General features: G+C 47.0%; 53 protein-coding genes, 1 pseudogene and 2 riboswitches (1 of these 56 running past the window's edge). Of the genes and pseudogenes, 46 read left to right on the top strand and 8 right to left on the bottom strand.

The features are described 5' to 3' along the window. Both D479_RS03995 and D479_RS03990 read left to right on the top strand, forming a co-directional pair. Positions 1 to 536 carry the final stretch of a protein adenylyltransferase SelO gene (locus D479_RS03995; RefSeq protein WP_008633938.1) on the top strand. 904 nt of this gene lie to the left of the window's left edge, so only the last 536 of its 1,440 coding nucleotides appear in the window; its start codon lies beyond the left edge, outside the window; the stop codon is at positions 534 to 536. A 166-nt stretch (positions 537 to 702) separates the two neighbouring features. Continuing rightward, positions 703 to 2,049 (top strand): annotated as a pseudogene (locus D479_RS03990) (alkaline phosphatase); the annotation flags it as partial. A 183-nt stretch (positions 2,050 to 2,232) separates the two neighbouring features. On the opposite strand, the gene D479_RS03985 reads toward D479_RS03990, so the two are convergent. Genes D479_RS03985 through D479_RS03970 form a run of 4 tightly spaced genes read right to left on the bottom strand, consistent with a single transcriptional unit; the run spans position 2,233 to position 5,438 of the window. Continuing rightward, a complete protein-coding gene (locus tag D479_RS03985) occupies positions 2,233 to 3,768 on the bottom strand; it encodes a polyamine aminopropyltransferase (protein ID WP_008633932.1) in 1,536 nt (511 codons plus the stop codon). A gap of 22 nt (positions 3,769 to 3,790) precedes the next feature. Beyond that, on the bottom strand, positions 3,791 to 4,213 hold the full coding sequence (locus D479_RS03980) for a DUF350 domain-containing protein (protein ID WP_008633930.1): 423 nt from the start codon (positions 4,211 to 4,213) through the stop codon (positions 3,791 to 3,793). Between the two features lie 23 nt (positions 4,214 to 4,236). Then, positions 4,237 to 4,785: a DUF4247 domain-containing protein gene (locus D479_RS03975; RefSeq protein WP_008633928.1), complete on the bottom strand. Its 549-nt coding sequence runs from the start codon at positions 4,783 to 4,785 to the stop codon at positions 4,237 to 4,239. Between the two features lie 17 nt (positions 4,786 to 4,802). Then, entirely contained in the window at positions 4,803 to 5,438 is a 636-nt protein-coding gene (locus D479_RS03970; protein WP_008633925.1) for a hypothetical protein, read from the bottom strand. A 202-nt stretch (positions 5,439 to 5,640) separates the two neighbouring features. Then, a riboswitch (SAM riboswitch) is annotated at positions 5,641 to 5,750 on the top strand. Between the two features lie 89 nt (positions 5,751 to 5,839). On the opposite strand from D479_RS03970, the gene mmuP reads away from it, so the two are divergent. The 10 genes from mmuP (at position 5,840) to D479_RS03920 (ending at position 17,914) form a co-directional block, all read left to right on the top strand. Next, a complete protein-coding gene (gene mmuP / locus D479_RS03965) occupies positions 5,840 to 7,246 on the top strand; it encodes an S-methylmethionine permease (protein ID WP_008633923.1) in 1,407 nt (468 codons plus the stop codon). A 6-nt stretch (positions 7,247 to 7,252) separates the two neighbouring features. After that, positions 7,253 to 8,161 (top strand): homocysteine S-methyltransferase, encoded by a 909-nt coding sequence (mmuM, locus tag D479_RS03960; RefSeq protein ID WP_193743865.1) that lies wholly within the window; start codon positions 7,253 to 7,255, stop codon positions 8,159 to 8,161. A gap of 187 nt (positions 8,162 to 8,348) precedes the next feature. Then, positions 8,349 to 8,999, top strand: coding sequence for a GntR family transcriptional regulator (locus D479_RS03955; RefSeq protein WP_008633921.1), 651 nt, complete (start codon positions 8,349 to 8,351; stop codon positions 8,997 to 8,999). A gap of 19 nt (positions 9,000 to 9,018) precedes the next feature. Next, entirely contained in the window at positions 9,019 to 10,377 is a 1,359-nt protein-coding gene (gene gabT / locus D479_RS03950; RefSeq protein WP_008633920.1) for a 4-aminobutyrate--2-oxoglutarate transaminase, read from the top strand. An 18-nt stretch (positions 10,378 to 10,395) separates the two neighbouring features. Next, the gene (locus D479_RS03945; RefSeq protein ID WP_008633918.1) at positions 10,396 to 11,787 is read left to right on the top strand and encodes an APC family permease; all 1,392 of its coding nucleotides are present in this window, start codon (positions 10,396 to 10,398) and stop codon (positions 11,785 to 11,787) included. 15 nt (positions 11,788 to 11,802) lie between these two features. Further along, the gene (locus tag D479_RS03940; RefSeq protein ID WP_008633916.1) at positions 11,803 to 13,215 is read left to right on the top strand and encodes an NAD-dependent succinate-semialdehyde dehydrogenase; all 1,413 of its coding nucleotides are present in this window, start codon (positions 11,803 to 11,805) and stop codon (positions 13,213 to 13,215) included. 161 nt (positions 13,216 to 13,376) lie between these two features. After that, entirely contained in the window at positions 13,377 to 13,805 is a 429-nt protein-coding gene (locus D479_RS03935; RefSeq protein WP_008633915.1) for a MarR family transcriptional regulator, read from the top strand. A 159-nt stretch (positions 13,806 to 13,964) separates the two neighbouring features. Continuing rightward, on the top strand, positions 13,965 to 14,405 hold the full coding sequence (locus D479_RS03930) for a MarR family transcriptional regulator (protein WP_008633912.1): 441 nt from the start codon (positions 13,965 to 13,967) through the stop codon (positions 14,403 to 14,405). Positions 14,406 to 14,430: 25 nt separating this feature from the next. Further along, positions 14,431 to 16,659, top strand: a complete 2,229-nt coding sequence (locus D479_RS03925; protein ID WP_008633910.1) for a YhgE/Pip domain-containing protein — start codon at positions 14,431 to 14,433, stop codon at positions 16,657 to 16,659. A gap of 154 nt (positions 16,660 to 16,813) precedes the next feature. After that, on the top strand, positions 16,814 to 17,914 hold the full coding sequence (locus tag D479_RS03920; RefSeq protein ID WP_008633905.1) for an NADH:flavin oxidoreductase: 1,101 nt from the start codon (positions 16,814 to 16,816) through the stop codon (positions 17,912 to 17,914). 81 nt (positions 17,915 to 17,995) lie between these two features. Here D479_RS03920 and D479_RS03915 read toward each other — a convergent pair whose 3' ends face one another. Together D479_RS03915 and D479_RS03910 are read right to left on the bottom strand one after the other, a co-directional pair. Continuing rightward, on the bottom strand, positions 17,996 to 18,469 hold the full coding sequence (locus D479_RS03915; protein ID WP_008633900.1) for a hypothetical protein: 474 nt from the start codon (positions 18,467 to 18,469) through the stop codon (positions 17,996 to 17,998). Beyond that, on the bottom strand, positions 18,469 to 18,660 hold the full coding sequence (locus tag D479_RS03910) for a helix-turn-helix transcriptional regulator (protein ID WP_008633898.1): 192 nt from the start codon (positions 18,658 to 18,660) through the stop codon (positions 18,469 to 18,471). The genes D479_RS03915 and D479_RS03910 overlap by 1 nt, the downstream gene beginning before the upstream one ends. A gap of 118 nt (positions 18,661 to 18,778) precedes the next feature. Between D479_RS03910 and D479_RS03905 the strand changes: the two genes are divergently transcribed. From D479_RS03905 to D479_RS03830, 16 genes are all read left to right on the top strand, one after another. Next, positions 18,779 to 19,618 carry a MerR family transcriptional regulator gene (locus D479_RS03905; RefSeq protein ID WP_039870721.1) on the top strand — a complete coding sequence of 280 codons (840 nt, stop codon included), beginning with the start codon at positions 18,779 to 18,781 and terminating at the stop codon, positions 19,616 to 19,618. A gap of 56 nt (positions 19,619 to 19,674) precedes the next feature. Then, on the top strand, positions 19,675 to 21,027 hold the full coding sequence (locus D479_RS03900; RefSeq protein ID WP_051989372.1) for an MATE family efflux transporter: 1,353 nt from the start codon (positions 19,675 to 19,677) through the stop codon (positions 21,025 to 21,027). 86 nt (positions 21,028 to 21,113) lie between these two features. Then, positions 21,114 to 21,413, top strand: coding sequence for a hypothetical protein (locus D479_RS03895; RefSeq protein WP_008633891.1), 300 nt, complete (start codon positions 21,114 to 21,116; stop codon positions 21,411 to 21,413). A gap of 96 nt (positions 21,414 to 21,509) precedes the next feature. Beyond that, the gene (locus D479_RS03890) at positions 21,510 to 22,043 is read left to right on the top strand and encodes a GNAT family N-acetyltransferase (protein WP_008633888.1); all 534 of its coding nucleotides are present in this window, start codon (positions 21,510 to 21,512) and stop codon (positions 22,041 to 22,043) included. A 186-nt stretch (positions 22,044 to 22,229) separates the two neighbouring features. Further along, complete coding sequence (locus tag D479_RS03885) at positions 22,230 to 22,775, top strand: cob(I)yrinic acid a,c-diamide adenosyltransferase (protein WP_008633884.1); 546 nt, start codon at positions 22,230 to 22,232, stop codon at positions 22,773 to 22,775. After that, positions 22,769 to 24,130 (top strand): cobyrinate a,c-diamide synthase, encoded by a 1,362-nt coding sequence (locus tag D479_RS03880; RefSeq protein WP_152413310.1) that lies wholly within the window; start codon positions 22,769 to 22,771, stop codon positions 24,128 to 24,130. Before D479_RS03885 ends, D479_RS03880 begins: the two co-directional genes overlap by 7 nt. Next, the gene (locus tag D479_RS03875; RefSeq protein ID WP_008633882.1) at positions 24,127 to 25,602 is read left to right on the top strand and encodes a cobyric acid synthase; all 1,476 of its coding nucleotides are present in this window, start codon (positions 24,127 to 24,129) and stop codon (positions 25,600 to 25,602) included. The genes D479_RS03880 and D479_RS03875 overlap by 4 nt, the downstream gene beginning before the upstream one ends. Positions 25,603 to 25,685: 83 nt before the next feature. Beyond that, positions 25,686 to 25,860: riboswitch (cobalamin riboswitch) on the top strand. Positions 25,861 to 26,003: 143 nt separating this feature from the next. Further along, on the top strand, positions 26,004 to 26,987 hold the full coding sequence (locus D479_RS03870; protein WP_008633879.1) for an ABC transporter substrate-binding protein: 984 nt from the start codon (positions 26,004 to 26,006) through the stop codon (positions 26,985 to 26,987). Continuing rightward, positions 26,950 to 28,020, top strand: coding sequence for an iron ABC transporter permease (locus D479_RS03865; RefSeq protein ID WP_008633876.1), 1,071 nt, complete (start codon positions 26,950 to 26,952; stop codon positions 28,018 to 28,020). The genes D479_RS03870 and D479_RS03865 overlap by 38 nt, the downstream gene beginning before the upstream one ends. Beyond that, a complete protein-coding gene (locus D479_RS03860) occupies positions 28,017 to 29,468 on the top strand; it encodes an adenosylcobinamide amidohydrolase (protein WP_008633875.1) in 1,452 nt (483 codons plus the stop codon). The genes D479_RS03865 and D479_RS03860 overlap by 4 nt, the downstream gene beginning before the upstream one ends. Beyond that, positions 29,468 to 30,427, top strand: a complete 960-nt coding sequence (cbiB, locus tag D479_RS03855; RefSeq protein ID WP_008633871.1) for an adenosylcobinamide-phosphate synthase CbiB — start codon at positions 29,468 to 29,470, stop codon at positions 30,425 to 30,427. The genes D479_RS03860 and cbiB overlap by 1 nt, the downstream gene beginning before the upstream one ends. A gap of 18 nt (positions 30,428 to 30,445) precedes the next feature. After that, entirely contained in the window at positions 30,446 to 31,513 is a 1,068-nt protein-coding gene (gene cobD, locus D479_RS03850; RefSeq protein ID WP_008633863.1) for a threonine-phosphate decarboxylase CobD, read from the top strand. Further along, a complete protein-coding gene (locus D479_RS03845) occupies positions 31,498 to 32,037 on the top strand; it encodes a bifunctional adenosylcobinamide kinase/adenosylcobinamide-phosphate guanylyltransferase (RefSeq protein WP_008633862.1) in 540 nt (179 codons plus the stop codon). The genes cobD and D479_RS03845 overlap by 16 nt, the downstream gene beginning before the upstream one ends. Further along, a complete protein-coding gene (locus D479_RS03840) occupies positions 32,034 to 32,801 on the top strand; it encodes an adenosylcobinamide-GDP ribazoletransferase (protein ID WP_008633860.1) in 768 nt (255 codons plus the stop codon). The genes D479_RS03845 and D479_RS03840 overlap by 4 nt, the downstream gene beginning before the upstream one ends. Further along, a complete protein-coding gene (locus D479_RS03835; RefSeq protein WP_008633858.1) occupies positions 32,753 to 33,391 on the top strand; it encodes a histidine phosphatase family protein in 639 nt (212 codons plus the stop codon). Before D479_RS03840 ends, D479_RS03835 begins: the two co-directional genes overlap by 49 nt. Beyond that, positions 33,322 to 33,735 (top strand): bifunctional adenosylcobinamide kinase/adenosylcobinamide-phosphate guanylyltransferase, encoded by a 414-nt coding sequence (locus D479_RS03830; protein WP_026578673.1) that lies wholly within the window; start codon positions 33,322 to 33,324, stop codon positions 33,733 to 33,735. The genes D479_RS03835 and D479_RS03830 overlap by 70 nt, the downstream gene beginning before the upstream one ends. A gap of 161 nt (positions 33,736 to 33,896) precedes the next feature. On the opposite strand, the gene brnQ is transcribed toward D479_RS03830, so the two are convergent. Next, the gene (gene brnQ / locus D479_RS03825; RefSeq protein ID WP_008633854.1) at positions 33,897 to 35,261 is read right to left on the bottom strand and encodes a branched-chain amino acid transport system II carrier protein; all 1,365 of its coding nucleotides are present in this window, start codon (positions 35,259 to 35,261) and stop codon (positions 33,897 to 33,899) included. A 331-nt stretch (positions 35,262 to 35,592) separates the two neighbouring features. Between brnQ and D479_RS03820 the strand changes: the two genes are divergently transcribed. The 15 genes from D479_RS03820 (at position 35,593) to D479_RS03750 (ending at position 52,844) form a co-directional block, all read left to right on the top strand. Further along, positions 35,593 to 35,790, top strand: a complete 198-nt coding sequence (locus D479_RS03820) for a cold-shock protein (RefSeq protein ID WP_008633850.1) — start codon at positions 35,593 to 35,595, stop codon at positions 35,788 to 35,790. Between the two features lie 238 nt (positions 35,791 to 36,028). Next, positions 36,029 to 37,078, top strand: coding sequence for a LacI family DNA-binding transcriptional regulator (locus D479_RS03815; protein ID WP_008633849.1), 1,050 nt, complete (start codon positions 36,029 to 36,031; stop codon positions 37,076 to 37,078). Positions 37,079 to 37,297: 219 nt separating this feature from the next. Beyond that, on the top strand, positions 37,298 to 38,551 hold the full coding sequence (locus D479_RS03810; RefSeq protein WP_008633846.1) for an extracellular solute-binding protein: 1,254 nt from the start codon (positions 37,298 to 37,300) through the stop codon (positions 38,549 to 38,551). Positions 38,552 to 38,607: 56 nt separating this feature from the next. Continuing rightward, positions 38,608 to 39,552 carry a sugar ABC transporter permease gene (locus tag D479_RS03805; RefSeq protein WP_008633844.1) on the top strand — a complete coding sequence of 315 codons (945 nt, stop codon included), beginning with the start codon at positions 38,608 to 38,610 and terminating at the stop codon, positions 39,550 to 39,552. Continuing rightward, positions 39,549 to 40,379, top strand: a complete 831-nt coding sequence (locus D479_RS03800; protein WP_008633843.1) for a carbohydrate ABC transporter permease — start codon at positions 39,549 to 39,551, stop codon at positions 40,377 to 40,379. Before D479_RS03805 ends, D479_RS03800 begins: the two co-directional genes overlap by 4 nt. A gap of 26 nt (positions 40,380 to 40,405) precedes the next feature. Continuing rightward, a complete protein-coding gene (locus D479_RS03795; protein ID WP_008633842.1) occupies positions 40,406 to 41,725 on the top strand; it encodes an alpha-glucosidase/alpha-galactosidase in 1,320 nt (439 codons plus the stop codon). A gap of 110 nt (positions 41,726 to 41,835) precedes the next feature. Then, complete coding sequence (locus tag D479_RS03790) at positions 41,836 to 42,270, top strand: YkvA family protein (protein WP_008633841.1); 435 nt, start codon at positions 41,836 to 41,838, stop codon at positions 42,268 to 42,270. Between the two features lie 68 nt (positions 42,271 to 42,338). Beyond that, positions 42,339 to 44,531, top strand: coding sequence for a Z1 domain-containing protein (locus tag D479_RS03785; RefSeq protein WP_008633838.1), 2,193 nt, complete (start codon positions 42,339 to 42,341; stop codon positions 44,529 to 44,531). Between the two features lie 163 nt (positions 44,532 to 44,694). Then, positions 44,695 to 47,118: a bifunctional diguanylate cyclase/phosphodiesterase gene (locus D479_RS03780; RefSeq protein WP_193743864.1), complete on the top strand. Its 2,424-nt coding sequence runs from the start codon at positions 44,695 to 44,697 to the stop codon at positions 47,116 to 47,118. Positions 47,119 to 47,386: 268 nt separating this feature from the next. Continuing rightward, positions 47,387 to 48,037 carry a response regulator transcription factor gene (locus D479_RS03775; RefSeq protein WP_008633834.1) on the top strand — a complete coding sequence of 217 codons (651 nt, stop codon included), beginning with the start codon at positions 47,387 to 47,389 and terminating at the stop codon, positions 48,035 to 48,037. A 164-nt stretch (positions 48,038 to 48,201) separates the two neighbouring features. After that, positions 48,202 to 48,942, top strand: a complete 741-nt coding sequence (locus tag D479_RS03770) for a hypothetical protein (RefSeq protein ID WP_008633825.1) — start codon at positions 48,202 to 48,204, stop codon at positions 48,940 to 48,942. Next, on the top strand, positions 48,939 to 49,505 hold the full coding sequence (locus tag D479_RS03765) for a signal peptidase I (RefSeq protein WP_008633823.1): 567 nt from the start codon (positions 48,939 to 48,941) through the stop codon (positions 49,503 to 49,505). The genes D479_RS03770 and D479_RS03765 overlap by 4 nt, the downstream gene beginning before the upstream one ends. 54 nt (positions 49,506 to 49,559) lie before the next feature. Beyond that, positions 49,560 to 50,156, top strand: a complete 597-nt coding sequence (locus D479_RS03760; RefSeq protein WP_008633821.1) for a CalY family protein — start codon at positions 49,560 to 49,562, stop codon at positions 50,154 to 50,156. A gap of 43 nt (positions 50,157 to 50,199) precedes the next feature. After that, on the top strand, positions 50,200 to 51,858 hold the full coding sequence (locus D479_RS03755; RefSeq protein ID WP_008633819.1) for a M4 family metallopeptidase: 1,659 nt from the start codon (positions 50,200 to 50,202) through the stop codon (positions 51,856 to 51,858). Positions 51,859 to 52,097: 239 nt separating this feature from the next. Continuing rightward, entirely contained in the window at positions 52,098 to 52,844 is a 747-nt protein-coding gene (locus D479_RS03750; protein ID WP_235601518.1) for a SurA N-terminal domain-containing protein, read from the top strand. 51 nt (positions 52,845 to 52,895) lie between these two features. Here the strand turns inward: D479_RS03750 and D479_RS03745 are convergent, their stop codons facing one another. Beyond that, positions 52,896 to 54,605, bottom strand: a complete 1,710-nt coding sequence (locus D479_RS03745; RefSeq protein WP_008633816.1) for an ABC transporter ATP-binding protein — start codon at positions 54,603 to 54,605, stop codon at positions 52,896 to 52,898. 184 nt (positions 54,606 to 54,789) lie between these two features. On the opposite strand from D479_RS03745, the gene D479_RS03740 reads away from it, so the two are divergent. The 3 genes from D479_RS03740 to D479_RS03730 all read left to right on the top strand — a co-directional run. Further along, the gene (locus D479_RS03740; RefSeq protein WP_008633815.1) at positions 54,790 to 55,680 is read left to right on the top strand and encodes an AraC family transcriptional regulator; all 891 of its coding nucleotides are present in this window, start codon (positions 54,790 to 54,792) and stop codon (positions 55,678 to 55,680) included. 325 nt (positions 55,681 to 56,005) lie between these two features. Continuing rightward, the gene (locus D479_RS19795) at positions 56,006 to 56,887 is read left to right on the top strand and encodes a PhzF family phenazine biosynthesis isomerase (RefSeq protein ID WP_008633814.1); all 882 of its coding nucleotides are present in this window, start codon (positions 56,006 to 56,008) and stop codon (positions 56,885 to 56,887) included. A gap of 160 nt (positions 56,888 to 57,047) precedes the next feature. Next, positions 57,048 to 57,671, top strand: a 624-nt coding sequence (locus D479_RS03730; RefSeq protein ID WP_008633813.1) for a hypothetical protein, incomplete at its 3' end; no start/stop codon positions are given.

Below are 57,671 nucleotides of genomic sequence, written 5' to 3'. Positions count from 1 at the left end.
CTCTCCTTGACGAAAAGCAGGAAGCAGCAGTCGAAGAGCTCCAGGAGATCCTCAGTGGTTTTGGCTCGCTGTTTAAGGAGCATTGGCTCAATGGAATGCGCTCCAAGCTTGGACTGACTGAGAATCAGCAGCAGGATGAGCCTTTAATTGAGGACCTGCTTGATATTATGGAGAAGAATAAAGCTGATTACACGGAAACGTTCCGCTTATTAACACAGGATAGGATGGAGGAGTCCTCTTTGAGGGACACCACTGCTTTCACGCAGTGGTATAAACAGTGGCAGGCTCGCCTGGACAGCCAGGCAGCATCCAAGACGGAAGCATATGAAACGATGAAGCGGACAAATCCCGCTCTTATTCCGCGTAACCACCTTGTAGAAGAAGCGTTGGCTGCGGCCGTATCGGAAGAGGACTACGGTCCGGTAAAGAAACTCATCCGTCTCCTTTCTGATCCATACGCTTATTCAGAGGAACAAATCGAATACGCTGTGATCCCTGTCCCGCCCGGACCCTATCAGACCTTTTGTGGGACGTAAATAGGTATCTATTGCAAGAAGCATGTAGTTAATTACATGCTTCTTTTTTTTACGATGTTTTAACAGACGGTTATTTTTCTATTTACAATCAAACCCTAGTATGGGGGATGGGAAAACAATACATATGGAGGGTTGTACTATGGGTAACAAGCAAGTGCATAAATGGATGATGGCAGCTGCGGTGTCGGCTATGGTTTTTGGTTCGTCCGCCAACTACATAAACGCTGAGGAACAGAAGGTTGAAAAGCCTAAGAATATCATTATGATGATTGGTGACGGAATGGGTACTTCGTATACTACCGCCCATCGGTATATGAAAGATAATCCAGAGACGATGGAAGTCGAAAGTAATCTCTTCGATCCATATCTAGTTGGAATGCATGATGTATCGTCATTGGACAAGTACTACGATGGAGGCGCAGAAGATGAAAAAGAAAGCATTACCGATTCTGCCGCAGCCGGTACGGCTATGTCTTCCGGTGTGAAAACCTATCACGGTGCCATCGGCGTTGATTTGGAGCATAAGGAGACCAAAACGGTGTTGGAGGAAGCAAAGGAGCTTGGTAAATCCACTGGACTTGTAGCGACGGCTCAAATTAACCATGCGACACCGGCTGCTTATGCCGCACACAACGTTTCCCGGGAAAATTATAATGAAATTGCTGATGATTATTATGATGAAAAAATAAATGGTGAACATAAAGTCGATGTCCTGCTCGGCGGGGGAACAGACTTCTTTGCTCGGGAAGACCGTAATCTGACAGAGGAATTTAAAAAGGATGGATACGATTATGTAACCACAGCTGATGAGCTGGCAGCTGCGGATGGAGAGCAACTTCTAGGCCTGTTCGCACCAGTTGGGTTGGATTATGCCATCGACCGGCCGAAAGAACAACCTTCGTTGGCTGAAATGACGACGAAAGCGTTGGATACTTTGGGTAAAAACGACGAAGGGTTTTTCCTGATGGTGGAGGGAAGCCAAGTAGACTGGGCAGGTCATGATAATGATATTGTAGCGGCTATGAGTGAAGTGGAAGACTTTGAACAGGCTCATAAGAAAGCAATTGAGTTCGCTCAGAAAGATGGGGAAACGCTTGTCATTACGACCGCTGACCATTCTACAGGAGGCATGACTGTAGGGGCAGGTGGTCCTTACAACTGGGATGCAGAACCTGTCAAAGCGGCGAAACATACGCCTGACTATATGGCTCGTCAAATCGTGGAAGATGGAGCAGACGTGGAGAAGACCCTGCAGGAGAATATCGGGTTTGATGTGACAGAAGAAGAAATCGCATCTGTTGAGAAAGCGATAGAGTCCGCATCCGGCGATGATCGAGTGATGGAAGTAGACAACAGTATTGAAGCTATCTTCAACGAAAGATCTGGAACTGGATGGACGACGGATGGCCATACAGGAGAAGACATTCCTGTTTATGCCTATGGACCCGGTGCAGATTTGTTCACCGGTCAAATAGATAACACAGATCATGCCAAAAACATTTTCCAGCTCATGGATAAGTCCTCTGAAGCAGAAGAAGGCGGAGAGCTTGCGGATACAAGTGCAGCTTATCCGGCGGGGATAGTGCTCGGTGCCGTAATAGCCGGTGCAGGTGGAATCCTGTTGTTTCGCAGACGTCAAATGAATAAAGCATGAATCAAAAAAGCCAGCCTCCCGGGCTGGCTTTTTTGCAGCATCTTAGTAATTTTCCCACGCTTCCTGATACAGCTGTATCAGGTTTGGACGATTGAGACTGTTGACGGGGATATCGAATGTCTTTCCCTTCTCTTCAATGACTTCGTCCGTGTCATTACCAAACTCAAATAGAGAAGGGGCGACTTCCTCATTGAGAAATTTTAAATCAAGTCCATCGAAACCCAACTTGTCAATAGATATCGGCTCTCGGGAGGCCAGAGTGAATCCCCAGTTTCCGAAGCTTGGAACGTCTAGATGATAATTGGCGGTTTCAAGGCCTGTGGCTTGTACCGTTTTGTTAATGGTCCAGTACACTTTGGTCGCAAAAACCGGACTCGTTGATTGGATACTCACTTTCCCGCCTGGTGACAAGTGGTTCCGTACAAGGGAGTAGAACTCCTTCGTGTACAGCTTGTTGAGGCCTTCATCGTTGGGATCCGGCAGATCGCCAAGGATAACATCATAAAGCTCCTTAGAATCGCGCAAGTATTGGAAGGCATCTTCATGAATGACCTGAACACGGCTATCTTTCAAGGAACCTTCATTCAGTCGGAGCAGCTCATGGTTGGTGTTGGCAAGGTCCGTCATGGCAGGGTCGAGGTCGACCAGGGTAATCTGTTCCACGTCTTCATGCTTCAATACTTCCCGGACAGCAAGACCATCGCCTCCACCGAGAATCAGAACCGAGCGCGTTTGATCGGCAAGCGCCATCGGAATGTGGACGAGCGCTTCGTGGTAACGGAACTCGTCACTTTCTGCGAACTGCAGCTGTCCGTTCAAGAACAGCCGTACATCTCCCGGTTCCTTGGTCAAAATGATCTTCTGATACTTTGTTTCTTCTGTGTAAACGATCGGGTCTGCGTAAGATTTCTGCTCAAAGACACTGGCATACTTCTCTCCAAATAAGAATCCCGCGACAAGCAGCAGGAGAATGAGGAAGCCGGCCGCTTGGTGGACTTTGGGCCTGGACATCTCTTTTCGGAACCTTAATGTGATGAACAGAGCGACAATCGCATTGATCATGGCAATGAAAAAGGCAGTATTGATCAGACCGAGCAGAGGACGCAGGACGAGAGCGAATCCTACGGACCCGATCAGACTGCCGGCATAATCAAAAAACAGCACCCTCGCTGTGCTTTTACTTATATCTTCACGGATTTCCTGAACCCTTCGTATCAGGATCGGGAGCTCCAGACCTGTCAGAAACCCGGTCAAAGATATGACGGTGTACAAGTAGATCTGGGCAACGCCGTCATCGAAGTAAGCAGTGAAAAAAAACAATCCAAAGACGGAAAAGCCCCCGACGAGAGCGATCAAGTACTCTGCCTGAACGAAGCGGGTGACGAGCCAATTCTTCAGTTTTTCACTCAGGGCTGCTCCGATTCCCATGGCCATCATGAACAGCCCGATGGTTATACAGTAATAAAGAACGCTGTCCCCGAATAAGTAGCTGCCTGCAGCACCATAAAGAACTTGGAAGACGATTCCGCAGATTGAAACGATTCCTGATGACAGATAAAGATACTTTTGTGCGTTCACGGTTGGTCCTCCTTTATTCTTCTTATGTAATGCTTCCTGCTACGGCAAAACCGATGAAGATACTGACAGATGCCGCTACAAGGCCGACAGCGATGTTGTTTTTCTTTATTTCCTCTTCCGCTTTGAACGGAGTGATCCACTCGAACAAATAGTAGCCGGCAATCATCAACAGAAAGCCGATGAAGATCCAGATAGAGGCGCTCCAAATACTTAAATTGTGGGCAATAGAAGATTCTGTAATGATACCTAGACCGATCAACTTCCCGGCGAACTGAGAAGCGACAGCGACGTTGCCCTTCAGCAGCTCTTCTTTATCGTTATAAGGGGTGAATTTTTCAAAGATGGCCATACAAATTCCTGCCAGGACAAGCATGACGATCCAATACAGCAAGGTCAATAGAAGGTCATAAACATTCAGTACTTCCGAAATATCGAATTCAAACATGGTTTTTCGCTCCTGTTCTTTTGTTATTTTCCTGCTCCGGGGCCGCCGCCGCGGACACCGGAGGATGTGCTGGATGACTGGCGTACGGATGGACTGCTCCCGGCATTTTTCACATAACTTCCGCCGCTTCCGCCGATATACCCTGTATAAAAGAAGCCGCCGCGGTTATCAAGGTCTATAGCATAAACCTCTTCTGCTTCCTCTTCTATGCCGTAGTCCGAAAAGAAATCACTATCATAATTGTTCCGGACGAATTCTTTATCCGATACTTCGATGATGGTATCTTCTTCTTTCTGGGTGTCCTGATAGACCTGCACGAGGTAATCGTCGTAGAGCATTAAATCACGACCGTCTTTGGAGGCTTTATGTACGGCCTCTTCAGAGTCGGTGATGCCGGCTGCCACTTTCTCCGGCTTCTGATCATAAGCGCGGAAGATTTCCGATTTGTTGCCCACATCATCGTATACGATATCCTCCATTGGGTATTGATCCCCGACTGCATCCACTACGTTGGAGCATGCCGTCAAACACAGCAGGCCGAGCAGAATAACCGGGATGGATTTGAGTTTCATACTCTTCATCTCCTGTTTTATTCATTTTCTAGAGGGCGTAGCATTAAGGAATTCAAGCGCCAGTGTGTTTCCTTCATACTGGACTGCCAATGTGGAGGGTAGTCTCCCTGCACCTCGAAGCGATCGGTATACGTCCGGTCTTCATCATCCGTGATGACTCGTTCCAATTCGAAGGAGAAGGTTACCCACACATCATATTGGAAGGTCGCCCATTCCACCCCGTGATCGGTTTCGGTGCTGAGCGGGCTCACCGGCTGTTCATCCAAATAAGATTGAAATTGCTTGTTCCGTACGGTGTAATGGACATCTGTGATGTGCTCCGGATCGACTTCTTTGTTCATATAAACGTCACGAAGAGCGGTTTCATAAACCCGTTCATACAAAAAATAGGCATCCAAAGCACCCCAATTTTGATTGTCGATCTCGTTTAACGCAGCTATCGTATGAGTGAGAAAAGCAACTTCAGTAGGCTCATAGTCTTCATCTGTGATGTAGGTATCCATTGATACAGTCAGGTTGTCGGGTTTCTCTGAATCTCCTTCTCCATAGACATCAATTTCTCCCGGCATGAACATACCAATGAGCACGAGCAGTGCGAATATGGAGCCGATGACGATTCCTGATATTTTTAGTATTTTTATGAAGGTTTTCATTGTCTATCACCTCCTCAGAAAGGGAACGGAACGTGAGTGTTAAGGCAATTTCATCCATTTTAACCACTCTCATTATACGTTCCTATGAATCTAGAAACAACAAAATTCGAGGATATTCGGAACATTCAAGTTGCAGCGTAATAATAAAATTCAGCGTTGACATTTTTTATTTGCGTTGTTAGAGTATTTAAAAAATACATATTTCTTATCCAGAGAGGTGGAGGGACTGGCCCTTTGAAGCCTCAGCAACAGGTCTGAATGCAGACACTGTGCTAATTCCAGCGGGTGTTGAATAACCCTGATAGATAGGAGCTTCCTTTTATTTGTCGGTAAACGCACCCGCTCCAGGGTGCGTTTTTTTATGTATTTTTAGATGAAGAGAAAGTGGAGGGGAAGAGAAAATGGAACAGAACTTCAAAAGAGAAATGAAAACACGCCACCTTGTGATGCTGTCACTCGGTGGAGTCATCGGAACCGGGCTGTTCCTCAGTTCCGGATACACCATCCAGCAGGCAGGACCATTCGGGACGGTGCTTGCCTATTTGATTGGTGCGTTGGTCGTTTACTTAGTGATGCTCTGTCTTGGTGAGTTGTCTGTACATATGCCGGAGACTGGTGCGTTTCACAGTTATGCCGCGAAGTATATCGGTCCGGGAACGGGGTTTACGGTTGCCTGGCTTTACTGGCTCACCTGGACAGTGGCGCTGGGATCGGAATTCACAGCTGCCGGACTGATGATGCAGCGGTGGTTCCCGGATATAAGTGTATGGATATGGAGCGCTTTATTCGCGATTTTGATCTTCGGATTGAATGCATTCACCGTGAAGTTTTTTGCAGAATCAGAGTTTTGGTTTTCTTCTGTCAAAGTCATCGCTATTTTTCTATTTATTCTACTTGGTCTGGCCGGAATTTTCGGTATTGTGCCGCTTGCAGATTCTGAACCAGCTCCGTTCTTTTCTAATTTCACAGAAGCTGGTTTGTTTCCGAATGGGGCTTTCGCCATCTTAATGACGATGCTGGCGGTCAACTTCGCATTCTCCGGTACAGAGTTGATCGGTATTGCGGCGGGAGAAACGGTCGATCCCGCGAAAACAATCCCGAAAGCCATCCGGACGACGCTCGTACGGCTCATTCTTTTCTTTGTAGGAACAATTATTGTGCTTTCCGCGCTGCTTCCGAGTTCGGAAGCCGGAGTCATTGAGAGTCCTTTCGTTGCCGTTTTGGAAAGAGTCGGTGTTCCATTTGCCGCAGATATCATGAACTTCGTCATCATCACGGCTATTTTGTCTGCAGCGAATTCAGGGTTATATGCCTCCTCCCGTATGCTGTGGTCTCTCGCGGATCGGAAGACGATCTCTCCGAAATTCGCGAAAATGACGAAGAAAGGCATTCCGCTGAACGCCATCTTATTCAGCATGCTTGGTGGGGGACTGGCTCTGTTGTCCAGCATCATTGCGCCCGATACCGTCTATATCGTGCTGGTATCGATTTCAGGACTTGCAGTCGTTATCGTATGGATGAGCATCAGTCTTGCTCAATTTAATTTCCGGCGGGCTTATGTGAAAGCTGGGAACAAGGTGGAGGACCTGGGATACCGGGCGCCGCTTTATCCATTGGTGCCGATCGCATCGTTCCTGCTCTGTCTTGCCGCCTGCATCGGAATCGCCTTTGATCCGACACAGCGGATCGCCCTGTATTGTGGAATTCCATTCATCATCCTTTGTTATGCAGGGTATTATCTGTCACAATCCAAGAAGAAACGGAGAGTAGAACATGTCGAACAAAATCAACAAGCGCAATCCTATTAAACAACTATTGGAAATAAAAAAACGATTATTCTCGATGGGGCGTTGGCGACAGAATTGGAGACATACGGCTTCGACCTTGATGATCCACTTTGGTCCGCCCGTGTGCTGCTTGAGAATCCGGATGCTATCCGTAAGGTTCATGCCGATTATTTCCGTAATGGTGCGGATATTGCCATCACCGCTAGTTATCAAGCAACCATTGATGGGTTTAAGCAGCGGGGGATCGACGAAGATAAGGCGCGCACATTAATTAAAGATACCGTTCGCCTGGCACAGGAAGCACGCTCGGATGTCTGGAGGGAAGCGGATGACAGAGCTTATCCTGTCGTTGCAGGTTCGGTTGGCCCTTATGGCGCCTACCTTGCTGACGGCTCAGAATATATCGGGAACTATGGTGTCACGGATGAGCGGCTGAAAGAATTTCACCGTCCCAGAATAGAAGCGCTCATCGAAGCGGGTGCCGACGTGCTTGCCTTTGAAACGATTCCTTCCCTCCAGGAGGCGGAAGTACTGACGGAATTATTGGGCGAGTATCCGGGCGCCAGTGCGTGGCTTTCCTTTTCCTTGAAGAATGGCAGCCAAATCAGCGATGGAACGGAATGGAGACGTTGTATAGATGTGATCGAAGGGAGGGAGCAGGTGGTAGCAGTCGGAGTGAACTGTGCTCCGATTCCTGATGCGACAGAGGCAGTCGGCCATATCCGCGCTCTTACAGATAAGCCGATTATTTTATACCCGAATTCGGGAGAAACATACGATCCCGACACAAATGACTGGTACGGAGAACGTTCCTGCCAGCGTTTCGATGAGCAGTCCGATCGGTGGGTGGAAGCCGGGGCAACGATCATAGGAGGCTGTTGTCGTACGACTCCTGATCACATTCAATCGCTGGCAAGGCGCTGGCAGAATAGGTAAAAAGAGAAAGGCCTTTCTGATTGGAAAGGTCTTTTTTTTATGTGTAAAAAGCACTAAACAAGCAGATGAATTTTTATGCAATAATCACTAAATTCAGAAAATTATGTGGAAACTTTGTGAATTTTAAGATAACATGTTGTTAGAAGTAAATTGTATACAATCTTCGAATACAATGGTGGGATGCAAAATGAGTAGTAGTGAAGAGAGAGCATATGAAAAGGTGAAACGTGCCATTATGCTGAAACGGCTTGTTCCGGGACAGCGAATTACGGAAGATTGGGTAAGTAAAGAGTTAAATATGAGCAGAACTCCGATAAGAGCTGCTTTCAAGCGATTGGAAAGTGAGAAATTGATAGAACTGGTTCCCAATAAGGGGGCGATTGTTTACAAACCGTCCAACAAAGAGCTTCGGGACGTTTTTGAACTGAGAATTGTTTTAGAAACTTATGCAGCGAGACTTGCGGTTCCTAATCTGGATGATGCTCATCTGGAACAGCTTGAAATTCTACTTTCCGATGAACTGGAAACCTACAAGTCCAAGAATTTCGAGGAATTCCTTCGGGTCAATGGTTTGATCCATACGTTCTTATCCGAGGTATCCGGCAATGAATTCCTTCTACAGGAAGTCGACAAGTTGAATCAGTGGTCGGACTGTTATTTAATCCTCCGAGATGAATTTTACTCGACACCAATGGATGAGGTTAAATCAATTCCCGAACATCGGGTGATATTCGAACATCTGCAGGAGAGGGATTCTGAAGCAGCGGAGGCAGCAATTCGTAACCATTTGCTCTCGACACTGAGTGATTTGTCTGAACGAACATCGGTTTTCTATTAATTAAAAGGAGTGGTTAAACATGTCTAAGCACGTATCTATCCAAACAAACATCCCAGGTCCAAAAGCGAGCGAGCTGCTGGAACGCCGTCATCAAGTAATTCCTGATTCAGTAAGCTACGGCATTCCAACATTTGCACAGAAAGCGGAAGGAGCCAAAATCACGGATGTGGACGGTAATACATTCATCGACTTTGCAGGTGCGATCGGTACGATCAACGTCGGCCACTGTCACCCGAAAGTAAAAGAGGCACTCCATGATCAAATTGAAAAATTCATTCATACCGGATTCAATGTAATGATGTATGAACCGTACGTCGCTCTTGCTGAAAAATTGACACAGCTTGCTCCTGGATCTCATAAGAAGAAGGTGCTTTTGCAGAACAGTGGTGCAGAAGCTGTAGAAAATGCCGTTAAGATTGCTCGAAAATATACTGGCAGACAAGCCATCGTCACATTTGCCAATGCGTTCCACGGGCGTACGCTGATGACGATGTCCATGACGAGCAAAGTAAAGCCGTATAAATATGAATTCGGTCCATTCGCACCGGAAGTGTACAAGGCTCCTTTCCCGTACAGTTACCGCCGTCCTGAGGGAATGTCAGAAGAGGCTTATATCGATTTCATGATCGAACAGTTCCATGATTTCTTCCTGAAAGAAGTCGCACCGGAAACAATCGCTGCTGTATTTATGGAACCTGTCCAGGGAGAAGGCGGCTTTATCGTACCGGCGAAGCGTTTCGTCCATGCGGTCAAGCAGCTTTGTGAGGAGCACGGTATTTTGTTCGTGGCAGATGAGATCCAGACGGGATTCGGAAGAACGGGCAGCTATTTTGCTTCTGAGCATTTTGGTATCACTCCGGACTTGATCACGGTTTCGAAATCATTGGGTGCCGGTATGCCGATCAGTGGAGTCATTGGACGTCAGGAAGTCATGGATGCTGCCGGTCCGGGAGAACTTGGAGGTACGTACAGTGGTAACCCGGTTGCCTGTCAAGCAGCCCTTGCGGCGATTGATGTCATTGAAGAAGAGGGCTTGAACGAGCGTGCTGTCGAAATTGGTGCAACGGTTAAAGACAGGTTCACCAAGCTTGCAGAAGAATTTGACTGCATCGGTGATATCCGCGGTCTTGGAGCTATGGTGGCTGTAGAGATTGTCAAAGACCGTACGTCGAAAACACCGGATAAAGCACTTGCGTCTGAAATTATTTCAAAAGCTCAACACAGCGGTTTGCTGGTACTTGGTGCAGGAGTCTATGGAAATGTCGTCCGCTTCCTGATGCCGCTCGTCATTACGAATGAAGAATTGAACGAAGGGTTGGATATCCTGCGTGACGCAATGGAGTCCGTGTTGGAAAAGAAGACGGAATTTTCGGTATAAAATAAGGGGGGATGCTTAATGGAAGATAAGAAATTAAAGAAGGTATTATCGTCCTTTGATCTGTTGTTTCTGGCTCTCGGTGCGATGCTCGGCTGGGGATGGGTCGTTCTTTCAGGTACCTGGATCACGTCGGCAGGTTCGCTAGGGGCGGTCATTGCCTTTATCATTGGTGGGTTCCTGGTCATCTGTGTCGGCTTGAATTATGCGGAATTAGCTTCGGCGATGCCTAAAGTAGGCGGCGAGCACGAATATGTCCACAGGGCACTTGGCAAGAAAGCATCGTTCGTTGCTTCGTGGGCAATTACGCTCGGATATATTTCGGTAGCGACTTTTGAAGCAGTTGCACTACCCACCGTTATCGACTACCTGCTTCCTGACTACCAGGCCGGCTATCTATGGACGATTGCCGGTTGGGACGTGCACCTGAACTGGGTACTCATCGGTTCACTAGGAGCCGTCATTATCACAGCAATCAACTTTATAGGTCTAAAGCAGGCAGCGGTTCTGCAGACGGTGTTTACCTTAATGATTGTTGCTGTCGGACTTGTGCTGATTTTCGGATCCGCTGCCTACGGAGAACCTTCCAACCTTTCGCCTTTATTTGAAGGTGGAGCGGGTGGCATTATGACTGTGCTCGTCATGGTTCCTTTCTTATTTGTCGGTTTTGATGTCATTCCTCAAGTAGCAGAAGAAGCGAACCTCCCCAGACGGAAAATCGGTTCCTTCCTTATTATATCTGTCATTGCAGCCATTGTATTTTATTTGGCGATCGCCCTCGGTGTAGGCCTTGCGCTGAGTCCGGAAGAACTTGCCGTTTCAGAACTTGCTTCTGCCGATTCTATGGCAGCTTTGTTCGGATCTGAACGTTTCGCCCAAATCTTGATTCTCGGTGGTGTAGCAGGTATTGTCACGAGCTGGAACTCCTTTGTCATCGGCGGCAGCCGGGTTCTTTATGCGATGGCTGAATCAGGAATGATACCACAATGGTTCGGTAAACTGCACCCTAAATATAAAACACCTTCCAACGCCGTTCTGTTCATCGGTATTCTATCTGCGCTTGCTCCACTCCTTGGGCGATCTGCCCTGGTCTGGATTGTCGATGCCGGTGGCCTTGGCATTGTTGTCGCCTACTTCCTTGTCGCTATGTCCTTTATTCTATTAAGGAAGAAAGAACCGAAAATGGAGCGTCCGTTCCGCGCTGGTAAATCTCCGGTGTTCGGGTATTTAGCTTTAATACTTAGTCTTGGTTTCATCGTCTTGTACCTGCCTGGAATGCCTGCTGCTCTTATCTGGCCGTATGAGTGGATCATGGTCGGCGGCTGGGCGCTTATCGGTGCGTACTTCTTCATTCAGATGAATCGTGGGACTTACGAAAAGAAAAATGCTACTATTCAGAAGAAAGCACTTTAGAAAGGGGTATTCCAGTTGAATCTTATTGTGAACGGGAAAGAATGGACCTCAGAGAAGACGATAGAAGTAACGAATCCTTACACACTGGAAGTGATCGATCACGTTCCGGATGCGGGAGAGAAAGAAGCGCAGGAGGCGGTGGATGCCGCCCATGCTGCTTTTCTTAAATGGAAGAAGACGACCGCCTATGAGCGTGCTGAATTTTTGATGCGCTGGCATCAACTGATAGAAGCTCATAAAGAAGAGTTAGCGGAAATCATGACGAAAGAGCAGGGAAAGCCGCTGAAGGAAGCAGCCGGTGAAATCGGTTATGCGAACAGCTTCCTTGCCTGGTATGCAGAAGAAGGGAAGCGTATCTACGGTGAAACGATTCCCGCTTCGAGCAGGGACAAGCGCATTCTTGTCCAAAAACAGCCTGTCGGAGTCATGGCAGCCATTACGCCATGGAACTTCCCGGCAGCTATGATTACAAGAAAAGTGGCGCCGGCAATCGCTGCAGGCTGTACCGTCCTGATCAAACCGGCAGAGCAGACGCCTCTGACTGCGATTCGTCTGGTGGAGCTGGCTCAGGAAGCGGGAGCGCCGGAAGGAATTATTAATATCCTTACAGGAGATGCTGCGACCATCAGCGATGTATGGTTATCTGATTCCCGCGTACGTAAACTTTCTTTCACAGGGTCGACAGAGGTTGGAAAGCTCTTGATGCGTAAGTCGGCGGATACGATGAAGCGTATCTCACTGGAGCTCGGCGGTCAGGCTCCATTCGTCGTTCTTGCGGATGCGGATCTTGATAAGGCAGTGGAAGGCGCAGTGGCATCAAAATTCAGAAATGCTGGACAAACTTGTGTCTGCTCCAACCGTTTCTATGTGCATGAATCTGTATTGGATGAATTTACAGAGAAATTGAAAACCGCTGTTGAGCAGCTGAATGTGGGAGATGGCCTCGACCCTGATACGGACATCGGTCCGCTTATTGATAAAGACGGTTTTGATAAGGTCAATAAGCACATCCAGAATGCTCTGGATAATGGAGCAACGCTTGTAACAGGCGGATCTTCGCAATCGGATAAGGGGTATTTCGTTGAACCGACCGTGCTTGTTCATACGACGGATGACATGATCTGTATGAAGGAGGAAACGTTCGGGCCTGTGCTTCCGATCGCTTCTTTCTCTGATGAAGAAGATGCGATTCGCCGTGCAAACGAGTCTCCATTCGGTTTGGCCGGATATCTGTACACAGAGAATTTCTCCAAAGCGATGCGTCTTTCTGAGGAATTGGACTATGGTATTGTCGGGTTAAATGATGGACTTCCATCTACGGCTCAAGCACCGTTCGGCGGGTTTAAGGAAAGCGGACTCGGTCGAGAAGGCGGTCACTTCGGTATTGAAGAATACTTAGAAACGAAATATATCTCTATCGGACTATGATAAAAAGCCGTCCCTGCTAAGGGGCGGTTTTATCATTTGCGGGTTTTATTTTTTCTTCGGCTGTTATCCAATTAATACCTTTGACAATAGAATTCTTTCTGCCTATAATTATGTTTTTGAAAAATAACGTCCACCGTACGTGAGAAAGGTAAAAAGCCCCCATGAAACGTAGCTTTCAGAACCACATCAGTATAAAACTCCATCAAACCGATTTAAAATTGACAAGCTTCATAAAAGCGAAGCTTGCCCCTTACAACCTGGCGCCGGAGCAGAATTTGATCATGATGCTTCTTTGGGAGGAAGACGGGTTGACCCAGAATCAGATCGCCAATTACTTAGGTAAGGATAAGGCTAACATTGCCAGAATGGCCTCCAGTCTGGAGAAGAAAGGCTATATTGAACGATGCTTTCGGATTGACGACATGCGTTCTCTGGAGCTGCACTTGACGGAAAGCGGGCGGATGCTTGAAGCGAAAGTCACAGCAGTTACCGATGAAATTAACGAGGTTGTCAATCAGACGATGACAGAAGCAGAGATGAATGAACTGGACAGGCTCCTCCTCAAAATGCAGCAGAGCATAGACGAGTGAGGAAGCAGCTGTTTTTCAAAGGAACGGCCATCCGGTCGTTTTTTTTTTACATAAAAATAGTTGGATCAGTGGACGATAAAATCATTGACGCAAATAGTTCATGGGTGTAAACTATTTTTAGTTTATAGGTGTGAACTATTTTATGGAAGGAGTACACACATGCCTGATTCGAGGAAAGTCATCGACTTATTCATAGAAGTGTATTTCGGTGCGAGTGAACATTTGAGAAAGCTGGAGGAGAGCGGACCTTTGAAGAATGTATCCTCCCAACAACTGCAAACGTTAAAAATCATCAAAGTAGAAGCGGCTCTTACGCCAGGGAGGCTGAGCAACATACAAGGTGTCCATAAAAGTGCGATCTCGAACCGGATAAAGAAGTTGATGGAGAAGGAACTGATTCAATGGAGTGAAACGAAGGAAGATAAGCGCTCCAAACTCGTACAACTTACGGAAAAAGGGGAAGAGATTGTAGACCGTGCAGATGAACTGATTTATGACAGCTTTTCGTTTCTTTTTGAGGGGGTGAAGGATGAAGACGTCACCACTTTCATCCATTTGTTCGAGCATGTCAAAAAGAAGTTAAAAGAGCGGGAAGAATAACGGAAATGAGAATAGGAGCATCCTTATGAAGAACATATGGCGCATTTTCAGCCGAGATTGGAAAAATATATCGAAGAACTGGGTCGCGATGATCCTGATCGGCGGCTTAATCGTTCTACCGTCTTTATATGCCTGGTTTAACATTAAGGCATCCTGGGACCCATACAGCCAGACGGACCAGCTGCCTGTCGGAATCGTCAATGAGGATACCGGAGCTACTGTCCGGGATACCGATATTGACGTTGGTCAGGAAGTAGTGGATAACCTGAAGGATAACGACAGCATGGACTGGCATTTTGATGACAGAGAAGAGGCGATGGATAAGCTGGAGTACGGCGATTATTACGCGGTTATCGTCATCCCCGAGAATTTCTCTGAGAAGCTTGGAACGGTTATCAGTGAAAGCCCTGAGAAATCGGAAGTCGAATATTACGTCAATGAGAAAGTGAACGCCATCGCACCGAAAATTACGGAAAAAGGTGCCAGCGTCATCGTCGAAGAAGTGAAAAGTAATTTTATATCGGAAGTGAACGGCACGATCGCAGAGCTGTTCAACGATTTAGGAGTAGAGCTTGAGAAGGACCTTCCGGATATTGAACGCTTTGAAGAATATGTGTTTAAACTGGAAGAGAATTTACCGGAAATCCATGATATGATCAGCAGTTCCTATGAAGATTCGAAAAGTGCGGTGGACGTCATTAATGACGTGCAGGCTCTGCTTCCGGAAGCCACGAAAGTGACGAAAGACGGTATTTCCACCATTGATGAAACGACAGGATTCATAGATGATGCAGAGGCACGACTAAATGAACTGGCACCACAAGTACAAGAGGATCTCGAAGCTGCCCAGCAGACAGCAGAGGATGTAAATGCGTTTCTTACTGATGTGCGCTCCATTGATTTGGATTTGGATACGGCCAACGCCATCAAGGATCGAATCGGTGAACAGACGGATGCATCCGTGGAACGTCTGAATGAGGTAGAGCAGCTTCTGAAGCAAGTGAAAGCTCAGCAGGAGGAGCAGCAGCAAAATGCCGAGGCGGACTCCGGGGACAATTCAGAAGATGGAGAAGGACAGCCTCCTGCTCCACAGGTTTCCACAGAAACAATCGATCAGGCGCTTGCCACAATAGAAACGATTCGTGGAGACTTGGAGACGGTCCAGGCGGACAGCGGCAAGATCGAACAGCAGCTGGGTGAGAAGCAGGAAGAAATCGATGCTGTGCTTGCCGACCTGCAGGAGAAATCCCAAAATACCGCGGACCGGATTGATGCTTTTGTGAAAGAATATAATGATTCGATTGAACCGAAAGTATTGTCGGAAATAGATAAGGCGAAGAATACGCTTGCTAATGCGAGAAGCATTCTGGCTGACGCCCAATCGACTATTCCGGAGATTGAAAAAATACTGAACAGTACCGAAGGAAACATTGCCGAAGGTCAGGATATCCTTGAATATATGCTGAATGAGTATCCCTACGTCAACGACAAAGTGAATGAAATGGCGGATCGAATCCGTGATATTCAAGGGGAAACGGACATTAATGAGATCATCGAGCTTCTGAAAAATGATCCGGAGGCCGAACAGAGCTTTTTCGAAGAGCCGGTCGTATTGAGTAAGAACGCCTTGTTCCCGATTGCCAACTATGGTACAGGGATGACGCCTTTCTACACCGTGTTATCCTTGTGGGTTGGAGCATTGTTGTTGGTATCCTTGTTATCGACGGATCCTCATCACGGCGAAGAATACCGAAAGTACCAGCAGTACTTCGGGAAGCTTGCTACCTTTGTGAGCATCGGATTTCTGCAGACGCTTGTCGTAACGCTTGGTAACATTTACATCCTGAATGTAGATATAGCTGCAGAGCTTCCGTTCATCTTGTTTGGATTCGCAACGAGTTTTGTCTTTATGACCATTGTGTTTACACTGGTATCCGTTCTTGGGGACGTTGGGAAAGCAGCAGCGATCGTATGTCTCGTTCTGCAGATTGCAGGTTCAGGCGGGACGTATCCAGTCGCCTTACTCCCGGAATTCTTCCAGAATATCCATCCGTTTCTTCCGTTTTCCTACGCAATCGACCTGATGCGGGAAGCGGTAGGCGGTATCGTACCAGCCCGGGTGAAGACAGACTTTATCTTTCTGTCTATCTTCGGCGCAGCATTCCTGCTTATCGGTACGTTCCTGAAAGGGCCGCTCCATAAGCGTACGCGGAGTCTGATGAAGAAATCACGGGAATCAGGATTGTTCCATTAAAGAGATAACCACAATAGGAAGAAAAAGACGGATGATCTGAAACGGGTCTTCCGTCTTTTTTGATGCATGGGGGGGGGAAGGCAAACAGATGATTTTTCATTTCCGTCCGCATTTGCGAGAATAGAAGATGCAATAGGAAAAGGAGGAAACGACATTGAGTAATACGAATGTATCTGTTAAACCTTTATTTGAAACTTTCCATAGTGACAAAATACAATTAAAAAACCGTACGGTGATGGCGCCGATGACACGCGGCTTCTCCCCGGGAGGCATTCCTGGCGAAGACGTGGCTGCCTATTACCGCCGCCGCGCTGAAGGGGATGTTGGTCTTATCATCACTGAAGGAGTCGGAATCAATCATCCGTCTTCTGTTTCCGGTGACAGCATCCCGCTCTTCCACGGAGACGCGTTGGACGGCTGGGCTAAAGTCGTAAAAGAAGTGCATGAAGCGGGAGGGAAAATTGCTCCACAGCTGTGGCACGTCGGAATGACACGAAAACCTGGAGAACTGCCGAACAAAGAAGCCGCACCAATCGGACCGTCTGGTTTGACCCTTGATGGGGTGCAAGTATCCGAACCGCTTACGGTCGAAGAAATCGAGGGGCTGGTTCAGTCATACGCGCAGGCAGCTGCCGATGCGAAGCGTATCGGTTTTGATGCCATCGAGCTTCACGGAGCACATGGATACTTGATCGACCAATTCTTCTATGAGCATACGAACAAGCGCACCGACCGTTACGGTGGTGATTTGGTCGGCCGTACGCGATTTGCAGTCGAAGTCATTGAGGCATGCCGTAAAGCCGTCGGCCCGGATTTCCCTATTATCTTCCGTTTCAGTCAGTGGAAAATGAATGACTATCAAGCAAAACTTGCAGCAACGTCAGAGGAATTAAATCAATTCCTTCAGCCGCTTTCTGACGCTGGAGTCGACATCTTCCACTGCTCTACCCGTCGATTCTGGGAACCGGAATTTGAAGGCTCTGAAATGAACCTTGCCGGATGGACGAAGAAACTGACCGGAAAACCTGCTATTTCTGTCGGTTCTGTCGGATTGGACGGAACATTTACAAGTTTTCAGGCGGCAAATACGACGAGTCTGGACGGTCTCATTGAAAAACTGGACCAGGACGAATTCGATTTGATTGCCATCGGTCGTTCTCTGCTTCAAGATCCGGAATGGGTTAAGAAAGTAGAGGAAGGCAGAGTAAATGATCTGCTTCCGTTTGATAAAGACGCGTTAACGAAGTTATATTAATAGCGGAAAGAGGACTCCTGCAAAAGGATTCCTCTTTTTTTGTTTTTGGGAGAGGGGCTTTGGATTTGCTGTGAACCTGATTCAGTCATCAAGCAGGTCTTTATTTTTATTATAGGACCGTTTAAGAGAGATGTAGTCAAAGAGCAGATAGAACAGGAAGCCGAGGAAGACGGGACCTGCTATGTCGAGAATTTCCATGCCCGTAGACGGTATTCCATTGTTGATCAAAAGCACGATCATGAATATGGCCGCGAAGAAAAGGGCTCTTTTCCTATTCAGGCGGCGTTGTGCACGATAGGTTTTCTCTTCAGAGATGTCGGTATGCTCTATCCCTTTAAATACATAACGAAAATAGGTGTATGCCATCACGAATACAGGAGTAAGCAGGATGGAAATTTCATTAAAAGATTGGGAATTCCACCATATGTTGTTCATAAGTGTAAGTGGCAGAAGGAGAAGTACAGTCAAAAAAGCCGCTTCTGCCATAAAGTAAACGATTTGTGAACGTTTGTATTCATCCTTCGGTAAGAAATAGTTGAGAAATGACTGGACCATTATGATTCCTCCCAGAATAAATCATCTAATGTTTTATCAAGTTCTTTGGCAATCGCGATACAGAGCTGAAGGCTGGGGTTATAGGTGCCTTTCTCAATTAAGCCGATTGTCTGTCTTGTCGCTTGGACACGTTTGGCAAGCTGGGCTTGAGTCAAATCCTTTTCTAGACGTGCCAGTTTGATTTTGTTCACTTTCGTATCACCCAATCATGTTAAATATATATTGCTTATGTAATTTATATATTACATTCAGCGATTGATTTCTGCAAGGGTATAAGGAATAATAAAAGAAAAAATGGATGGGATGTTTATGAGAAGAAAGTTCCGTATAGGAGAGATTGCCGGCCTCTTCCAGTTACCTGCTTCAACGCTGCGTTATTACGATGAAATCGGCATTTTTAAGCCGAAATACACGGATGACTCAAGCAGATATCGTTATTATACCGTCGATCAGTTTCCGGTATTGGATACCATCATCTTTATGAAAAAGAATGGATTTACTATGAAGGATATTCAGGAGCAGCTGAAAGAGAGGACTCCTGAAAATACGAAAGAACGGTTGGAGCGGAAGCTGGATGAAGTGATAATGGAAAAGCTGCGGCTATCGATAGTAGAAGAAAAGATTAAGAATAAAATTTCGACCATAGAACAGGGCCTTACATTAATGTCTCAGCCCTCTATGACCTATCAATGGTTTCCTGCACGTCCCGTTTCCTATATATATAATGATGAGCCGATTGATTTGAAGGAGGCTTCCGACGACATCTACGTGAAAGATTTGGAATATCATTCCTTGTCAGGGATCATGTATGACGGATTTTTCACGGGGGACTTCGGCACGATTGCAGATATGGATAGTCTGGATGGTGAGGGACCGGTAAAGTATCGCTCAGTCTTTGAACTCCTGCACAAGAATAAGGAAAAACCGGAGTCCTCCTTTTTAGCAGAAGGGATGTATGCGTGTTATCCCCATAAAGGGAAGTATGAAGCAATAAAGCAAAGTTATCGGTTTATGTTGGAGCAGCTGAAAATAGAAGGCTGTGAAATAGTAGGAAACGCTGTGGAAATCAGCCTGCTTGATGAATCGGTGATCCGCTATGAGAAGGATTATATGACATGGATCCAAATACCTGTCCATAAAAATGATTGACCTTGAAGTAACTTGAAGGTTTATACTTTCTCTTGTAAACATATACGGGAGGAACCATGATGACAAATACACACAGCATTTTGCAGCATCAACCAGTAAGAAAAGTATTCTTCCAGTATTTCTTTCCCTCTTTGTTCGGAATGATGCTGATGTCCATCAATATCCTGATCGACGGAATTTTCGTCGGTAACGGGGTCGGTGCGGAAGGTCTTGCCGGCGTCAATTTAGCCATGCCGGTTTTCTCGCTTATTTTTTCCATTGCTTTATGGATCGGTATCGGTGGCGGAACGCTGTATTCCATCCGGATCGGGGAACGTCAGATGGAACAGGCGCGGAGTGTTTTTTCCCTGTCTCTTATAACGACGATCCTCATCCTTGCTCTCATCGGTACGGTCGGATATTTTCAAGTGGAAGCGGCAGCCCGAATGTTAGGGGCGAACGCAGAGACGCTCTCACATACAGTGGAGTACTTACAGGTCCTTTTCTCCCTTGGGTGGCTTATTGCCCTGCAGCAGCTGCTTAGTATATTCGTTAGAAACGATGGAGGCCCTGTGCTTTCGATGGTTGCACTTGGGATAACAGCAGTCACCAATATCGGTTTGAATTATTATATGATTTTCATATTGGGTCTGGGCGTGTTTGGTGCTGCCTTGGCCACCATTCTTGCGAGTGTTCTCGGTATTTTTGTTTTACTCATCCATTTCTTTCGCAGAGAAACAAAACTCCGACCTTTTGCTTTCCAGTGGAGCTGGTCTGGTCTGGGTGCGATTTTCTCGATCGGATTTCCAAGCTTCCTTGCAGAGGCGGGGGCGCTTGTCTTTGTTGCAGCGTATAACCTGGCAATCGTAAGCATGCTCGGAACGGATGGAGTCGCCGCTTTCTCCGTTATCAATTATTTGCACGGCTTCATGTTCCTGTCGTTCTTCGGAATCGAATCGGCGCTTCAACCGATGATCAGTTATTATCACGGCGCTAAAGAGAGAGGCCGGATTCGGGAGAGTGTGAAGATTGGGGAGGTTACTGCTTTAGTAATGGGCGTCGTACTGCTTGTTGTCGGACTTCTCGCAGCGCCGCTTCTCGTATCGTTGTTCGGTCTTGAGTCTCAACACGTCCGCTCGCTCGCCGTAGACGGAATTCGATTGTTCTTTAATGCTTATTTATTCCTTGGCTTCAACTTTGTTTATATGACCTATTTTCAATCGATCGGACAGATCCGCTCTTCCACCATCATCATTCTGCTCAGAAGCTTTGTACTTCTGCTTCTGTTCTTATGGATTCTGCCGCTGTTCCTCGGGCCAGCCGGCGTTTGGCTGTCTTTGCCGATGGCGGAGATGGTTGTTGCATTCTTGTTGGTTATTTATGTGAGAAGACGCGTAGTAAATCACATAGGCGGTGCGGAAACAGGTTGATCGTATTGGGTAATATTTACAAATTTAATTCTAGGATATATGATGAAACTCGGAATCTATCGATAAGAGAATAGAGGAGAGTGACTATGAGAAAGCGTATAGTGATTCTGACTGTTTTCGCTGCTTTATTGGTATTCGCCGGATGTAATGTTTTCGGGCCTTACAATCTTTACTATGAATGGAATGAAGAAGGGGTTCTGGCGGATTACTTGGAAGAAAGCGATCAGTTTCAATCAGAAGACATTGATTCTATTAACTACTTAGGATCGGACACGTTCGAGATTACGACCGGAGACGAAGATTATATCGTGAAACGGGTTTACACCTCCATGATGAATGGACATTGGGACGTGTTTCAAGCGTCCGGATCTGAAGCCGATTTCTAATACGAACGTAGAACAAGAGTTAGGGAAGGGGGAAACGATGCGCAGAGAACCGACGTTTCTAAAGGAGTAGAACAGAAGCGAAGGGAGAGAAAGAGATTGATAGAAGAATGGTACACCGAACGATTACATCTGCGTCCATGTAAAGAAGCAGATGCGCCGTACCTATTCGCTGTATGGTCCGATCCGGAGGTTGCGGAATTTATGAATATCGAACCATTCTCCAGCCGGGATCAAGCCATCCGTATGATCGCTCTTATGAATGCACTGGCTGAAAAGGGAGAAGCCATTCGTTATTCCCTCGAGACTAAAAAAGCAGGACGTATCATCGGGTCCTGTGGTTATAATGCGGTGAACGATAGTGCCGGAACAGTAGAAATCGGGTATGAGATCGCCAAGGCTTACTGGCGGCAGGGCTATGGTACAGAAGTAGTTTCCACTCTTGTAGATCATGCGTTTCATCGCTGGGGGATGGAGCAGGTGGAAGCCAAAGTACATCCTCAGAATGAACCATCGACCCGCTTGTTGGAGAAGCTTGGCTTTATCTTTTCAGGCACATTATGGGAGGAAGATGAAGCCACTGGCGGGAAGGAAGAAATGCTTCGTTACGTTAAAAGGAAGTTCCATGACTGAGCAGAAATAAAAAGCAGGCCGGCGGCCTGCTTTTTTGTTGAAAAAAATTGTTCAGCCTTGAATCCCGCTCTGTCCATCATTTTCGTGTGAAAGAAAAGGGCGCCTGCTTTTTTTAATGTCGTTCCTTTGCTATGATCATAGAGATTCTGTGTGATTATTCAGAAAAAATAAAAAGGAGTGAATGACATGGCAAGAGCAAAACGGAAAGGATTGACTCTGGTTTACACCGGAGATGGAAAAGGAAAGACAACAGCTGCCGTCGGACTGACGGTGAGAGCGGTCGGGCAGGGAATGAACGTAAAAATCCTCCAATTCATCAAATCGAAGAAACGGAGCTATGGAGAAATGAAGGCGCTTGAGAAGCTGGGTGTGGAAATGGTGCAGCTCGGAGAGGGGTTCACCTGGCTGAAAACTCCGGATGTACATAGGGAAGCGTTGAAGTCCGGGTGGGCGGAAGCGAAACAAACCGTCATGTCCGGCGAGTATGACGTGGTCGTCCTTGATGAAATAAACAATGCCCTGGCGATCGACACATTCCCGGTCGATGATGTACTGCCATTGGAGGAAGTGCAGGAGCTGATCCGCCATAAACCGGAGCACGTTCATCTTGTCCTTACAGGGAGAAGTGCCAAGGAGGAAATTAAGGAGCTGGCCGATCTTGTTTCCAATGTGCACGTCGAGAAGCATTACTACGATGAAGGAGTGCCGGCGGTGCGCGGCATTGAATATTGATGAGAAAACGCTTGGTGATAGCCGGCGCAGCCAGCGGTGCCGGTAAAACGACGATTACACTCGGGTTAATGGCGGCATGGAAGCAGCAGGGATGGAACGTACAGGGATTCAAGTGCGGACCGGATTATATCGATCCCAGTCTTCATAAAGCGGTAACGGGGCGGCCGGCGCGGAACCTGGATAGTTGGATGCTTCCGGATGACGTGTTGGCGGAAGTGTTTCAAAAAGGAAGTGACACGGCAGATATCTCGATTGTCGAAGGAGTCATGGGACTGTACGACGGTAAGTACGCGACATCCAATCAAGGGTCGACCGCGGAAATCAGTCAGAAAATTGATGCACCTATCATTCTTGTCGTTGACTGCAGTAAGATGGCAAGAAGCGCCGCAGCCATCGTGAAAGGATACCAGTTATTTGATGACACGACGGACATTGCCGGTGTCATTGCAAGTAAAGTCGGAAGCGAAGGGCACTATTGGATTATCAAAGAAGCGGTAGAGCAGGCGTGTGGCATCCCGGTGTGCGGGTATCTGCCTCGAATGGAAGATTTAGAGATGCCGGAACGACACCTTGGGTTGATCCCAGCCATTGAAAGGGGAGAGCTGGATGACCTTTTTAACAAGATGGGAAGAGCCGTCATGGAAACCGTAGATATGGAGCGACTGCTGCAGATAAGTGAGAATAAGCCTTGGATGGAGGTTCCCCCTTCGCCGTTATTTCAACAGCAGGCTTCTTCTTCTCTTAAGATAGCGATTGCGGAGGATAAGGCGTTCAACTTCTATTACCCGGAAAATCTCGAACTTTTGGAGGCGCGCGGTGTAGAAGTGCTTCGTTTTTCTCCGTTAGCTGGAGAGAAAATTCCTAAAGTGGCGGACGGCGTTTATCTGGGCGGCGGCTTTCCTGAACTTTATGCCGAACGACTCTCGGAACAGAAAGACATGAGAAAAGCGTTCCTGGCTCGCGTCGAAGAAGGGCTTCCTGTCCTAGCGGAATGTGGAGGATTCATGTTTTTAACAAAGGCCATCAACGGACATCCCATGGTTGGGGCTATTTCCGGGGACATGCATATGCAGGAAAAGCTGGCTGCTGTCGGATACAGGGAAATCCATGGAGGACCCGGGAATTTTCTTCTTCCTGAAGGGGAAACCGCAAGAGGTCACGAGTTCCACTATTCTGTATATCGCCCGGATGAGGAGCATACGCCGGCCTACTTCGTTAAAGGAACATTCGGAGAAGGGACAGAAGGAGTCATTCATAAGAATATTGTCGCCGGGTACACGCATATACACTTTGCATCGAACCCATCCGTTGTGGATGCTTTCCTGAATAAATGCAGGGAGGTTCGCAATTCATGAAGGCCGTACCAATTATGATCCAGGGCACACACTCAGATGCGGGGAAAAGTATGATGGTTACGGCTTTGTGCAGGATTTTTGCACGAAAAGGATATGCTGTCGCCCCGTTCAAGTCGCAGAATATGGCGCTCAACTCCTATATCACTATAGATGGCAGAGAAATCGGACGCGCGCAGGGGGTGCAGGCGGAAGCTGCCGGTGTCGAGGCAGAGACGATGATGAACCCTGTATTGATCAAGCCGACGAAGGATGATGAATCCCAAATTGTCGTCCATGGGAAGCCGCTCCGGAATATGAAAGCATCCGAGTACCGGAAGGAATATTACGAGACTGCCAAACAGGTAATACGAGAAGCTTATCAATCTTTAGCCGGTCGTTTTGACAGAATCGTAATCGAAGGTGCCGGAAGCCCGGCAGAAGTGAATTTAAACGACCGTGAACTTGTCAATATGAGTATCGCAAGAATGGCGGATGCTCCAGTCATCCTTGTAGGGGATATCGACAGAGGAGGCGTATTTGCAAGCCTTGTCGGAACCCTGCAGCTGCTTGATCCGATTGATAGAAAGAGAGTGTGCGGTGTAATCATCAATAAATTCCGCGGAGATGTGTCTCTGCTTCAGCCCGGTTTGGATTGGTTTGAAGCGTATGCAGGTATCCCGGTTCTGGGTGTCGTTCCGTTCCTGGAAGATGCTGCGATGGATGCGGAAGATTCCTTGAGTCTCCATCAATACAGCCGTTTCCCCGACGATGCCAAGGATTTGGATATCGCTGTCATTCATCTTCCGCGCATTTCTAATTTTACAGACATCGATCCGTTTCGGTTTGAAACGGACTGCCACGTACGGCTTGTTCAGAAGCCGGAAGAATTGGGAAAACCCGATTTGATCATTCTTCCCGGAACGAAAAATACGCTGGAAGACTGTCAGTTCATGAAGGAGCTGGGGTTGGACCGCGCTGTCAGAAGGCTTCACCTTCAAGGAACCATCATCTTCGGGATTTGCGGCGGCTATCAAATGATGGGGGAGAAGATCCATGATCCTCAAAAAGTAGAATCTGAAGCCATCGAAGTGGAAGGGATCGGGATTTTTCCACTAAAGACGACAATGCTTACAGAGAAAAGGACGGTTCGCTCAAGCATGAAGGTTCATTTCTCGGGAGAAGAGCTGGATATTCAAGGCTATGAAGTCCATATGGGACAGACAGAGAGGACGGGGGATGTCGATTCCTTCCTTGATGGTTCCGTAAGCGATGGAGCATATGGGACGTATTTTCACGGTGTGTTCCATAACGACAAGTTCCGCCACCTGTTTCTCAACCAGCTTAGGAAACGAAAAGGATTGCAGGAGGCGGAAGCGCACGTGTTGTATGAACAACTCCGGTTGGAAGCTTATGATCGTTTAGCAGCGCACGTCACAGGTTTTTTAGACGTAGATAGACTGGAAGACATAATGGAGCAGTACCAGCGTAGATAGGAGCAGAAGCAGGGCCCCTATGAAGGATATGACAAGATTTACTTTTTTCCGACGGGATTCTATAATAGAATCATCACAAAAATTCGAATATTCCGCGATCAGGTCCTACATGCTGTAGGTGAAAAGGGAAATCGGTGTAAATCCGATGCGGTCCCGCCACTGTAACGTTGAGGAAAGCTGCGTGCCACTGTTTGTACGGGAAGGGCAGCTTGACGATGAAACGGAGCCAGGAGACCTGCCTGACGTGTTCGAGAAGAGACTTTCGGGTTAAAGGTCTGCTTCGAACGAGCGTGATGTGTGCGTTTATTTATCAGCGTGTATCATTCCGCCTCCTTCGACGACCGCCTTTTTCTTAGAGAATGGCGTTTTTTTGTGAGCAAAAATAGGGAGGGGAATGATACATGAAAAGAACACACTGGTTCATGCCGTTTGTTATCGGTATGCTTCTGATGTTTGCTGTCGGGTGCAGTGACGATTCCAATGAAACGGAGCAGGGCGCAGATGCTGGTGCGGAGGAAACGACCGATCAGCAGGGAAATTCTGCCGACTTCCCGGTCACGGTCACAGACGGAAGCGGAGAGGAAGTTACGATCCAAGAGGAGCCGGAGACGATCGTATCGTTAATACCCAGCAACACAGAAATTACATTTGCGCTCGGTCAGGGCGATAAGTTGATTGGTGTCGATACATACAGCAATTATCCGGAGGAAGCAAATGATATAGAAAAAATTGGAGCTCAGGAAATGGATGTGGAGAAGATTTTATCTTTAGATCCGGATCTTGCGCTGGTGACAGATTTCCACCAGGAGAATAATCGCGATATTCTAGATAAATTCGAAGAATCCGGTATCGACGTTGTTGTTGTCGACAGTGCGGAGTCTTTTGATGCTGTATATGACCATATCGAACTGCTTGGTGATGTGGAAGGGGCATCCGAAGAAGCGGATGAGCTTGTAGGCGACATGCAGTCCAGCTTGGAGAAGATCAAAGAGAAGGCAGAAGCTGTCGAGGAAAAGAAACGGGTTTGGGTGGAGGTCGCTCCTAGTCCTGATATTTATACAACCGGTACAGGAACCTTCATGAATGAGATGCTGGAGGCGATCCATGCCGAAAATACGGCTGCCGACCAGGAAGGTTGGGTGAAGATGACGGAAGAGGAAGCCGTCCAGAAGAATCCTGATGTCATCATCACCACTTACGGCTACTATGTCGATAATCCTGAGGAGCAGGTGCTTGACCGAGCGGGATGGGCGGAAGTTCCTGCCGTGAAGCAGGAACAGGTCTTCGATGTGAATAACGATACGGTGACGCGTCCGGGACCGCGTTTGATCGATGGAGTAGAGACGCTTGGAAAGCTCATTTATCCAGAAGTATTTACTGAATAAGATCGGGTGGATGTACATCTTGTTGGGAGGGTTCGTACTTGGTGCGACCCTTCTTGGCGTTTTAAACAGCAGTGTCGATTTCCCGATCCCGGTTGTCCTCGATCTTCTGCTTAATAAAACGCTCGGGATTACTTTGCGGGAAGAGACAGTCGAGAAATCCACCGAACTGATCATTTGGGAAATACGGTTTCCACGGGTACTGCTGGCGCTTCTCGTAGGTGCTTCCCTTTCCATTGCAGGTGCTGCTTTCCAAGGATTGTTGAGGAACCCGCTGGCTGATCCGTACACAATCGGCGTTTCGTCCGGTTCCGCCCTCGGTGCTGTATGCGTGCTGTATTTCCAAATTACGATTTCGTTTCTAGGCGAATTCACGCTGCCGGTTGTAGCGATTATCTCCGGATTCATCACGATGCTTATCGTCTTCGGGGTGACCCACCTGGCCAATCGAACGCTTGCGATCGAGACGATCATTCTGGCTGGTATTATCGTTAGTTCTTTCATCAGTGCGGTCATTTCCTTAATCATTGCCTTGAGTTCAAGAGAAGATATGCGGCAGATTCTTTATTGGCTGATGGGGAATGTCGGGATGCGGGGATGGAGTCATGTCCAATTGCTTCTTCCGTTTTTCGTCGTTGGGGTCCTGCTTCTCCTGTTCAAAACGCGCGAATTAAATGCGATGGCGCTTGGTGAGGAGTCTGCCGAACACTTGGGAGTGCACGTGAATCGAGGGAAAGTGATGGTCATCGTCGGCGCATCGCTGTTGACAGGGGCTGCCGTCGCCGTATCCGGACAAATAGGATTCGTCGGACTGGTCATCCCTCATTTCATCCGAATGCTTGTTGGGCCCAACCACCGCCATGTCCTGCCGTTATCCACGCTTGCCGGCGGTGGTTACCTGATTCTCGCCGATTTATTTGCACGGACGATTGTGGCACCGGAAGAATTGCCGATTGGTGTCATCACCGCCCTGATCGGCGCACCGATCTTTGCTTTACTTATGATCAGAGAGCGATTCAGGAGGAACGAATCATGATAATGATGAAAGGTGTATCAGGAGGATATCAAGGCAAACGGATTGTCCATGATATTGATTTGTCGATTGAAACCGGCCGGTTCTTTACATTGCTTGGTCCGAATGGAAGCGGAAAGACGACCCTGCTTAAATTAATTACAGGGATACTGCCGGCAGCGACGGGAACTATTCAACTGTTCGGCAGGTCTCTGCATACGTTTTCTCCCCGGGAAAAGGCAAGAATGATGGCTGTGCTCTCCCAGGAATCGTATGTGGAATTCGACTTTACGGTCAGAGAAATCGTTACGCTTGGAAGATATCCTCATCAACGAGGGTGGTTAAAGCACACGACGAAAGAAGATCTTCGTATCGTGGATGCTGTAATGGAAGAGACGGATGTCCGCCGCTATGAGAATCAACCGTTCCGTACCTTGAGCGGTGGAGAGAAACAGCGGGTTCTGCTCGCAAAGGCATTGGCGCAGCAGCCGAAGATCCTTTTCCTGGATGAGCCGACAAACCATTTAGATATCAAGCATACAGTCGTCATGCTGGAACATTTGAAGAAGCATCAACGGGATCATGATCTGACGATTGTGGCAATCCTCCACGACCTGAATACGGCCGCGTTGTTCGCAGATGATGTCGGGTTACTGCAGCAAGGGAAACTTGTCGCAACAGGGGATCTGTCCTTGCTGCAGCAGGAGGATTTATTGCAGGAAGTGTACGATGTTCCTGTCCATCATCATTATCACCCGGAAATACCGAAGTCACAAATCGTGGTAACACCCAATCAGGAGACGGGTACGATCCCGGATTATCAAATCATTCAAAATGCGGAATGGATACATCTCCAATTTACCCGGCCGCTTCGGACGATGGCAAACAGCGTCATTGGCGGTGGTATCGGCTGGTCTACGGACTTTTGTAATTTTCATGTAGATTTATCCTACGACTGCCGGGAACCGGAAACGGATGTCATCAGCTGGATGAAAACAAGAGGCGTCGATCCCGCTCAAACAATTGGAATGATGACCGCTGTCCATCTGCAGGACTATGTCATCTGTAAAGAAAACGTTCAGGGTATCGGTGTAATGGCTGTTGTGACGGCAGGAGTCGGTAATGCGGTCGATATTTCTAGAAGAAGAGAACTGTGTGCAATCCAGCCGGGGACGATCAACATTATGGTTTTTGTTGATGCTCATTTGACAGACGGTGCCCTCGTCAATGCCGTTCAATCCGTGACAGAAGCTAAGGTGAAAGCGTTGGCAGACCGGTCTGTCCTGGATCCAGTGACGGGATCGACAGCGACCGGTACATCCACAGATAGTACCGTCGTCGCCTCCACACAGGTAGGGGCACTGACTCCCTATGCCGGCTCAGGGACGGCCGTCGGGCAGGCAATCGGTACAATTGTCTACCGCGGTGTAAGGGAGTCCCTCGATAAATATGAGAAAAGGGGATCCCGTTGATGGACTGGCTTTATCACTACTATATTCTGCTTTTTGCAATAGGACTGGATTTATGGATTGGTGACCCTAAGTGGATTCCCCATCCGGTAATCGGAATCGGAAAGCTTATCGGTCGGCTTGAAGGTAAGTGGAACAATGGTGAACGTCTTAGGGAGAAGGGTGTAATGCTAGTTATCGTCATCGTAGGAGGGGCTGCAAGTATCAGCTTTGTGTTGATTACTCTGGCGGAAGCGGTCCATCCGGTTCTGGCTTTTCTGGTGGAAGGGTATATTGTATCTTCCACTATTGCCATCAAAGGGCTTCAGAAGGCCGCTTATGAGGTGCTGGTGCCTTTAAGCGCCGGGAATATCGAAGCCGCCAGGGAAAAGCTCAGCTGGATCGTAGGCAGGGATACGGAAGCTCTGAATGAAAACGAAGTGACGCGTGGTACCGTGGAAACTGTTGCCGAAAATACGGTCGATGCAGTCATTGCCCCAGTTCTTTGGGCACTGATCGGCGGCGGACCGCTTGCGTTCGCCTATCGTGCAGCAAATACATTGGACTCGATGGTCGGCTATAAGAATGATCGCTACCTTAATTTCGGCTGGGCATCCGCCAGGTTTGATGACATCGTCAATTGGCTGCCTGCACGGGTGACAGCGGCAGCCATGTGGATTGGTTCTTTTCATGTCAGAGATTCAAGGCGTAAAAATGGTCTTGTCATCGTACGGCGGGATGCGGCAAAGCATCCGAGCCCGAATGCCGGATTTCCGGAAGCTATGTGTGCCGGGCTTCTCGGTGTCCGTCTCGGAGGTGTGAATTTCTATGAAGGGATTCCTTCTTACCGTGCAGAGCTTGGAACAGCAGGAAGGAAGCTGAAGGCGGCGGACATATTAATAACCGTTCGGTATATGCACGTTACATGGGTGGTGGTGTTGGCACTTGTTGGTATAGTCATTGGTATCACTCACTATTTCTGATAGAGGGAGAGGAAAAGGATGAAAGAATGGCCGGAACACGGCGGGAATCCGTTAAAAATAATGAAACGATATGATATGGGGGAAAAGAAGGTGATGGACTTCAGTGCAAATCTAAATCCGCTGGGACCACCGCCCGATCTTTCTCTGGCTGCCGCATTCCGTACCTTGGATGTCTATCCCGATCCTGATTACCGCAGCGAAGTGCAGGAGCTTGCCGATGCGCTCTTGGTCGAACCGGACATGATTCGCCTTACTAACGGAGGAGCAGAAGCGATTTTCCTCGTGGCACATCTGTTTGCGGGTAAATCCGCGCTGATCATCGAGCCGGCATTCTCCGAGTATGCACGAGCATGTGAAGCATATCAAATAGATGTGACGCGTCTTAATTTAAAAGAGGATTTTGGTTTTCCCGTGCAGGAAGTGCTGACAGCGATCCCACAAACAGACCTGCTTTTTCTTTGTCGACCTAATAATCCTACGGGTACAATAATCCCGATTGATCCGCTCATACAAATGCTTGAAGAAGCGGAAAAGTCCGAGGTGACAGTGGTGGTCGATGAGGCCTTTGTTCACTTCCTTCCGCTGGAGGAACAAAATATCCTCCCGTTAATGGAGCGTTTTCCAAACTTGATTATCCTGCGTTCCTTGACGAAAATCTATGCGGTTCCGGGTCTTCGCCTTGGGTACATAGTGGCCCAACCCGAACAAATCAAGCGGGTTGCCGGGGTGCAGATCCCATGGAGTGTAAACGGAGTGGTTGCTTCTTTACTGCCCGATCTGCTCGCTCGAACCGACTATATACATAAAACCCGCCGTTTCGTACAGGAAGAGCGGGAGCGATTAGTGATTTCTTTGCATGAACTTGGATTTACGGTTTCACCATCTGTTTCTAATTTCTATCTGTTGAAGGATGCATCCGCGGCAAATTCCGACCCTTTGTTCGTTTATCTGGTTAAGAATGGAATCATTCCGCGTCACACCCATACGTTTTCCGGACTGGAAGGAACGTATATAAGGCTGGCTGTAAGAAAGAAGGAAGAAAACGATCGACTGTTGGAGGTGCTGGCAGCTTGGAAGGGACAGTGACGTTCGTTTCTGGAGGCGCCCGTTCCGGCAAGAGCGCTTTTGCTGAGAGCAGGGCGAAGGTTAAATCCAGCACAGGAAAGCTTATTTATGTTGCGACAGCTGAAGTAGTGGATGAAGAAATGGAAGACCGGATTATACGGCACCGCAAAGATCGTGGGATAGAGTGGCGCACTATGGAAGCGCCGGTTCATATAGCAGGGGACTTAATGAATGTGGAAGAGGGTTCTGCTGTGCTGATTGATTGTGTCACCATATGGGTCAGTCATTTAATGTATGACGAAAAGGAGGACCTGGGCATGATTCTGGAAAAGGTTAAGGAACTGCTGCGAATCGGTCGTGAGAAGCGGCTGCAGCTTATCTTCGTATCCAACGATGTCAATGAGGGAACTCCGGTGCAGGAACCTTCTGTCATGGAATACATAAGAACCCTTCAGGACGTGCACCAGCTCCTGGCAGCTAAAGCCGATGAAGCGTTTCAGGTCATTTCCGGCATCCCTCTTTCCTGGAAAGAAGGAATAGGTTGAAGACGGGCGTTTACGGTTTGATTCTCGCCATTCAGTTTTTGACGCGTATTCCGCTTACCATCGAATGTCCATGGGAACAAAGGACAATCAAAAGCGCTCTTCGATCTTATGGAATCGCAGGTTTCATCATTGGTATGCTGCTCGCAGCCCTATGGTGGGGGACGGTGCTCTACTTTCCTATATGGTTTGGCGGGCTGGCGGTCATTTCCCTGTGGGTATATGTATCCGGCGGCCTTCATCTCGACGGGCTGATGGATGCAGCCGATGCGAAAGGATCCAACAAGCCACTGGAAGGTAAATGGGAGATCATGAAAGATCCCCACGTTGGGAGTTTCGGGATATTAGCGCTCGTTTTCCATCTGGCATGGAAAACAAGCTTCATCTTCGGCCTGTTCGTTTATGGACTTGATAAGAATCTGCTCTTTTCTATCTTCTTCATCCCTGCGTTAAGCAGAGCAGCGGCATTGATCGTTCTGTATCAGCTTCCATTGATGCGGGAGAAGGGTCTCGCTTTCGAGTGGAAGAAACATATGGACCGAAGGGATGTCATCATAGGTGTAGGTGTCGTTGTATGTGTGGGAGCGTTATCCATTTGGACGATCGTTCTCATGGCAGCTTATGCCGTCTACTACTTTATCTTACGTTGGTGGATTGTCAGGAACTTCCGTGGCGTAAATGGAGATTTAATCGGATTAACGATAGAGGGGGGAGAATTATGGGGGCTGTTCGTACTTTGGATTTGTATGTGGTTCGTCATGGGCTGACGAAGGCAAATATAGAGAAGCGCTATATCGGCCATTTGGACGAACCGGTAATGGAAGAGCGGATGGAAGAGATGTTTGAGTTGAAAAAAAGCTTATCCACGGTCGCTTTTGATGCCTGCTTCACAAGTGACAGGAGGCGCTGCCTGCAGACCCTCCACTATTTAAGGCCGGATCTGCAAGGGTGGAAGGACGTCCGTCTTCGTGAGATTTCATTCGGAAAATGGGAGGGGAAAAGACACGAAGACCTTGTCCAGGATCCTTCTTATCAGAGGTGGTTAAAAGATTGGCAGAATACCGGTCCTGACGGAGGAGAACGGTTTCCTGAGTTCCACGATCGGGTGGGTGTTTTTTTAAAGGAAATGGTTTCATCTTCTTATGATCAGATTCTTCTCGTTACGCATGGGGGAGTTATTCGTTCTTTATATCAACACCTTCATCCGGAAGCATCCTTCTGGGATATAAGTCCGCCACACGGAAAAGGCTGCTATTTTAGAGTTAGTAAATCAGAGGAGGGATGGTCATGCACGTCGTGGTCGGAGGTGCCTGTTCAGGAAAACGAAAATACGTCCGAGAACACTTCCCTTCTTTAAATTGGGTGAGTGCTTATGAATCCCGGCAATGGTGTGAATGGAAGACTGTGCATGACGGGACGCTTGTTCTCGAAGGGTTCGAGGTATGGATCAGAGAAGCCCTTCAGCAAGGAATGACGCTGGAGGAGGTAAAGAAACTTTTTTTCACCTTCGTCGAGGACGTCAGGCATGCCGGACGTTCGGTCGTATTTATTCTTTTGGAGACAGGTCGGGGGATTGTCCCAATGGAGAAACTGGACAGAGATGGAAGGGATTTGTTAGGCTGGCTGACTCAGAAGTTGACAGGAAACGCGGATGAAGTGACCTATTGCTGGCACGGTTTGTGGACGACGCTCAAAGCATGACACCCATGACGGTGTCATTCGAAAGCTTATGCGTCTTGCAGGAGTCGATGCTCCATCATGGAAACAAAAGGGAACAGGAATAGAAAAACGCACCAAAAGCGCGGGCTTTTGGTGCGTTTTGTTTCTTTAAGATAAACCTTTTCTTCCGTAAAGTTGGATGGTCATGCATCAACGGGAACGGTATGTCCTCTATCATTGTGCCCGGGCCAAAGTAAACCGATGGCAGCACCGATGACTGCCGGAACGATCCATCCAAGGCCGATATCATAAAACGGAAGGTAGGCCGCATAGGCGCTGTCCACGACATCAAGAAACGAAACAGCGGCATTCGGCAGGCTGTCTTTCAAAGCATTGTAGCCGTCGATGACGCTGACGAAGAATGTGAAAGCAACGGAAACGGTATAGACTTTTTGTTTATTACCGAAGAACGAAGAAGCGAGTCCGAGTAAAATCAGGACAATGGCGATAGGGTATAAGAACATCAGCACAGGAACTGCGAATTGGATAATTTTTGTCAATCCCAGGTTTGCAATTAAAAAAGATACGAAAGAAAGCAGAAACACAAATGTTTTATAGCTGACTTTCGGTACAATTTCGTGGAAGAACTCGCTGCACGCAGCAATTAAGCCGATGCTTGTCTTTAGACATGCAAGAACGATGATGATACCGAGAAGAACAGCTCCGAACGATCCAAAGTAATGCTTAGCCACTTCAGCGAATATGACGCCTCCATTGTCGAACAAGCCGATGGACATAACGCTTGAAGCGCCCATGTAGGTGATTAAACCATAAATAAGCATCATCAATCCCATGGCGAAAATTCCTGACTTCCAAGTCGCTTTGGCGACAGCTTTCTTATCCGTGATGCCTTTGCTCTTAATAGCATGGATGACAACAATACCGAAGGCGAGGGAAGCAAGAGCATCCATTGTATTGTATCCTTCCGTGAATCCGGTCATAAAGGCAAGATCAGTGTAGTCTCCGGATGGTGGCTGGAAACTGCCCATCGGTCTGACAAGTGCTACGATAATTAATAGGAATAAGAACACTAAAAAGGCCGGTGTCAGATATTTTCCGATGTAATCCATCACTTTTGCGGGATTCAGGCAGAAATAATAGACGATTGCGAAAAACACAAAGCTGAAAACAGCAAGCCAAAGGGTGGTTTGGCCTTCCGGAATAAAGGACTCGAAACCGACGACGAAAGGTACGGTCGCTGTCCGTGGAATAGCGAAGAATGGTCCGATCGTCAAATAAAGGACTGCTGCGAATCCGAGACCGAAGATGGGATGAACCCTTCCGGCAAGATCACGCAGACCACTGCTTCCGGATAACCCGATGGCCAATATTCCCATGAAAGGAAGGCCGATCGCCGTCACCAGAAAACCGATTAAAGCCGGCCAGAAGTTTGTACCCGCCAGCTGTCCGAGCTGGATGGGGAAGATGAGGTTCCCTGCTCCAAAAAACATTCCGAACAGCATCGTGCCGATGACGGCATAGGTTGAAAAAGGGATCTTTTTTTCCATGAGTATAGCTCCTTCTTGGTGTAATAATTGTTGAAGTTTTTTGATAATAGAGACTATAATAACAAGAATTCTTTCCGGATACAATGCCATTTTTCTTATTGATATTATTGGAAGTAAACGTCTTAGGTTATGGTTTAAAAGAATGGATATTAAAAAGAAAATCCACAGGCGCTTGACAGATGACCTAAGATCCTATATAGTTAAAGTTAATTATTCTTGTTCGTTTACGAATGAAAGCTTAAGTAACTGTTAAGTCACTTTCGTCTTGAATGAATTTGCAGAGCAATAATAGTAATACAATGTGGATTTATTCCACGCAGGAGGTAACAATATGTTACAAGGTACAGTTAAATGGTTCAACGCAGAAAAAGGTTTCGGTTTTATTGAAGTAGAAGGTCAAGATGATGTATTCGTACACTTCTCTGCAATCCAAGGCGAAGGTTTCAAAACTCTTGAAGAGAACGAAACAGTTTCTTTCGAAATCGTTGAAGGCGACCGTGGCCCACAAGCGGCTAACGTTCAAAAATAAGTACTTAAGAAAAGCTTCCGGCTAACCCCGGAAGCTTTTTTTTATGCGTAAATTTACTAAAGTTTATTAGAGGTAATTATCGGGTGGATATAGATCAGGGAGAGAAAGGTGACAAAACCAGGCAATAATCGTTTGATTTTTCTGAAAATAATATTGAAAGCGCTTAACTGTTCTGGTATTATTCATGTAACGATAATATTTACTAAAGTTTTACTAATGTTTGGAGAGGGAGTAATTCATGACTACGATCAAGGAAATAGCTTTGCGTGCCAATTACTCAAGCAGCACCGTTTCAAGAGTGTTAAATCATGATACGACGCTTTCCGTTTCACCGGAGGCGAGATCAAAAATATTGAGTATAGCGAAAGAATTAGGTTATAAGACTGTGCAGGAACGAAAAGGTACGAATACTTCGAAGACAATTCCCGGGAAAGTAGGTGTTCTCATCTGCCATTCCCTTGAAGAGGAATTGAATGACGCGTACTTTATCCATATAAGACAGGGGGTGGAAAGTGAGTGTGAAAAGAGAGGGCTGGATCTGGCAGAGGTTCTTCGATTGAGTCAACTGAAGGCTGGAAAAATAAGTGATGAAATCAAAAATTTGATTGTTGTCGGGAGAATAAGTGAAGAGCTTCTGAGGGCGCTTACGGATCATTTGGAGAATGTCGTTTATATAAACCATTCGACGAACGATGATGTGTACGATGCGGTAGTGATTGATTTTGAACATGCAACCAGACAGGCGGTTGAACACCTGCTTGAACTTGGCTATAAGGATATTGGTTTCATAGGTGGACAGGAAGTAGAGCATTTCGTGGACAGGACGGAAGATTTGGAAGAAGGAAGAAAAGCGACGTTTCGAAAGATTATGGAGGAAAAGGGGCTATTCGCTGAAGAAAAATGTTTGGTTGGGCAGTTCCGTATTTCGGAGGGGTATCGGCTGATGAAAGAGATGATTGAGAGCAGCAGAGTCCCGGAAGCAGTGTTTGCATCCAGTGATGCGATGGCGGTCGGCGCGCTGCGGGCACTTCAAGAAAACAATTATCAAGTGCCTGATGATGTAGCGATCATAGGGTTCAACGATATCGAGTTGGCTAGCTATGCGAGCACACCACTTACTACAGTTCGAGTGCATACAGAAGAAATGGGGAAGACCGGGGTGAAGCTTATGATCGACCGCTTGGAAGGCCGCAACATCCCAATGAAGGTGGTTCTTCCTACCGAATTAATTATTCGTGAAAGCTGTGGGAGCAGGAAAAGGGATTTGCAAAAAAAGGGGATATCCTAATACCTTTACAGCTTTAAGGAGGTGAGGCCTTGGGGGAAAAGAAATGATTCGTACATCCACCTGTTTTGGGAAGGACAGGCAGATGCACAGTGGTAAACAGCTGAAGACTGTCTTGCTTAGGGATCAGCTTCAGCGCTTAAAGTATATCGGATTACTTATAAGGGAATCAAATGTTTCGCTCGTATGGGTAAAGAATGACTACATTTAGGAGGAACAACGATGAACAATAGATGGTACAGCCTTATTGTCATAGCCATTATAGGTGTTTTCCTTGTCGGCTGCTCAGACAGCTCTGCCAGCGGAGATGGGGATAAAACGGTACTTACTTTTTATTCGACGGCGACTACGGAAGAAGATAAGCAGGTATTACAGGAAACCATCAAAGAATTTGAAGAAGAGTATCCGGACATCGACATTGAAGACAATTATCCGGGGAGTGGATATGAAGATATGATCCGTGTAAAAATGGCTGCAAACGATATGCCGGATCTGTTTGATACCCATGGTTGGTCACAGCAAAGGTATGGGGAATATGTGGCTGATCTAAGTGATATGGAGTGGGTGGAACGACTGGATCCTGCTCTTGATACCATTCTTAAGGATGAGGATGGAATGGTATATGCGTATCCATTAAATCAGGCGAAAGATGGAATAAATTATAACGAGAACTTACTGGAGGAGTATGGAATCGAACCTCCTGCGACATTTGATGAGTTCATGGCAGCTTTAGAGACTATTAAAGAGAAAAGCGGTGGAGAAGTGACGCCGCTCTGGGTTAATGGTTCGGACAAATCTGCTTTCGGACAATATTTCGATCAATTTGCAACACCGTTACTGGTTACAGACGAAGAGAATAATTACGAAGAAGAACTATTGGATGGCACGTTTGACTGGTCCAACTATACGTATCTTCCGGAAAAATTGAAGGAAATGAAAGATGAAGAGTTATTGAATAAAGATGTATTGACAGCTCAAATACAACAGCGTACACAATTGATGGCGCAAGGAAAGATTGGCTTTGTGTTTGGCGGAGGCTCCATCGGGACAGCTGTAGAAGAGCTTAATCCTGATGTTAAGGTCGGAGTTATTCCTATGCCGATCATTCATGATGGAGATGAACCAAGCTGGATCGGCGGCGAGCGTCATACTGTCGCTGTCTCAAAAAATACGGAACACATGGAAGAAGCGGAGACATTCATTGAATACCTGGCGCGTCCGGAAGTTGCCAAGAAAGTAGCGGAAGGAACCTCTCTGCCTGCTGGATTGACCGGCATCGATGCAGACAACTATTTCAAAGCATACTATGACAAATATGAAGGTGTGATGGTCGAGCCTTATTTTGACCGTATCTATCTACCGAGCGGCATGTGGGATGTTATGGGGGCTACAGGCCAGGAGTTGTTGTCCGATTCCATGAGTCCGAAGGAAGTTTCAGAGAAAATGTCCGAAGAATATACAAGATTGAGAGAATAGAAGGAGGGTGACAACCCTCCTTGAAAATCCAGCATCTATTATAGGAGATGGATATCATGAGTGAAATGGTTCGAAAAACAGAAAGGACGCTCGTTAAGGAGCAAGATCGTTCAGAGAGAAAACGACAGAAGAAAAGCAGATCCGGGTCCCTTTGGTGGATGTACTTACCGGCCCTCCTCGTCGTATCTGTGTTTATCCTGTATCCGTTCCTGAACGGGATTCGCGTATCCTTTACAGATTGGAACGGGTTCTCACAGACGAAAAACTGGGTGGGGTTCGAGCAATATACAAGAATGTTTCAAGACCCGGATACGTGGCTCGTTGTAAAGAATACGCTGCTATATGGTATCGGAAGTACAATCTTTCAAAATGTGATCGGTCTGCTTTATGCGCTTCTGCTTAACCAAAGCATCCGTTTTAAGGCAGTGACGAGAACGATTGTATATTTACCTGTCATCATCAGCCCCCTTGTCATGGGTTACATTTGGTATTTCTTCTTCGCATATCAGAATGGGGCGTTGAATGATGTATTGATGCTCTTTGGAATGGAGAGTGTCAATGCGCTCGGTAATCCTGACTTGAACCCGTGGATCATTGTCTTCGTGAATACTTATCAGTTCGTTGGAATTGCGATGATCATATACTTAGCCGGCCTTCAGGGGATCTCTAAAGATTATTACGAAGCGGCGAATATCGATGGAGCATCCGCTCTTCAGAAATTCAAGAGCATTACCCTGCCGTTGTTGATGCCCGCCATCACTATCAATATGGTTTTAAATATCATTGGCGGACTAAAGTTGTTCGATGTGATCGTGGCACTGACGAACGGTGGCCCGGGAAACGCCTCGCAATCGATGTCGACATTCATGTACTCGCTTTACTTCAACAGACAGGATGCCGGTTATGCAGCGACCCAGGGTGTGCTGATGGCATTTATTATCCTGATATTGAGTCTGCTCGCTCTTGTCTACTTCAAGCGTAAGGAGGTCGATGCATCGTGAATGATTCCGGGAAGAAATCTAAGAAACTATGGACGATCGTGGCCATCGTCATCTCGATCGTTCACCTTATTCCTTTCTACATTTTCATAACGACAGCTTTTAAAGCGAATAACGATTTCAGTTCGCGTTGGGTTTTACCGGAATCGTGGAGTTTCCAGAACTTTACCCAAGCATGGGAAACAGCGAGTCTTGGTACAGCCTTCTTTAATACGATGATGATTACTGCATGTGCAGCCGTCCTGTTGATTATCTTTGGCTCGCTTGCAGCGTATCCTTTGGCGCGTTTGAATACGAGATTGAATAAGTTCGTTTATTTTCTTTTTATCGCTATCATGATTATTCCACCATTGACTGCACTTGTTCCGTTGTACCAGCTGGTCGTGGATATCGGGTTGATGAACACGAGGACGGTTGCCATTCTGAATAACTTGGCTGCGTTTCTTCCTTTGACGATTTTCTTATATGCGGGCTTCATCCGGTCGACTGTACCGAAGGAGCTGGAAGAGGCAGCAAAAATGGATGGGGCCAACACGTTGATGATTTTCTTCCGTGTTGTATTTCCACTTCTCAAGCCGATTACCGCGACGGTATTAATCATCTCCTGTGTATTTATCTGGAATGATTATCAATTTGCAATCTTCTTCCTTCAGGATAAAGAAGTACAGACACTGACGGTAGCCTTGGCCGGCTTCTTCGGGCAGAATCAAAACAACTTAAATCTGGTCGCCTCTGCTGCTCTTATGTCCATGCTTCCAATGACGATTCTGTTTTTATTTCTACAGAAGTATTTTGTCGCTGGTCTATCTTCAGGATCAATTAAAGGCTAATTTATTAAGAGTTAGGAGAATATATCATGTCTAAAATTACATTCTTAGGTGCTGGGAGCACGATTTTTGCTAAAAACGTACTTGGTGACTGTATGCTCACTCCAAGTATTCAAGGATTTGAATTTGCCCTGTTCGATATCGACCAGCAGCGGTTGAGTGAGTCGGAGCGAATGTTGAAAAACTTGAAAGAGAGTACGGGGAGTACCGTGACCGTGAAAGCTTATACGGATCGTAAAGAAGCTCTTCGTGGCGCCAAATATGTCATCAATGCGATTCAAGTTGGAGGGTATAAGCCAAGTACCGTAATCGACTTCGACATTCCGAAGAAATACGGCCTGCGACAAACGATTGCAGACACGGTGGGGATTGGCGGGATATTCCGTGCTTTGCGCACGATTCCGGTAATGATGGATTTTGCTCAGGATATTGAGGAAGTTTGTCCAGACGCTCTCTTCCTTAATTATACGAACCCGATGGCCGCGCTTACAGGGGCAATGCTCCACCACACTTCCGTCCAAACGGTCGGCCTCTGCCACAGCGTTCAAGCAGCAGTACCCGAATTGTTTCGATCGTTAAATATGGATGATACGGACATCCAGTGGAAAATTGCCGGCATCAATCATATGGCATGGCTTCTTGAAGTGAAGAAGGACGGCAAAGATCTTTATCCGGAAATCAAAAGGCGTGCACAGGAAAAGCAGAAAGAGAAACATGATGATATGGTGCGTTTTGAATTGATGAACCGCTTCGGATACTATGTGACGGAATCGTCGGAACATAATGCGGAGTATCATCCGTACTTTATCAAAGGTCGTTATCCGGAATTGATTGAGCGGTTCCATATACCTCTCGATGAATATCCTCGCCGCTGTGTGAAGCAGATCAGCGATTGGGAGAAGATGAGGGAGGAAGTCGTGCATAATTCGAATTTGACCCATGAGCGGACACATGAATATGCTTCCTATATCATCGATGCGATGGAAACAGATCGTCCGTTCCGCCTTCATGGTAATGTATTAAATACAGGAGGACTTATTTCAAATCTTCCGAACAAGGCGGTCGTAGAGGTCCCCTGTCTTGTCGATAGAAATGGTGTCACTCCATGCCGTATCGGTGACTTGCCGGAGCAGTTGGCAGCCTTGAACCGCACGAATATAAATACCCAGCTGTTGACGATCGAAGCAGCTATCACCGGCAAGCGTGATCATATCTATCACGCCGCGATGCTCGATCCTCATACGGCTGCAGAGCTGTCGCTCGATGATATCGTCTCTCTTTGCGATGAGCTCATAGATGCGCACGGGGCTTGGATTCCAAAATTTGAAAAAAGTAATGTTCTTGTATAATTAAAGGAAGAACCGCAGGGGAAAATTCCTCTGCGGTTTTATCTATTAATGAATGGAAAGGTTTAAGAAGGATGGGTTTCGTCAAAAGTACACCAAGAGGAGGAAAACCTATGAAATCCACGAAAAGTTACAAAGAAAGGCTTAAGCAGTTAAATCCGAAGCAGGCAATAGAGAAAGGGCGCGCTCATTTCTCAGAAAAAGAGTATGGGGAGAAACTGCGCCGGTACAGTGGACGCCTCGGCGCGAAGGTCGTCTACTACAGCCTGCTCCTCTATTATGCCTTCCGAAAACCGGAAACGCCCAAGAAAGCGAAGCTCACGATTATGGGTGCCCTCGGATATTTGATTCTTCCGGTAGACCTCATTCCGGACTTCATACCCGGTGTAGGTTTAGCGGATGACAGTGCCGTGATTGCCTATGCCATCTCCCAGATTATTTCCCATATTGATGAAGAGGTCGAGAGGAAAGCGGAACAGCGGGTCAGCAGGCTTTTCGGAAGGGACTTGGATGAAGAGGAGCGGACGCTTCCTCGGGCTGAGCGGTAGACTTTGTGCTTTAGCGATGCAGGAAAGTACGATATAATAGGCGTGTTTTGAGAAAAAGGAGAATGAACATGCCTTTGCAGACGAAGCCCTTGATAACCGATGGGGATTTTTTTCAACATTTAAATATAAAAAATAAATATAAACAGCCGTTCCGAGAATGTATTGTTCGTACAGCTGCGAAGCTGCTGGACACAACGACGAGTGAAAGCCGTCCGGGTATGCTTCTCGGTAAGGTACAGTCCGGGAAGACGAGGACGTTCCTTGGGGTGATGGGACTGATGTATGATAACGGATTCGATATCGTCATCCTGTTGACGAAAGGAACGAATGCGCTCGTCAGACAGACATGCAGTCGGTTAGAGGAGGAGTTCGAAGCTCCGCTGAAGGCGGACGCCATGCGGGTGTATGACATTATGAAAATGCCGGATCGACTTTCTAAATATGAATGGTCTCAGAAGCTGGCATTTGTCGTAAAAAAGGAAACCCGCAATCTCGATCGATTGAAGGAAACCATGCTTGAGAAGTATCCGGAGCTAGCCGGAAAACGCGTACTGTTCATCGATGATGAAGCGGATTTCGCAAGTGTTGCCTATGAACATAAGCGGGATCAGAACATTACCGAGCTGCGAGTCATCGCAACAAAAATCAATGAACTGCGGCAGCTGCTTGCCCAACCGGCATTTCTTCAGGTAACGGCGACACCGTATTCTCTCTATCTGCAGCCGGAAGACTTAACGTTTCATAGAGGGAAGGTGTTCGAACCGGTCCGGCCTGCGTTCACGGAATTAGTCCCTGTTCACGACCGGTATATCGGAGGGGAAGTCTACTTCGAAATGAGTGAGCAGGAAGGTCATCTTGCTTCCTATCTTTTTCATCCGGTCGAGGAGAAAGAGCTGGAAGTAATGAAGAAAATGGACGGACGCCGTGTGAAGATGGACCGTCTGCTCACCCAGAAGTCTATTGCGAATATCCGTCATGCCGTCATGAACTTCCTTGTAGGCGCAAGCATTCGCCGCTGGCAGCAGCGGGCGATGGGGCAGAAGCGGAAGAAGTATGCCTTTATTATCCACACGGAACGAGGGAAAAGCGCCCACAGCTGGCAGGCGGAATTGATGGAAGGGTTCCGGACGCTTCTGACCGCGGAAGCGGAAAAGCAGTCCGAATTGTTCCGGGAATTGATCCGCACCTCTTTTGACGGAATCATTCGTTCCGTAAGTAAGTTGAAGAAGCATCCGGTTCCTGAGTTTCCTGATATTTATGAAGAGGTACGCCATTCCCTGCTTGAGGAGCATCTGGTCAGCAGTGTCGTCAACTCGGAAAGGGATATCCGTGATTTGCTTGATGATCAGGGAGAATTGCAGCTGCGCGCCCCGATGAACATTTTTATTGGTGGACAGATTCTGGACCGTGGAGTGACCGTTCATCATTTGATCGGCTTCTTCTATGGAAGGAACCCGAAATCTTTTCAACAGGATACGGTTCTCCAACATTCAAGAATGTACGGAGCCCGTCCTGTCGCAGATCTTGCTGTTACCCGTTTCTATACGACGGTAAAGATTTATGATGTGATGAAGAGGATTCATGAATTTGACGCAGAGCTGCGCCGTGTCTTTGAGAAAGGCGGACATCAGCAGGGCGTTGTCTTCATACAAAGGGATGGAAAGGAAGAGATCCTGCCTTGCAGCCCTAATAAGATCATGCTCTCCAGTCTGATAATGATCAAACCGCATAAAAGGATCCTTCCGACAGGCTTCCAGACGGGATACAAAACGAATATTCAAAAGCATATTCATACTTTGGACAAGCTGATAGATAAGGCGAAGGCGTCTGCTGTCCGGGAAGAAAACGGAGCCTTCCTCATCCGTAAATCCGAAGCTAAAGAGATGCTTCGGATTGTGTATGAAACGCTGGAAATGGAAGAAGGGTACACGTTCCACCTGGATGAGTATGAAGCGTTGATCGATTACCTTTGTGCAGAATCCGATAACGGTGACTATGTATGGTTGTTATCCCGCACTCATCGGCAGGTGAAGCGGTTCAAGAAGGATGGGAAGTTCGAAAACTCTCCGGATACCCCAGGTAAAGGCAGCGGAGAGCTTGCATTGGCAAGAAAAGTGGCGGAAAGCTCCCCCGCACTCCTGATGTTGAGACAGGAAGGAAAGAAAGAGAACGGGTGGCGGGGAAGTCCGTTCTGGTGGCCTGTCCTCATTGCCCAGGCCCGAATCGCCCCAACGGTCTATGCGGATAAAATCATAAAATAACAGCGTATGAAAAACTCCGAACGGTCACTCCGTTCGGGGTTTGTTTTTTTCTCATAAGGTGGGAAGAGAAGAAGGAGGAACTTTGGCCGATTTCTCGGATGCTGATGTATAATAGGAATATATACCTGGTATGCAGGATCGGGAAGCAAAGGGGAGAAAGTTCATGCATGAAGAAATACTGGGACAGTATAATTGGTGGCTGGTGGTCTTATCCATCGCCGTTTCCATTCTGTCTTCATATACAGCACTGCTCCTCGTAAGGAGGATGATGCAGACGGAAGGAGCTGTCCGTTGGAAGTGGCTGCTTATCGGAAGTTTGACCTTCGGAGTGGGTATTTGGTCGATGCATTTCGTCGCCATGCTCGCGTACAAAATGGATATGGTCGTTACCTATAAAGCATGGGGAGTAACGCTTAGTGTTATAGCAGCAATATTCTCCAGTTTTCTCGCCTTCTATCTTATCAGCAGGAAAGAGAGAAGATGGTTTCATCATATCTTGGGGAGTGTCCTGATCGGACTGAGTATCGTCTCCATGCATTATATAGGGATGGACGCGATGGAAATGGGGATGCGTATTGAGTATGACCCCCTTTGGGTCGCTCTATCCATTGGTATCGCATTGGCTGCCTCTTTTGCTGCACTCCAATTATTTACGATCTCTGCGAACGTAAAGAGAGAAGAAGCCGACTATACCAATTTAAAATGGTGGGGAAGTTCTTTAGGCATGGGAGCAGCCATTTCCGGCATGCATTATACAGGAATGTATTCGGCCTCTTTCCATCCAATGGAGGAAGAAAAAATTTCCTCCGCAGTACCGGTGATCGATCCGACTCTTCTCGGTTTGTGTATCGCTTTTGGTGTCATGGCGACCATCGGTTTTCTCATTAAGTTGATTGCATTTGATACGAAGATGGAGTCCACGACCGACCGTCTTCATTTGGCGAATCAGATGTACAAGTCCATCGTGGAGTCAGCGAACGATGCGGTGATCACTTCGGATGCGTCGGGTCGTGTCCTCTCTTGGAACAGGGCTGCGGAACGGATTTTCGGTCACAGAAAAGAAGATATGTACGGAAAAAGTCTTCGGAAGCTCACTCCGGGTCCCTACGAAGAAGGTGACCTTTCTAAGATGGTTCAAGTAATCGGAAGGACAGTAGAGCTGGAGGGGCTGCATAAAGCCGGCCATACGTTTCCAGTCGAATTGTCACTGGCTAAGATCGATGACCATGGAGAGGTCTTTTACATAGGCATCATTCGCGATATAACCGAAAGAAAGGAAGCTCATGCAAGGATACAAGAGCTCGTTTTCAAGGATGATTTGACTCAGCTGCCAAACCGTCGTGCGTTGTATGAATATTTGTTTGAATCCATGCAGAAGGAAAAGAGCGATGCTTCATCGGCTGTCATGTTCCTTGACTTGGATCGCTTCAAACATGTGAACGATGTGTATGGTCATAGGATCGGTGATTTACTTCTGAGCGAAACGGCCGAAAGGATGAGAGGCTGTCTCGACGAGGAGGATTTACTTGTCAGGCAGAGTGGAGATGAATTCGTCGTTGTTCTACCGGAGCCTTCTGAGGGAGAAGCCCGCAGGAAGGCTGAAAGCATCATGAAAGCAATGGCTTTGCCATTTCTTATTGATGACCGGGAAATCTACATGTCTGTATCTATTGGAATCTCGCTCTTTCCGAAAGATGGACATGATTCGGAGCTTATATTGAAGCATGCCGATACTGCGATGTATCAGGCGAAGCAAAGCGGTGGAAACCAATGTGTCTTCTTCACGAATCAAATCAGTGCCATGATTTCAAGGAAAGTACAGCTGGAAGCAGGTCTTAGAAAAGCAGTGGAGAGAGGCGAAATAGAGGTTCATTATCAGCCTCAGATTAAGGTCAGTACGGGGGATGTGATTGGATTTGAAGCATTAGTAAGATGGCGTCACCCGCATATGGGTATGATATCCCCGGCTGAATTCATCCCTATTGCAGAAGAAACGAAGCTCATCATTCCTTTGGGGGAACTGGTATTGCGGGAGGCCTGTGTTCAATTTCAGAAATGGGTGGACGCAGGGTATAAAGTAGAACGGATTGCAGTCAATCTTTCTTCGGTTCAGTTTCGCCAGCCCTCCTTCTTAAAGGTTGTAGAAACAGTGATGGAAGAAACGGGAATGGCTCCCCGACACTTGGAGTTTGAGTTAACGGAATCTATTGTACAGGATTCTGAAACCGCGATTCCCGTCATGCATGAACTTAAACGACGGGGGTTCACTCTTTCTTTGGATGATTTCGGTACCGGATATTCTTCTCTCAGCTATCTTAAAGACTTCCCGCTCGACACCCTGAAAATCGACAAATCGTTTATACAGACGATAAATGAAAACTATAAGGAACGTGCGGTCGTTGATGCTATTATCAGTATCGCTGCCAAGCTTGATCTCTCTGTCATTGCAGAGGGGGTAGAAACACTCGAGCAGCTCGAATATTTACAAGGAGTCGGATGTGAAGAGTACCAGGGATATTATTTCAGCCCTCCGCTTTCCAGTGAAAAAGTGTGGACTCTACTGAAAAAGTGTGCGCTTAGTCAATAATAGGAACTCCTGTATAAGCTGGAGTTCCTAGATGAACGCGATTGAGAACGAAATATTACACAGGCAGTAGAAAAAATGTATACCTGATGGTAAAATATGTATCATACATAGAGGTTAGGGTAGGTGCATGATACGTCTAAACCCTCCTAAAACGTTGTGCAGGTGCTCTTCTGTTTTAAGAGGGAAGTGGATGAATGATTGTTCGTTATGTCGAATGATGGAAAGAGAAGGATCTGATTTTGTCTAACTATGGGAGGTTTTACGAAAGATGATTCGAGTAATGATTGTAGACGATCATGCTGTGCTGCGTGATGGAATCGCCCTTGTCTTCCAGTTGGAGAAGGATATGGAAGTCGTTGCTCAGGCAGGTACTGCGGAGGAAGTAAGAAGGAAGGTGCCGATTGTCCAACCGGATATTCTATTGATGGACATCCATCTTCAGGAGGAGTCGGGGATTGAGCTTACCAGGTTTATAAGGGATGAATACCCTGATATGAAAGTGTTGATGCTGACGATTGAGGATGAAGAAATGTATTTGAAGCAAGCACTGCAAGCGGGGGCCTCCGGTTATTTATTGAAGGAAACATCAAGTGAAGAGCTGATCCACGGAGTCCGAAACGTGTACAAAGGCTACTGCGTGATCCCTCCTTCCATGACGGCCCATTTGTTAACAGATAAAACGGGCGGCCGTCATACAAAGAAGCCCTCTACGCTTACACAGCGGGAACAGGAAGTACTTCAGGAGCTTGTCAAAGGCTTTACGAACAAAGAAATAGCACACTCCTTGTTTATCAGCGATAAAACAGTGAAAATTCATATCAGTAATATCTATCGGAAGCTTCAGGTGAAAAGTCGTTCTCAGGCGATCCTCTATGCAGTCAGGAATCAGTTGCTGCTGCCGATAGAATCTTTTGAGTGACCCTCCATTTATGGAGGGTTTTTTCTTTTTTGGAGCAGGCTACTACTTTTGGTATAGATCCGTCTTACAACCTATGTCGTATGCAAATATACCGGATGGCGAATGGTAACGTCGAGGAATGTAGAGGATGATAGATATAAGACATTAGAGTTTGGGAGGTTCTTATGAAACGGAAACAAAGAAGCAAGATCGTTCCTCTGATCCTCCCTGTTTTATACATACCCATGTTCTTCTCCTTGTCAGCTCATTTGGTATCCGGTACAGAAGCTTCGTTCCATGATTATGAGAAACGATCTATAACGATCGAAACGGCTTCGGTTTTTCCGGAAGCTGCTCAGGAGACGGTGGAGGACATCAGGGAAGCATACGAGCAAGCTGCGTCTCTATACGATGATATACAGGCCGCAGACCATTCTTTGGCAGAATTGAAGGAAAGTGTGCAGGAGTTTGAACGGGCAGCCGATGTTTACGAGAGTTTGTATGAGAAGGCTCTCCATGCTTGGGCAGGGCAGGATGATATCGACTATGTGTCGGAAGCACTTATGGACTTAGACACCCTCCATATGGAGTACGCCAAAATGGACAGCCGTTCCTTACAAGCGCTGGTAGAGGAGAAAGGAAAGGCGGAGGAAGAAGAGAAGCGACAGAAGGAAGTAGAGAAAAAGAAAGCAGAACAGGAAAAGGCAAAAGAACAACAGGAAGTTCAGGGCCGGAAAGAAACGGAAGTGGAAAAAGAAAAGGAAAAATCACCATCACAGCCTTCGGTTGAGACAGAGCAAACGGAAGCAGAGGCGGAGCCATCCCATACAGAAAACATGGAGACAGAAGAAACAGACAGCCCTGCAGATACGGAAACGACGGAAGGTGAATTACAGGAAGAGAAGGAAAAGGAGGATGCTTCATGAAAACGGCATTACGCATGATTTATAAGACGTTATCCGTGACGGCTGTTGGTTTGATTGTTGCTTTGGCAATCGTCGTCATTGCGGTCAAGGCGAGCGGCGGCGAGCCTACACTATTCGGCTATCAAATGAAGACGGTGCTGTCAGGATCGATGGAACCGACGTTTCAGACCGGGTCTGTGATCGCGATTGAAATGACGGAAGATCCGTCTGTTTATAAGGAAGGGGACGTCCTTACTTTCATTGATAAAAAGGAGCAGGTCGTCACACACCGGGTGATAGACGTACAGGAGGCAGGCGGGGATGTTTTGTACACGACGCAGGGAGACAATAACGACGGCGCGGATCTCGATCCAGTCCTTTCCGGGAATGTCCTTGGCTCCTATACCGGTTTCACAATTCCTTACCTCGGCTTCGTCCTTAATTATGCCGGGTCCAAAATGGGATCGGCTTTGCTGCTATTCGTCCCAGGTATCCTATTGTTCTTATACGGCGGTTTGACTTTTAGAAAAGCCGTAGTTGATTTCAAGAAACAGCATGAACAGACAGAACCTGCACAAAGGTGATCCATTTCTTATGTTTTTCTACATAAGAGTCTAATCATATAAGGAGGAGATGTCATGAGTTTTTTCAAGAAGGTTAGTGCTGGTGTGGTGACTGCATCTTTAGGTCTATCTTTGATGGGAGGAGGGACATATGCGTATTTCAGTGATACGGAAGAGACGAGTAACACATTCGGGTTAGGGACACTGGATGTTTCCGTGGATCCTGAGGTTATCGTTGATATCGATAATTTGAAGCCCGGCGATACGGTGCTTCGTGAATTTAAACTGGGTAACGAAGGAACGCTTGATATCAAGTCTATCAATCTACTGACAGACTACAGTGTGACGGATGCTGCCGGTGATAATGCCGGAGAAGATATGGGAGATCATATCCGGGTGAACTTCCTCTGGAACTGGGACAAGGAGAGCGAGCCTGTATTTCAGACGACTTTAAGCGAGCTCCAAGCGATGGATCCAGATACAGTAGCTAAAGACGTATTTGATCCTCTATGGAAGCAGCGCGGGGGACTTGATGTCGGTGCAGAAGACACACTTTGGGTGCAATTTGAATTCGTCGATAATGGAGAGGACCAGAATGTGTTCCAGGGTGACAGCATGAATCTCACATGGAAATTCCAGGCGAATCAGGAAGACGGCGTCGATCACGAATAAATGAATACCAGCCATTCTTTTAAAAAAATCGAGGAGTGATGGAATGAAGAAACGAGTCGTTACGTCGACACTGGCCTTGACACTGGCTTTAAGTGGTTTCGGTTTCGGAGCAGGGAGCGTCTCTGCAGAAGAGGCAGCGAAGGTGAAGAACAATGATACCTACGGCACACCATCGTATATCATAGAAAAGTGGGAAATGCCGAAGATGAAGGCGGCTTCCAGTGAGAAAGCAACAGTCGAAAGCATCGCTCTTTCTTATCTGAACTATAAGAATGATTTGTTTAAGCTGAAAGGGAACAGCAAGGACAACTTCCAAGTGCTTGATACTTTAAAGGATGAAGAGAACGGGACATCCCATGTAAGGTTGATCGAACAATATGACGGCGTACCTGTATATGGGGCACATCAGACGGTGGCGTTGAACGATAAGAAAGAAGTGCAGGCTTTCTTTGGTCAAGTCGTTCCCAATCTGGAAGCGAAAGAGCTGGATTCCAAACCGGAACTGACGGATAAGGAAGCAGTAGAGATTGCCAAGGCTTCCATTGAGGACGAAATCGGAAAAGTAGAAGCATATGATGCGGAGCCGTCCAGTGATTTGTATTTCTATGAATATGAAGGTGATTTCCACCTTGCGTTCTTAGTGAAAGCCTCCACTTCTGAGCCGGCACCGGGATACTTCCATTATTTCGTTGACGCTAAAACAGGTGACATTGTGAACCATTATAATGCCATCGACCATGTCAAAGCGTTCGGTGAAGAAGTAAATGGAGACAAGGCAATGTTCGAAGCCGTTTACGAAGAGGGAAGCTATTACTTGTTCGATGAAACGAGGGGCGATGGCATCCACACATTTGACGCTTTAAATATGGATCCGTTCCTCTTCAATCTATTCTCCCAGCTGTTGGGCTATCATGGAGATGAAGTGACAAGCGACCATAAGTTCTTCAGCGATCCGGCTGCGGTCAGTGCCCATAAGAATGCCGGCATTGTCTATGACTACTTCAAAGATACCTTCGACCGCGATTCCTTTGATGACGAAGGTGCGCGGATGATTTCTTCTGTCCATGTCGGAGATAAGTGGAATAATGCCGCATGGAACGGCGTGCAGATGATGTACGGCGACGGTGACGGGGAAACATACCTTCCATTCTCCGGAGCAGTCGATGTCATTGCCCATGAATTGGCGCATGCTGTCACAGACCGGTCTGCGGATCTTGTTTATCAGGATGAACCAGGGGCACTCAATGAATCGATGTCGGACATTTTCGGAGCGATGGTCGACCGGGACGACTGGTTGATGGGGGAAGAAGTAGGCGTCGACGGTGAGCCGCTTCGTTCTATGGAAGACCCGTCCTCTATTCCACATCCATTCTATCCGGATCGAGGATATCCGGATCACTACAGCGAATTGTACACAGGCGATTTGGATAACGGAGGCGTTCACATCAATTCGAGTATCAATAACAAAGCGGCGTATCTCCTTGCAGAAGGCGGTACGCACTATGATATCGAGGTTGAAGGAGTAGGGCGCGACGCCACGGAGCAGATCTACTACCGTGCCTTAACGAAATATTTAACAGCGACTTCCGATTTCAGCATGATGAGACAAGCAGCCATTCAATCGGCGATCGATCTTTACGGAGAGGGCTCCCAGGAGGTCACGTCCGTTAACCAGGCGTACGACGCAGTCGGCATCCAATAAAAAGAAAGGAGCTTTTCCAAATGGAAAGGCTCCTTTTGGTATATAATAGGAAAAGGCGCGTCCCACATTTTTTACATATTTACAACAATATGCGTAATCATCCTGCTTTGAAACCCGGTATGACAAGGTTCGTGATAGTTACAAAAATGTCACGCTGAAGCAGGAGCGGTTCGAATATGTTTACAATGGAACGGGACATGTTACAATGACTAGCAGAATGATGCAAAGGAGACATGACATTGAATAAGAAATGGTTATTGGCATTAGTACTTGCTGCATTCGTCGGATTGCTCGCGGCATGTGGCGACAATAGTGAATCATCTGATGATAAAGATAAAGAGAAACAATCTTCGGAACAAGCGGAAGCACCGGAGCCGGATTTGAAGAATATCCCTGACGTTGTGGCAGAAGTGAACGGTGAGAAGATCGAGAAGAAAGAATTTGAAAACACGTATAAGAGTCAGTTCCAAATGGCAGCCATGCAGGCACAAATGTCAGGACAGGAGCTGGATCAGGACCAACTGAAGAAGAGTCTTGCAGAAAGCATGGTTGGTCAGGAACTGCTGATTCAAGAAGCGGATAATCGTGAACTGACAGCGTCCGAAGAAGAGATTAACAAAAGAATTGATGAAATCGTCGAACAGCAGCCTCAAGTGAAAGATAAAGAAGACTTCATGAAGCAGCTGAAAGACAACGGCGGCATGGATGAAAAAGAAGTCATGTCCCAATTGGAAACTCAGGTGAAAGTCGATAAGCTGATTGCAGAAGAAGCTGGAGATACAGAGCCTTCGGAAGAAGAAGTGAAGAAAGCTTACGATGACATGAAGAAAAGTCAAGAGGACGCAGAAACCAAGCAGGAAGTTCCTGCTTATGAAGACGTGAAACCTCAAATTCAGCAGTCTCTCAAACAGCAGAAAGAAAGCGAAGCGACTCAGAAAATTGTAGACGATCTTCGTGAAAAAGCAGAAGTCAAAGTGAATATCTAATAAAAAATGCCGGGCCCTGTTGGTCCGGCATTTTTTGTGCAGCTAAAGCCTTCAGCCGAACTGTGCTTCATGAAGGCGGCTGTATATACCTTCTGTTGCAAGCAGCTCTTTGTGGCTTCCTTGCTCTGCAATACCATCTTTCGTTACGACCATGATACGGTCGGCATTCTTAATAGTCGCCAACCTGTGGGCGATGACGAGTGTCGTTCTGCCTTCCGTCAATTCATCCAATGACTTTTGGATGGCTACTTCCGTTTCCGTATCCAACGCTGATGTGGCTTCATCGAGAATAAGGATCGGTGGGTTTTTCAAGAACATCCTGGCGATGGCGAGACGCTGTTTTTGGCCGCCGGAAAGCTTAACGCCTCGTTCACCGATCACAGTATCGAGTCCATGAGGCTGCTGTTGAATGAAGTCGTCCAGCCTTGCTCGTAGGGATGCTTCCATAATCTCTTCATCCGTTGCATCCAGATTTCCGTAGGCGATGTTTTCGCGGATCGTCCCGGAGAACAGGAAAACATCCTGCTGCACGATTCCAATTTGACTGCGTAGTGATGTCAGCTGAATGTCACGGATGTCGGTTCCGTCTACGGTGATCCCTCCATCCGAAATTTCGTAAAACCTCGGAAGCAGGCTGCATAACGTCGTCTTACCGGCACCGGACGGCCCGACAAAAGCGACAGTTTCTCCGGAATCAATCGTTAAGTTGATTCCGTTTAATACCGGGTCCAACCCCTCATAACCGAAGGTGACATCTTCATATCGTATGGTCCCTTTTAGATCTTTAGCGGCTGCGCCCGGACGGTCTGCGATATCCGGTGCGGTGTCGATCACTTCTGTGTACCGCTTAAATCCGGCAATTCCCTTTGGATAGCTTTCGATAACGGCATTGATTTTTTGAATCGGACCGATCAAAATGTTCGCCAAGAGGATGAAGGCTACAAATTCACCATACGTCAACTCTCCGGATATGACGAAGTATGTCCCGAATAATAAAGTGAACAAGGTGACAAGGCGCATCAAGACATAGTTGGCGGTAATGTTTTGCGCCATAATCTTGTAAGACTGCAGTTTCGTCGTCCGATACTGCTCGTTGTTCTGTTTGAATTTGCTCTGCTCGTGACTTTCATTAGCAAAGGCCTGGACGACTCTGATGCCCCCGATGCTGTCTTCGACACGAGAATTGATTTCCGCCACGTTATGGAACATACGCCGGAAGGTAACCGTCATTTTTTTATTAAAATAGATGGCAAGGATGATCAACAGCGGGATGACAATGAATGACAGAATGGCCAATTTCCAATTAATCGTAAGCATGAGAATGAAGGAACCCAGCAGGGTCATGAAGGCGACGAAGATATCCTCAGGACCATGGTGGGCAACTTCTCCTATTTCCTCGAGATCCTTCGTCAGCCGGGAAATGCTGTGTCCCGTCTTGTTGTTATCGTAATAGCCGAAGGATAATTTCTGCATATGGGAAAACAATTTCTGACGCATATCTGTTTCAATATTTATCCCAAGCTTATGTCCCCAGTACGTGACAATGTAATGAAGGCCGGTATTAATCAAATAAATCAGTAATAATCCAAGACAGGCTAAAAGGATGATCGTCCAGTTCTCCTGAGGAAGGAGGCGGTCGATGACCTGATTAACAGCCAGCGGAAAAGCAAGTTCGAGAATACCGACAAGAACAGCACAGCTGAAGTCGAGGATGAACAGCCATTTATATGGCTTATAGTAGGAAAAAAATCGTGAAAGCACAGCAAAAACTCCTCTGTTGTAATTGAGATTTATTATCAATTATATCCAACAGTCGTATGCTAATCAATGGAACTTTTGCTGTTACCCAACAAAACAAGCAGCTGCGTCTCTCAAAAGACAGCAGGAAATGTCAAAAAAAACAGTTTTTTAAGCGATAAAATAGAAGTAGAAAGGGGGAGGAGCAGTGCCGGAGCCGTCAATCATTCAGAAGAGTATCGCCTTTATGGAAGAAAGGCTGAAAGAAGGTGTATCCATGGAAGAGGTAGCTGCGTATGCGGGATATTCACCTTATCACTTTCACAGAAAGTTCCTAAAAGAGGTGGGTGTCAGTATATCCGAGTATATGAGGAAACGAAGACTTACTGAGGCCTCGCGCTGTCTGCTTCATACGAATGCTCCGATTATCGATATCGCTTTTTCCTGTCATTTCGAGAGTCAGGAAGCATTCACCAGAGCGTTTAAGCAGCTTTATGGATTGCCTCCCGGACGCTTTCGTAAATTATTCGCCACATATTTCGAACAAAAAGGAGAAGATGCAGTGGAAATGATTTCGCCGATTAATGGTTGGTTTTTAAGTGGGGGTCAACCTGCTAATTATGAAGTAGGGCGGGACGACAAAGAGATCCATGAAGGTAATCGTTCGGCCTATCTTACATCTATTTCCGGAACCTCTTATCCATCGGAGGGGGATTTCGCTACATTAATGCAGCAGTTCAAGGCAGTAAACTACTTGGATAAACGTGTTCGACTAAGTGGTTTTATAAAAACGGAGCATGTTGAATCTTACGCTGGAATGTGGATGAGGGTGGACAATGCTCAGGGGGAAGTGCTGCAGTTCGATAACATGTCCGACCGCAAAATTACTGGAACGCAGAACTGGAACCATTATTCAATCGTTCTCGATGTCCCCAACACCGCTTCCGTCATATCTATAGGAACCATCCTCTCTGGTGTTGGCAAGGTATGGATGGATGCCTTTCAATTCGATATTGTGGATGAGCATGTCCCGACGACGAATATGAACTTACACATAGAGATGCAGGAAGAGCCGATGAATCTTTCCTTTGACGAGTGATCGAATCCCGTCTTTGAAAAAAGACGGGATTTTTTACTAGTTGAAGAAGGGATAGGTAAGCGGGGAGACGGGCACCGGGGAAGCGTCTCATTTCCCATTAGAATACGTAAAGAAAGATCGATCTTGCTCCTCAAAGAAATGATTTTCTCGTTCTTTTCTTGTTCATATATGGAGTGCTTTTATTTCCCTTTATTTAAGCGTATAAGTTTTCAACGGTCTTCTTCCTGCGACTTTGAAAACAGACTGTTTTTATATCGATCGGAAGCATATGCGTTCCTTCCATTGGCCTGTCATAGTAAACTGGAGAAAAAGGTGAGGTGATAGAATGACGGCGGAAGTTATACATACGACAGTATTTCATGACGGCGAACGGGGAGGGAACCCTTGCCCGGTGGTTTTGGATGCCCATCATCTAACAGAGGAGGAGATGATGGATTTTTCCGCTCACTTCGGTCAGGAGACAGCATTTGTCCTTCCTGCTGAGCATGGAGACCATGATTGGCGGTTCCGGTTTTTCATGCCCTCTAAGGAAGTTGGGATGTGTATCCATGGAACGATCGGTGCCTTGACGGTCCTTTTGAATCGTGAGGATACGGTTGCTCCAACCGTGAAGATTGAGACGGGGGTCGGGGTCGTTGATGTGGATTGGACGAAAAAGGAAGACGGCTATACGGTGCGAGTGGAGCAGTACAAGCCGGTAATTGCTGATACGAATCCCTCCTATGAAGAAGTGTGTAGGGCGCTGCAAATCAACAAGAGTGATCTGGCAGCTGATCTCCCTTTGCAATCGGTGTCTACATCCAGGCAGAAACTCTTAGTTCCCTTGAAGAGAGAAGGTATATTAGAAAGTCTCCAGCCGGATTTCAAATACATGTGGGAGCTGTGCGACCGTTATCAAACGTCTGGATTCTATCCATTCACCTTCAGGGCGGACGGGGAAGTCCAGGCCAGACAGTTCCCAAACAGAGCCGGGTATTTGGAAGACCCTGCAACCGGTGTCGCTGCCTGCGCCCTGGGAGCGTATTTATCTATGCAGGATGGAAGAGATACGGAAGCCCCTGAATGGAAAACCTATCTTATCCATCAAGGGAGAGAGATGGGAAGGCCGAGTGTCATGCAGGCGGAAGTCTACCGATCCAGTAAAGGAGTTCTGCGGACTTTTGTCCGTGGTAAGGCGAAGCTGGAGACGGAATGGAAGGCATTGTGAAGAACGGGAATGATACCTTCGTCCAATATCGTATCGCTTATAGCGCTAAGCGATACACGTGATATAATAATAGAAAGTGTAACTAGAGTGGTCAGGGAGAGCATAGCGCTTGCCGATATGGCCATCCTGACCATTTGTACAAGGACGAAGGGGGCCCGAAATGCGACATGACATAAAGCCGAACGAACGAGCTTACTCCACGAAAGAAGTGGCAGAAGAAGTCGGAATCGCGACGACGACTGTACGGAAATACGGACAAATATTGGAACGGAATGGATATGAGTTTTTCAAAGATGGAGACAGACGAATTTTCGTACGGTCTGATATTGAGGCACTCATGGACATCCGTGATACGGATCTGCCGAAGGATGAGAAAGCGAAAGAGCTTGTCAAAAAGCTGGAGGAACGCCTGTCCGGTTATGATGAAACACAAATTGCAGTGGCGGATACGGACAGCCGTTCCCTGCAGGATCCTGCCCAGTTGAAAGAACTGCTGACGCTTGTGGCGAAAGAGCTTGCTGCGACCCGTGAAGTGAATATGCAGTTGAAGGAAGATATGGAACAGTTGAAAACAACGGTCTCCCGTCTTCAGCAGGATCATCATGTCATCAGCTCCGGTGTTGGGAATTTCTCACAGAAAACCCATGCCAAGTTAGAGAAGTTGACGAATGAACAAAAACGCCAATATGAAACATTATTGGAACAGGAAAAGGAAAAGAGTGAACATTTACAACGGGAGCTGCGCGAGATGCGGACGGAACAAAAACGGAATGGCAGTCTCAAA

It is taken from the genome of Halobacillus sp. BAB-2008 (assembly GCF_000328325.1).
Classification (GTDB): Bacteria; Bacillota; Bacilli; order Bacillales; family Halobacillaceae; genus Halobacillus.
The sequence above is the reverse complement of the archived record's forward strand: the minus strand, read 5'-3'. Positions and strand labels throughout refer to the sequence as shown.

Excerpts from the sequence above, each read along its gene's own strand:
- D479_RS03900 (WP_051989372.1), top strand. The coding sequence starts at position 19,675 with ATGATGACAAATACACACAGCATTTTGCAGCATCAACCAGTAAGAAAA.
- D479_RS03780 (WP_193743864.1), top strand. The coding sequence starts at position 44,695 with ATGCATGAAGAAATACTGGGACAGTATAATTGGTGGCTGGTGGTCTTA.
- D479_RS03775 (WP_008633834.1), top strand. The coding sequence starts at position 47,387 with ATGATTCGAGTAATGATTGTAGACGATCATGCTGTGCTGCGTGATGGA.
- D479_RS03795 (WP_008633842.1), top strand. The coding sequence starts at position 40,406 with ATGTCTAAAATTACATTCTTAGGTGCTGGGAGCACGATTTTTGCTAAA.
- D479_RS03830 (WP_026578673.1), top strand. The coding sequence starts at position 33,322 with ATGCACGTCGTGGTCGGAGGTGCCTGTTCAGGAAAACGAAAATACGTC.
- D479_RS03885 (WP_008633884.1), top strand. The coding sequence starts at position 22,230 with ATGGCAAGAGCAAAACGGAAAGGATTGACTCTGGTTTACACCGGAGAT.
- cbiB (WP_008633871.1), top strand. The coding sequence starts at position 29,468 with ATGGACTGGCTTTATCACTACTATATTCTGCTTTTTGCAATAGGACTG.
- D479_RS03755 (WP_008633819.1), top strand. The coding sequence starts at position 50,200 with ATGAAGAAACGAGTCGTTACGTCGACACTGGCCTTGACACTGGCTTTA.
- gabT (WP_008633920.1), top strand. The coding sequence starts at position 9,019 with ATGTCTAAGCACGTATCTATCCAAACAAACATCCCAGGTCCAAAAGCG.
- cobD (WP_008633863.1), top strand. The coding sequence starts at position 30,446 with ATGAAAGAATGGCCGGAACACGGCGGGAATCCGTTAAAAATAATGAAA.
- D479_RS03980 (WP_008633930.1), bottom strand. The coding sequence starts at position 4,213 with ATGTTTGAATTCGATATTTCGGAAGTACTGAATGTTTATGACCTTCTA.
- D479_RS03765 (WP_008633823.1), top strand. The coding sequence starts at position 48,939 with ATGAAAACGGCATTACGCATGATTTATAAGACGTTATCCGTGACGGCT.
- D479_RS03895 (WP_008633891.1), top strand. The coding sequence starts at position 21,114 with ATGAGAAAGCGTATAGTGATTCTGACTGTTTTCGCTGCTTTATTGGTA.
- mmuP (WP_008633923.1), top strand. The coding sequence starts at position 5,840 with ATGGAACAGAACTTCAAAAGAGAAATGAAAACACGCCACCTTGTGATG.
- D479_RS03970 (WP_008633925.1), bottom strand. The coding sequence starts at position 5,438 with ATGAAAACCTTCATAAAAATACTAAAAATATCAGGAATCGTCATCGGC.
- D479_RS03915 (WP_008633900.1), bottom strand. The coding sequence starts at position 18,469 with ATGGTCCAGTCATTTCTCAACTATTTCTTACCGAAGGATGAATACAAA.
- D479_RS03870 (WP_008633879.1), top strand. The coding sequence starts at position 26,004 with ATGAAAAGAACACACTGGTTCATGCCGTTTGTTATCGGTATGCTTCTG.
- brnQ (WP_008633854.1), bottom strand. The coding sequence starts at position 35,261 with ATGGAAAAAAAGATCCCTTTTTCAACCTATGCCGTCATCGGCACGATG.
- D479_RS03785 (WP_008633838.1), top strand. The coding sequence starts at position 42,339 with ATGCCTTTGCAGACGAAGCCCTTGATAACCGATGGGGATTTTTTTCAA.
- D479_RS03975 (WP_008633928.1), bottom strand. The coding sequence starts at position 4,785 with ATGAAACTCAAATCCATCCCGGTTATTCTGCTCGGCCTGCTGTGTTTG.
- D479_RS03835 (WP_008633858.1), top strand. The coding sequence starts at position 32,753 with ATGGGGGCTGTTCGTACTTTGGATTTGTATGTGGTTCGTCATGGGCTG.
- D479_RS03810 (WP_008633846.1), top strand. The coding sequence starts at position 37,298 with ATGAACAATAGATGGTACAGCCTTATTGTCATAGCCATTATAGGTGTT.
- D479_RS03905 (WP_039870721.1), top strand. The coding sequence starts at position 18,779 with ATGAGAAGAAAGTTCCGTATAGGAGAGATTGCCGGCCTCTTCCAGTTA.
- D479_RS19795 (WP_008633814.1), top strand. The coding sequence starts at position 56,006 with ATGACGGCGGAAGTTATACATACGACAGTATTTCATGACGGCGAACGG.
- D479_RS03955 (WP_008633921.1), top strand. The coding sequence starts at position 8,349 with ATGAGTAGTAGTGAAGAGAGAGCATATGAAAAGGTGAAACGTGCCATT.
- D479_RS03790 (WP_008633841.1), top strand. The coding sequence starts at position 41,836 with ATGAAATCCACGAAAAGTTACAAAGAAAGGCTTAAGCAGTTAAATCCG.
- D479_RS03770 (WP_008633825.1), top strand. The coding sequence starts at position 48,202 with ATGAAACGGAAACAAAGAAGCAAGATCGTTCCTCTGATCCTCCCTGTT.
- D479_RS03805 (WP_008633844.1), top strand. The coding sequence starts at position 38,608 with ATGAGTGAAATGGTTCGAAAAACAGAAAGGACGCTCGTTAAGGAGCAA.
- D479_RS03935 (WP_008633915.1), top strand. The coding sequence starts at position 13,377 with ATGAAACGTAGCTTTCAGAACCACATCAGTATAAAACTCCATCAAACC.
- D479_RS03760 (WP_008633821.1), top strand. The coding sequence starts at position 49,560 with ATGAGTTTTTTCAAGAAGGTTAGTGCTGGTGTGGTGACTGCATCTTTA.
- D479_RS03820 (WP_008633850.1), top strand. The coding sequence starts at position 35,593 with ATGTTACAAGGTACAGTTAAATGGTTCAACGCAGAAAAAGGTTTCGGT.
- D479_RS03930 (WP_008633912.1), top strand. The coding sequence starts at position 13,965 with ATGCCTGATTCGAGGAAAGTCATCGACTTATTCATAGAAGTGTATTTC.
- D479_RS03875 (WP_008633882.1), top strand. The coding sequence starts at position 24,127 with ATGAAGGCCGTACCAATTATGATCCAGGGCACACACTCAGATGCGGGG.
- D479_RS03860 (WP_008633875.1), top strand. The coding sequence starts at position 28,017 with ATGATAATGATGAAAGGTGTATCAGGAGGATATCAAGGCAAACGGATT.
- D479_RS03925 (WP_008633910.1), top strand. The coding sequence starts at position 14,431 with ATGAAGAACATATGGCGCATTTTCAGCCGAGATTGGAAAAATATATCG.
- D479_RS03945 (WP_008633918.1), top strand. The coding sequence starts at position 10,396 with ATGGAAGATAAGAAATTAAAGAAGGTATTATCGTCCTTTGATCTGTTG.
- D479_RS03815 (WP_008633849.1), top strand. The coding sequence starts at position 36,029 with ATGACTACGATCAAGGAAATAGCTTTGCGTGCCAATTACTCAAGCAGC.